Origin of the sequence: Undibacterium sp. Ji49W (assembly GCF_049340205.1) — a bacterium.
GTDB lineage: Bacteria > Pseudomonadota > Gammaproteobacteria > Burkholderiales > Burkholderiaceae_D > Undibacterium.
This window is the reverse complement of the sequence record NZ_JBMPOW010000020.1, coordinates 1-57,671: the sequence shown is the minus strand read 5'-3', so window position 1 is coordinate 57,671 and position 57,671 is coordinate 1. Positions and strand designations below refer to the sequence as shown.

Here is a 57,671-nt window from a genome sequence, read left to right as displayed (position 1 = left end):
TGAACAAACCCGCCTGCGCGTGGACGCTGCCATTGCTGAATTGAACTATATTCCAAATCAGGCTGCCCGCCGTCTGGCAGGCTTGCGCACCATACGTTTCGGGTTCCTGTACAGCAACCCAAGCGCGGGCTATCTGAGTGAATTCTTGGTAGGCCTGCTGAACCAGGCCAGTCCCAATAATATACAGCTCGTGGTCGAAAAATGTGAGGCTGATGAACATGACGTTGAACAGGCCCAGCGCCTGATTGCCAACGGTGTCGATGGCATCATCCTGCCGCCTCCCTTATGTGACTCGGCGCGTCTGATAGACCTGATTGCCGCCTCTGGCACGCCAGCAGTGACCGTTGCCTGCGGTCAGCCCGACCCGCGCATGGGCAGTATCAGTATCGATGACTTCCAGGCTGCCTATGCAATGGCCAGCCATCTGATTTCACTGGGGCATCATCGTATCGGTTTTATCATCGGTCACCCGAATCAAAGTGCCAGCGCCCGCCGTCTGGAAGGCTTCAAGGCAGCGATTGCCGAAAAACACGCAGACAGTGCACCTGAATTGATTGCGCAAGGCATGTTCACCTACCGTTCCGGCCTGGATGCAGCAGAAGCCTTGCTGGGCCTGGATGAACGCCCTACCGCAATCTTTGCCAGCAACGACGATATGGCTGCCGGCGTGGTTGCCATCGCCCACAGGCTGGGCCTTGATGTACCGGGCGACCTGACCGTTGCTGGCTTCGATGATACGGCGCTGGCCACCACCATCTGGCCAGAACTGACCACTGTGCGCCAGCCCATTGCTGACATGGCCGAGGCTGCGGTGCAACTGTTGCTGCGCCAAATCCGCGCCCAGCGCAATGATGTACCCGAAGCACCCGGGCACACCCACATAGAACACATGCTGGTACGTCGACAATCTGATGCTGCCCCACGCCTGCGCCCACGCTCCCAATTGCTGTCCAAGGTCAAACTGTAGAATGTACGGGCACACCTGTTTTGTAACAGGTGTGCCACATCAGCAGCTCTCGATTGTGCCCCCCGCCACCCGACATTACTCCCCCAATTCTGCAAACCGCCAGAACATGCGGTAAATTCTCGCTCTTACAATACTCCGGCAAAATTGAGGTTCCAAGCTGACAACAAATAATTGTCGGAAAAACTGCCCATTTCCATTTACTCTTTGTCTGCTACAGCTTTCAGATTTCAGGTCGAATGGCAAGACCCGTAGATGAGCAAGAAAATCGCTGTTTCGTTTCAATAAGCATTAAAACAATACATTAAGTAACATTGGCGACACCATCTACCCGCCATAATTCTGTCATGGACTAGCCGCACGGCAATACTGCTATCGGCTTGACAGTTTACGGGTGTAAACTGAAAATATTAATAATTTATTACTGTCGATAATAAAATGAATAACAAACTCACTGATTTGCTTACACAACCCGTCCAGCCACAGCCAGCACGGGCTTTACATTTTCAGGCAGGACGTAGCCGGCCTCGTTTGCTGGTGTTGTTGTTGGCAGTTGCAGTGATAGGTGCAGGCGGCATCTGGTGGTGGAAATCGCGTCCGGATACGAATGGTGATGCTGCCAGCGCAAGCGCCAAACCACCCGCCGGCAATGCAGGTGGGCGGCGATTTGGTGGTGCCAATGCGATACAGCCGGTATCCATACAGACTATCCGCAAACAGGATATCAAGGTGATGGTGAATGCGATCGGTAGCGTGACGGCATCGAATACTGCCACCGTTCGTGCGCAAGTGAATGGCGTACTCCAGCGCCTGAATTTCGTTGAAGGCCAGCAAGTCAGTGCCGGTCAGTTGCTGGCCCAGATTGATCCGCGCGCGTATGAAGCGACGCTGGGGCAGGCGGAAGGTGCTCTGGCGCGTGACAAGGCGCAGCTGGACAATGCCAATATTGACCTGGCACGTTATCGCGATCTGCTGGCCAAAGATGCCATCCCCAAACAGCAGCTTGACACCCAGCAAGCGCTGGTTCATCAGCTTGAAGGCACGGTCAAGGTCGACCAGGCTGCTGTTGCCAGTGCAAAACTGCAATTATCCTATACCCGCGTGCTGGCCCCGACTGCCGGCAGAGTTGGCCTGAAGCAGGTTGACATCGGCAATATCGTACAGACATCAGATGCCAATGGCATTGTCATCATCAACCAAACCCGCCCGATTACACTGGTATTTGCGGTACCGTCAGCGAATGTCCCGCTGATCACGGCACGCCTGCGTTCAAACACGGCAATGACAGTCAATGCCTGGGACCGTGGCGGCAAGCGTTTGCTGGCTACTGGCCGGGTTGCCACGGTTGATAATGCCATCGATACCACAACCGACACCATCAAAGTCAAGGCTGTGTTTGCCAATGCCGATGATGCCCTGTTCCCCAATCAGGCCGTCAGCGTAACTCTGCAAATGGACACACTGACCGACGTGCTGGCAGTTCCGCCATCGGCCGTATTACGCGGTGCCCAGGGCTTTTATCTGTATGTGGTGAATGCCGATAATACCGTCAGTACACGCGTCATCACGCCGGGCACGGTTGATGGCGACTGGATGGCAATAGAAGGCCCTCTGAAAGTGGGAGAAAAAGTCGTGATTGATGGCGTTGACCGCCTGCGCGAAGGTGCAAAAGTGGAAGTCATTGCATCAGATCCCAAACAGCGGGCCGGTGCCAATGCACCCGCTGGCGGCAAGCGTGGCAGAAATAAAGACAAAGATAAAGGGGCAGACTCATCAGCATCGGGCCAGGCATCGGCTGCGCCCACTTCCGCCCCGGCATCGGCAACATCTGTGACATCTGCGGCTTCTGCTCCTCAGTCTGCCAGCAGCGCGGCTGCTTCCAAGTAGAGCCGGATAGTCATCATGAATCCATCAAGAATCTTTATTGAACGCCCGGTTGCCACATCCCTGCTGATGCTGGCGATCATGCTGGCGGGTATCCTGGCATATCGCCTGCTGCCATTGTCAGCACTGCCTGAAGTCGATTATCCGACCATACAGGTGACGACGCTGTATCCGGGCGCCAGCCCGGATGTGATGTCAACCACCGTCACTGCCCCCTTGGAAAGACAGTTCGGCCAGATGCCTGGCCTGAATCAGATGACATCCACCAGTTCCGGTGGCGCGTCTGTTATTACTCTGCGGTTTTCACTGGGTTTATCACTGGATGTGGCCGAACAGGAAGTACAGGCAGCAATCAATAGCGGCAGCAATTTGCTGCCCAGTGATTTGCCCATGCCCCCGATCTACAGTAAGGTCAACCCTGCCGATGCACCAGTACTTACCATCGCGATTACCTCGCCTTCCTTGCCGGTTATCAAACTGCATGATTTAACGGAAAACCGTCTGGCCCCCAAGCTGTCGCAGGTGGATGGTGTTGGCCTGGTCAGCATTGCCGGTGGACGACGCCCTGCCGTGCGGATTCAGGCCAATCCACAAACACTGGCATCGCTGGGTCTGTCACTGGATGACATACGTTCGGCGATCGTATCAGCCAACGTCAACCAGGCCAAAGGCAGTTTTGACGGCGCCCAGCGCGCCTCTACCATTGACGCCAATGACCAGTTGAAATCAGCCGCTGAATACCAGAACCTGGTGATTGCATGGAGAAATGGCAATCCGCTGCGTCTGAAAGACATCGCGCAAATCGTGGACGATGCAGAAAACCTGCGGCTGGCAGCATGGGCAGACAGCATGCCTGGCGTGATTTTGAATGTACAGCGCCAGCCAGGAGCAAACGTGATCCAGACCGTGGATCGCGTCAAGGCCCTGCTACCGAAATTGAAAGCCTCGCTGCCTGCGTCGGTCGATGTACAGGTCATCGCTGACCGTACCACCACCATACGTGCATCTGTTGATGATACCGAATTCGAACTGCTGCTTTCCATCGCGCTGGTGGTGATGGTGATCTTTCTGTTCCTGCGCAGTGCCAGCGCCACCATCATCCCCAGTGTCGCCGTACCGCTGTCACTGATGGGTACCTTTGGTGTCATTTACCTCGCCGGCTTTTCCATCAACAACCTGACGCTGATGGCGCTGACTATTTCCACGGGCTTTGTCGTCGATGATGCCATTGTCATGATAGAAAACATTGCCCGTTTTGTTGAGGAAGGCGATACGCCGATGGCGGCCGCCTTGAAAGGCAGCAAGCAGATTGGCTTTACCATTATTTCGCTGACGGTATCGCTGATTGCGGTACTGATTCCACTGCTGTTCATGGGTGACGTGGTTGGCCGTCTGTTCCATGAATTTGCCATCACGCTGGCAGTGGCTATCCTGATCTCTGCGTTTGTGTCGCTGACGCTGACACCGATGATGAGTGCCCGTCTGCTGCGTCCGGAACATGAAGTCAAACATTCACGTCTTGGTGAATGGAGTGCACGCAGTTTCGATGCAATGGTCAGCCGTTATGGTAGTGCCCTGAACTGGGTACTGGACCGGCCCGCCACCACCTTGCTGGTATTCGCTTTTACCGTGGTACTGACTGCAATTTTATATGTCTGGGTACCAAAAGGTTTCTTCCCCATACAAGATACAGGCTTGATACAGGTAATTACCGAAGCAACACAAACCACCTCATTTGAAGCCATGTCCACCCGCCAGCAGGCAGTGGCCGAAGCCATCCTGAAAGACCCTGATGTTGATCATCTGGCTTCTTTCATCGGCGTCGACGGTGCCAACCCTACACTCAACACCGGGCGCATGCAAATCACCCTGAAGCCTTTCGCACAAAGGGTGGCTTCAGCAACCGAGATCATACGCAGGCTGGATGAAAGCACGTCCCATATTCCAGGTATCACAGCATTTATGCAGCCGGTGCAGGATCTCACCATCGAAGACCGTATTTCAAAAACGCAATACCAGTTCTTGCTGAGTTCTCCCAGTTCTGCTGACCTGACATCGTCCACCAACCGCTTGCTGGCACGTTTGAAAAAGCTGCCACAACTGGCGGATGTAGCCAGTGATTTGCAGGATGAAGGGCAACAAGCCTATGTGCAGATAGACCGCGAAGCGGCGGGCAGACTGGGTGTCACCGTCGCCAACATTGATACGGCGCTTTACAATGCATTTGGTCAGCGTCTTATCTCTACCATCTATACCCAGTCCAGCCAGTATCGGGTGGTACTGGAAGCTGCAAAAGATGTCAAAACAGGGTTGGTTGCCATTGAAGGTCTGTACGTGCCAGGCACATCGGTATCGGCCACCGGCGGTTCCAGCACAATACAGGTACCGCTGACATCGGTTGCCCAGGTGATCAGCAAATCTGCCGCACTGGCGATCAATCACGTGGCACAATTTCCTTCTGTTACCATCTCGTTCAACCTGGCAGGCGGTGCCTCTTTGGGCAGTGCCGTAGATGCCATCAAGGCTGAAGAAGAAAAGCTGGATTTGCCACCCAGCGTGGAAACCAGTTTCCAGGGTGCTGCTGAAGCCTTCCGCGCTTCACTCAGCAGCAGCCTGCTGTTGATTCTGGCGGCAGTGGTCACCATGTATATCGTACTGGGCGTGCTGTATGAAAGTTATATTCACCCTATCACGATACTCTCTACCCTGCCCTCTGCCGGTCTGGGTGCCTTGCTGGCTCTGCTGATAGCCGGGCAAGACCTGGGTGTGGTTGGCATCATCGGGATCGTGCTGCTGATCGGCATTGTCAAAAAGAACGCCATCATGATGATCGATTTCGCGCTGGATGCAGAACGTGAACAAGGTATGGAGCCACGTGCGGCCATCCATCAGGCCTGCCTGCTGCGCTTCCGCCCGATTTTGATGACCACCATGGCGGCTCTGCTAGGCGCATTGCCGCTGATGCTGGGTACCGGTGCCGGCCATGAATTGCGCCATCCTCTGGGCATTACCATGGTTGGCGGCCTGATCGTCAGCCAGTTACTGACCTTGTTCACCACGCCGGTGATCTATCTGGGCTTTACCCGTCAGGCGCAAAAACTTGCCGAATGGCGCAACAGGCGTGAAGCCGCCAGATTGGCAAAAGAAAGCCGTCTATGAATATATCTGCACCATTCATAGCAAGACCGGTAGCCACCACCCTGATCACACTGGGTGTGGCACTGGCTGGCGTCATTGGCTTTCAGTTGCTGCCTATCGCTCCTTTGCCGCAGGTTGATTTTCCGACGATTTCGGTGAATGCTTCGCTACCAGGTGCCAGCCCCGACACCATGGCGGCAACTGTTGCCACACCGCTGGAACGGGCACTCGGCAGTATTGCCGGCGTGAGTGAAATCACGTCGCGTTCTTCACTGGGCTCGACCAACATCACCCTGCAATTCGACCTGAATCGCAATATTAATGGTGCGGCCCGCGATGTACAGGCTGCCATCAATGCGGCGCGCAGTCTGTTGCCCAGCGGCCTGCCCAGTAACCCCACGTACCGTAAGGTGAACCCGGCCGATGCGCCAGTGATGATCTTGTCACTGACCTCAGACACCCTGACGCGCGGCCAGATGTACGACGCTGCCTCTACCGTTCTGGCCCAACGCCTGGCTCAGGTAGAAGGAATAGGCCAGGTGTCGGTAGGTGGTGGCGCCTTGCCTGCCGTTCGTGTAGAACTGGATCCGGACAAGCTGTCACAGAAAGGTATATCGCTGGAAAACGTGCGGCTGGCACTGACAGCCACCAATGCCAACCGCCCCAAGGGGACAGTGGAAGAAGATGGCCGTAGCTGGCAAATCAGTGCCAATGACCAGGCCCGTACGGCGGCTGAATACGCACCTGTCGTTCTGAGTTATCGTAATGGCGCAGCAGTGCGCCTGCGCGATGTGGCCGATGTAGTGGATTCTGTACAGGATGTACGAAATTACGGTGTCGCCAACGGCAAACCAGCAATCGTCCTGTTTTTGCTGAAGGAACCTGGTGCCAATATCATAGAAACCGTGGAGCGTGTGCGCGCCTTGTTGCCACGTTTGCAGGCATCGATTCCGCAAGCTATCGACCTCAATGTCGTCAGTGACCGTACACCGACCATCCGGGCATCGTTGCGTGAAGTTGAACGCTCACTATCCATCGCCGTAGGTCTGGTGATCTTGGTCGTACTGCTGTTTTTGCGTAACTGGCGCGCCACGCTGTTGCCCGCAGTTGCCGTACCGGTATCACTGGCTGGTACCCTGGGCGTCATGTATTTGTGTGGCTATAGCCTGGACAATCTGTCCGCCATGGCCCTGACCGTGGCAACCGGCTTTGTCGTCGATGATGCCATCGTCGTTTCGGAAAATATCAGTCGCTATATAGAACAAGGCTTGAGCCCACGCGAAGCAGCGCTGAAAGGTGCACGCGAAATCGGTTTTACCGTCGTATCCATCAGTCTTAGCCTGGTAGCAGTATTCATCCCCTTGCTCCTGATGGGTGGTGTAGTTGGACGACTGTTTCGCGAATTTTCGGTGGTGCTGTCTATCGCCATCCTGATCTCCATGCTGGTGTCGCTGACCACGACCCCGATGATGGCGGCAGTCCTGCTGAAACAACATGTCGTCAAACGACCTGGAAAATTTGGCCGCGTAATGGCAAGACTCAATCGCCTGATGATGCGTGGTTATCGCCATTCGCTGATGTGGACCTTGCGTCACCAGCCGGTTGCCCTGCTCGCATTGCTGGGTGTGATTGCCCTTAACGTCTACCTTTACGCGGCAATTCCCAAGTCTTTCTTTCCGCAACAGGATACCGGCGTGATTGTTGGTGGCGTACAGGCAGATCAGGGCAGTTCGTTTCAAATGATGCAGCAGCGACTCAACACCTTTGTCGCTATCGTACGTGCCGACCCGGCAGTAGAAAATGTCAGCGGCAATACTGGTGGCGGGCAAAGCAATTCAGCCAATTTTTATATCACGCTCAAGCCGATTCTTGAACGCCAGGTCTCGGCAGATGTGGTCATTACGCGCCTGCGTGCCAGGCTGTCACACGAACCGGGGGCCAACCTGTTCCTGGTGCCTGCCCAAGACATACGTATAGGTGGCCGTCAATCCAATGCACAGTATCAGTACACCTTGCAGGCTGACGACCTGGCCGACTTGCGCACCTGGGAACCGCGCATACGCAATGCACTCTCGCAATTGCCTGAACTGGCTGACGTCAACAGTGACCAGCAGGACAAGGGCATGCAGACTTCACTTGTGATTGACCGTGATGCGGCAGCACGCCTGGGGGTAACAATGAGCGCCATTGACACCACTCTGAATGATGCATTTGGACAGCGCCAGGTTGGCGTCATCTACAATCCGCTCAATCAATACCGGGTGGTGATGGAACTGGCCAGCCCCTATCTTCAGGGACCTGCCACGTTTCAACGGCTGTACGTGACCAGCAGTGGCGGCAAACAGATACCGCTTTCTGCCATCGCCAGATTCGAAACTACCAATACCCCGCTGTCGATCAACCACCAAAGTGGCACGCCTGCATCCACAGTCAGTTTCAACCTGCCTTTGAATGTGTCCTTGTCCGAAGCCACGCAAGCCATCAATAATGCGATGGCGGAACTGGGTGTGCCAGTATCGGTACGGGGCAGTTTTCAGGGGACGGCAAACGCCTTTCAGCAATCCCTTTCATCACAACCCATACTGATTGCTGCCGCCATCATTACGGTGTATCTGGTGCTGGGCATACTTTACGAAAGCCTGATCCATCCGGTGACCATATTGTCTACCCTGCCCTCTGCCGGTGTCGGGGCATTACTGGCCTTGATTCTGTTCAATACTGATTTCTCTATCATTGCCCTGATAGGGGTGATTCTGTTGATCGGTATCGTGAAGAAGAACGCCATCATGATGATCGATTTTGCCATTACCCGCCAGCGTGCCTACAGCACAACTGCCGGGGCAGCAATATTTCGGGCCGCCTGCTTGCGTCTGCGCCCTATCCTGATGACGACATTCGCGGCCATTTTTGGTGCCGTCCCGCTAGCCCTCGGCAGTGGCGATGGTGCCGAGTTAAGGCAACCCCTGGGCATTGCCATCGTTGGCGGCCTGATACTCAGCCAATTGCTGACTTTATATACCACGCCTGTCGTCTTTGTCATGATGGACAGACTGCGCAGGAAACGTTTGCCCCGTCCGGAAAAATTCCCAGGCGTCTCTGGTGAACCTGCAATGACTATTACTCAATAGGTAGCATTTCATGAAATTTGATCTTCACCATACCCGTCATAACCGTGACACTCGCCACAGCTTGAATGTCCCGCTACTGACGTCCCTGCTTGTTCCAATGCTGCTGGCAAGCTGTGCCGTCACCAAAGTGGATCCGCCTGCACCAGTGGTCGCCACCGCCCAATTCAAGGAAAGTGGCGCATGGACACAAGGAAGCGCAGCAGCGACTCAGGTGCCCGACAACTGGTGGACCCTGTTCAAAGACCCGGTACTGGATGACCTGGAACGTCGTTTGGTCATCGACAATCAAAATCTCAAAGTATCTGCCGCCCAAGTCGCCAATGCGCGTGCCGCACTGGAAGCCAGCCGCAGTGCCATGTACCCCAGCCTGTCTGCCGGTTTGAGCGCCAGCCGCGATGCCAGCCCTACAGCCACTACCTCTGCCAACGCCAGCAATCCCAGCAATAGCATGTCCCTGACAGCCAATGCCAGCTGGGAGGTCGATCTGTGGGGACGCCTGTCACAAGCCAGTGCCGGTGCACAATCCACCCTGCAAGCCAGCATGGCCGATTTGGCATCCGCCCGGCTTTCAGCCCAGGCCACCCTGGCACAGAGCTATTTTTCCATGCGCACGCTGGATGCACAGTTGTCACTCAGTGATCGCAGCATTCAGGCCTATGAACGTTCCCTGGCGCTGACACAGGCACGCTATGAAAGTGGCGTAGTTGGCCGCACCGATATCCTGCAAGCGCAGACTCAGCTCAAAAGTGCCCAGGCCCAACGCGCCGACCTGACTGCCCAACGTGCCGTGTTGGCGCATGCCATCGCCGTACTGGTGGGTACGCAGCCTGCTGAATTATCGATAACGCATGACGCCAGCTTGCCGCTTGCACCCGTGGTGCCCGCCATGCTTCCGTCAAATCTGCTGGAACGCAGGCCAGACATAGCGGCGGCACAGCGACGCGTGGCCACCGCCTATGCGCAGATCGGTGTGGCGGATGCAGCTTACTTCCCTTCGCTGTCCCTGTCCGCCAGTGCCGGATACCGTGGTACATCCCTGGGGCAATTAATCAGTGCGCCACATTTCTTGTGGTCACTGGGCAGTAGCCTGACCCAATCCATTTTCGATAACGGTCAGAGAAAACTGGCCAGCGCCCAGGCGCGTGCCAGCGCCGAACAACTGACCGCCAGCTACCGGCAAGTAGTGTTAACAGCTTTGCAGGAAGTCGAAGACAATCTGATCCTGAATGCCCAATTGCAGCAGGAAGCGCAATTGCAATCTGAAGCATTACAGGCAGCCCAGCGCAACCTGGAAATCACACTCGACCAGTATCGCGCCGGCACTGTCAGTTATCTCAATGTCGTGGTTGCTCAGGCATCTGCATTCAGTAGCGAAAGTAGCTTGCTCAGCGTACGCAACCGCCAACTGGCCGCCATCAGTCAGCTATTAAAAAATGTCGCGGGCCGATGGGATGCCTGAAATGCATGTTTAAAGAACGTATCTGGAAAACGCCTATGGGAAATACCGTATTTTCGGAGATCAAATTCTGGTTGATGATGCTGATCTCTTTCGTTCTGCCGTTTGGTTTGTACAGTGTACTGATGATGAAGCGGGCCATTTCGCGACAAACCACGCTGCTATTGGGTTTCGCCTTGGTGGCTATCGCTGGTCTGGATGTCTACATCCTGAAAATTCTTGCGGCAGCCGCCAAATTGACACCCTCATTGGCTGACGATGCGGTATTCGTTTCCGAGGTATCGCTCGCCTTGTATATTCTGCCCGTCATGTTTGGCGGCTTGGGTGTCAATATCATTTCACATGTGCTTGTGAAACATCTGGACGAAGCGAATGAACGCTTCAGGAAAGAACATCCGGATGAGTAATATCCAGGTGAGTAATATCAGGCTTATTTATCCTTGAGCAATGAATCTACTATCTACCAGATTTCATTGCATCCCGCAAAGAGCGCGGGTGCGCATCGATCCATACTTCCGAAATATAATGCAGACTGTCTTCCCTGGAACCGCTGAACCCGGATTGGTGCCAGCCTAAAGGCAATTCCTTTCCTGAAGGCCATATAGAATAGTGACCATGGACATTCGTTACGACATCGTACTGATCATCGGTCTGGTCGGTCATCATGCGTCCTGTTTAAATTGAGTTTTCGGAAAAGTGATCATACTGACAGCACAATTTTATATCAGTCGTAATTAGTCGTATTTGAAAATTGGTCCATATTGTTCCATATGCATCAATTTGTTTTTCAACACCACTTTACTTGGCTGTACCAGCGACAGGCAATACATACCCCTTGCATCTGTCGGCCCACCAGGCCAGAAACTCTTTATCTTCAAGCTTGCCATTTTCAGTGCTTTCATACCTCGTCATCCCGCGCCTGTCCGGGTTCACGGTGATGATGAAGCGCTGTACCAGATTCTGCGCCAGACCCGGCTGATTGACGGTGGCACGGCCGCAGACGTAATACCAGCCATCGCCTTTTTCAAACATTTTTTCCGAACCATTTTCAATAACTATCACAGCATCTGATGCGTGGCGGCTAAAAATTTCATGTGCGACATCCATTTTTTCATTTGAAGAACTGGAGCAGGCTGCGAGCAGGCAAACCGCAAATGCCAGATAAATACCTTTGTAGCTGAATATTCTTGTTTTCATGATGTATCCGGATAAGACCCAATCAGGTCACGGCATTTTCTTGTGGAAAGCAGATGATATACAAATCACAAAAATACGGACAATTAAATGCTTGACCGGCATATAAGCTGCCTATAAAGCACGTGTCATAAGCATGTCACATGTAATTTAGCCCGATTCCCCTTTGCGTGGTATCAAATCAGCTCTGTAACAAGCGCCATGACGATTGAAAGAAAAGCCGTATTGATATATATTCTCATTATCATTTAGGTTTGGCATTTAATCTTAACGGGAAGCTCATCATGCATGATTTGCCATTTGAACAAGCTGGCGCAATGACCTTGAATCAGATGAAAGTCGGCGATTCAGGAATAGTGCTTGATGTGCAAGATCAGGACCATGCAAAAAGCGATAGCGCTTTCAATATTACCCGCCGTTTGAAGGAACTGGGTTTTGTGAAAGGCGAACCTGTCAAGGTTTTGCATAAAGGTTATTTTGGCGGTGAACCTCTGGCTGTCAGAATTGGCCAATCCACTTTTGCACTAAGAAATTTCGAAGCGGCATTGATTGGCGTTACTCACTCAGGAAAAGTAGGAAAATAGTGAAAGAATTGTTTTCTCCGCGTATCGCTCTTGTCGGCAACCCCAACTGCGGAAAAACTGCACTGTTCAACAGATTGACTGGTGCACGGCAAAAAGTAGCCAACTATGCTGGCGTCACCATCGAACGCAAAGAAGGTAAATTTCGTTCATCTGCCGGACGTGACTGGCAGGTACTGGACCTGCCGGGTACCTACAGCCTGCATGCAGCAACCCCTGACGAAGAAATCACCCAGCAGGTAGTCACTGGCAACCACAGCGACGAAGCCATGCCAGACGCCGTGGTGTGCGTGGTAGATGCCACCAACCTGCGACGTGGCCTGCGCGTCGTGCTGGAACTGATCGCCCTTGGCCAGCCTATGGTTCTGGCAGTCAATATGATGGACATTGCGAAAAAACGCCATATCCATATCGATATCGATGCCCTGAGCAAAGCGCTGAATATACCAGTCGTTGAAACTGTTGCGGTTGATGCGCAGGGTGTTGATGCCCTGCTAAGCCAGCTTGAAGCACTGGCACAGCAACTCGTGCCTGGGGCTAACGTTGCGCCGCATGCATTGACAAATCAAAGTCCCGAAGCCCTGCAAGAAAAAGTCAATGCAGTACTGCAACTGAGCGTATCGCAGGCGACTGATGCTGCCAACGACATCAGTCTCAGCTACCGACTGGATAGCTGGGTATTGCATCCTGCAGTCGGACCGGTGATTTTTGCAACTCTGATGTTCCTGGTGTTCCAGGCAGTATTTGCCTGGGCGCAAATGCCCATGGACATGATCAAGGAAGCTATCGATGCCACCGGCGCTGCCGTGGAAGCGGCCTTGCAACCTGGCATATTACAGGGCTTGCTGGTCAAGGGTGTGATAGGCGGTGCCGGCAGTGTACTGGTATTTTTGCCGCAGATTGTGATCCTGTTCTTTTTCATCCTGGTGATGGAAGATTCAGGGTATCTGCCACGTGCTGCATTCTTGCTCGACAAGATTATGGGCAAAGTTGGTTTGTCCGGACGTGCCTTTATTCCTCTGTTGTCCAGCTTTGCCTGTGCCATTCCCGGCATCATGGCGACCAGGACCATACAAAATCCGCGTGACCGTCTTGTGACGATCATGATTGCCCCGTTGATGACCTGCTCTGCCCGCCTGCCGGTGTATGCGCTGATCATCGCTGCCTTCATACCCGACAAGACCGTGTGGGGCATACTTAATCTGCAAGGTCTGGTACTGTTTTTCCTGTATTTGGCAGGCATAGTCTCAGCCATGCTGGTGGCTTTTTTCTTTAAGAAAAAATGGGGTAGCCAAATCCATCAACAGGCACTGATGCTGGAATTGCCGGATTACAGATGGCCAAATCTGCGTAATCTGATGTTGGGTCTGTGGGAAAGAATCAAGATTTTTACGACACGCGTCGGCACCATCATTTTGTCGCTAATGATATTGCTCTGGTTCCTCAGCAGCTTTCCCGGCGCACCAGCGAATGCAGATCAGCCAGCGATTTATTACAGCATTGCCGGCCAGCTGGGGCGTTTGCTGGAAGTCGTGTTTGCCCCCATAGGCTTTAACTGGCAAATCTGTATCGCCCTGGTACCCGGTCTGGCAGCACGTGAAGTTGCCGTTGCAGCGCTGGGTACCGTGTATGCCCTGTCGCAGACCGGTGAAGAATTAAGCCGCTCGCTGGAACCGCTGATTGTTCAGTCATGGAGCCTGCCAACTGCTTTGTCTTTGCTTGCATGGTATGTATTTGCACCGCAATGCGTGGCGACACTGAGCGTGGTAAAGCGTGAAACCAATACCTGGCGCTACCCCGTCATGATGGCAGCGTACCTGTTTGGCCTGGCCTATCTGGCGTCCTTCCTGACCTTTCATATTTCCACTTACCTGTTGGGGAGATGAGAAATGCAAAACCTGATTGCAAGCCTGTTATTGCTACTTGCCAGTGCATATCTGGTGTTGAAATATATGCCCAGGGCGACAAAAAACAGGATGAAGGCGTATTTCCAACGCGCTCACCCTGCCCTTGTTCCGGTACTGGATGGCCTGTCAAAACAGACTGATGGCTGCGGCTCTGGTTGCAGCAACTGTTCGTCAAACAAAACTGCATCAGGCAGTATGTCAAACAGTGGCTGTTCCACAACCAAATCTCCAGAACAGACGATCAAACTGATCAAAAATTTGCCTCTCCAGAAATAGCTCCTGTTTCACCCCCTGCTTGCCGTTGGCAGTCAGCCGGAATTGATGTATCCTAAAAAACATAAAATACATACAATTTTTGGGACTTTTGAAACAAACAAGGGTTTTAGCTGGATATGACAGTAATCATCTACGACAAGACCGAAAAAGGGCGTGAAGAAATTGCGACCCGTAAACACCAACTGGCATCGCGCCTGCGGACCTTGCTGGTGATGGTAGACGGCAAGCATACGAAGGACGACATTATGAAAAAAGTGTCAGGTCTTGGCCTGACCGAACAAAACATGCAAGAACTGCTGGAGCAGGATTTCATCATTGAAATCGCAGTACAAGCAGCACCTGCAACCGTCGAAATAATGCCAACACCCGTCGCGCCGACAACATCTGCAACCGCATCGGTGCCGGCATCTGCATCTGCTCCCAGCCTACCGGCAATGACAGATGCAGAACGTTTTCAGGCGCTTTACAACTTCTTCAATGAAACCATTAAAAGCGCCATAGGCTTGCGCGGCTACGGTCTGCAATTGAAAGTGGAACGGGCATCAAACATCGATGATTTCCGTGAGCTCAGACAAGCCTATGTAGAAGCCGTACAAAAAGCCAAAGGCCCGGAAATGGCACGCAGCCTGCGTGATCGCCTGGATCAGTTGCTGAACGACGGCAAGACCTGATACCAGATCAGTCTTGAAAACCGCTCTTGAGCCACAACTGGCGTAATCAGGCATCATTCACGCAGACAAACAAAAAGCCAGGTCACCCTGGCTTTTTGTTTTGCTAACTGCGGCAATTGGCAGTATTTATTCAATACCCTGACTGCTCAGGTATTCTTCGTACGTACCCTGGAAGTCAATGATTTTATTTTCCTTGATTTCCAATACACGCGTCGCCAAAGATGAAACAAATTCGCGATCGTGCGAAACGAAAATTAGCGTACCGGCATATTTTTCCAGAGCGATGTTCAGCGACTCGATGGATTCCATATCCATATGATTGGTCGGTTCATCCATCAACAGAACGTTATGGCGACCCAACATCAGCTTGCCATACATCATGCGACCTTTTTCACCGCCTGACAGTACCTTGACTGATTTTTTGACATCGTCACCACCAAACAGCAAGCGACCCAGGATGGAGCGTACAGCCTGGTCATCATCGCCTTCCTGTGTCCACTGACCTATCCAGTCAGTCAGGTTTTTATCCGATGCAAATTCTTCAGTAGGATCTTGCGGCATATAACCGACATTGGCGTTTTCTGCCCATTTAACAGTGCCATAGTCAGCATGCAGGCCACAGATATCTTCACCGCCTATGCAACGCAACAGCGTGGTTTTACCTATACCATTGGCACCGATAATCGCGATTCTTTCCCCCGCTTCCACCATCAGGTCCACATTCTTGAACAAAGGCTTATCGTAGGCTTTGCTCAGGGATTGCACTTCTACAGCCAGGCGATGCAATTTCTTCTCGCCATCGAAACGTACGAAAGGATTTTGACGGCTGGATGGTTTGAAATCTTCAATCTTGATTTTGTCGATCTGCTTGGCGCGTGAAGTTGCCTGACGTGCCTTGGATTTATTGGCAGAGAAACGACGGACAAAGTCTTGCAGTTCAGCGACTTTTTCCTTGGCCTTGGCATTGTTCGCCATTTGCTGTGCGCGTGCCTGCGACGATGCCAGCATGTAGTCATCATAATTACCCGGATACACTTTCAGGGTACCGTAATCCATATCTGCCATGTGCGTACATACCTGATTCAGGAAGTGGCGATCATGGGAAATGATGATCATGGTGGAATTACGTTCGTTCAGAATATCTTCCAGCCAGCGAATGGTATTGATGTCCAGATTATTGGTTGGTTCATCAAGCAACAGGATGTCAGGGTTGGAAAACAGTGCCTGGGCCAGCAAGACACGTAACTTCCAGCCTGGCGCAACTGCACTCATAACGCCTTGATGCTGATCAATCGGTATACCCACGCCCAGCAACAGTTCACCGGCGCGTGCTTCAGCCGTATAGCCATCATATTCGGCAAACTTGGCTTCCAGGTCCGCTGCCTTCATGTAATCGTCGTCAGTCGCTTCAGGGTTAGCGTAAATCGCATCCCGTTCCGCCATAGCAGCCCACATTTCTGTATGGCCCATCATGACCACTTCCAGCACGCGCCTGTCTTCAAAAGCAAACTGATCCTGGCGCAATTTACCCAGACGCTCATTCTGGTCCAGCATGACGGTACCAGAAGACTGCTCCAGATCGCCCCCCAGAATTTTCATGAAGGTGGATTTGCCACAGCCGTTGGCACCGATCAGGCCATAACGGTTACCTTCGCCAAATTTGACTGAGATATTTTCAAACAGTGGCTTGGGGCCAAACTGCATGGTGATATTTGCGGTAGAAAGCACAGAAAACCTTTTGCAATAAATATGAGGATTAACCTCACATTATAGCATTGCGGTTTTACCTCCCCACGGGCAAGCCCATGATTTATAGAGAAATTCTTTATGAAATGCAGGTTTTACCCTTTTTTATGACTGCAAACTGAGGCACTGACAAAATAAGTTTAAAAATATCAGTCAGCAATTTTTGCTACAGAAGAGTTTCAGGGAGTAATTACAGCCCTGCTAACATCAAAGACTGTTGTTTTTTATCTCGTCCGTCTTTTTTGCGCGACAAGGACCAGCATTATTTGTTTATAGCAATATGCCCTTAAACACCCTTTCTTCACTCTAAAACACCACTAAACCACCGCTCAACCCATACCATTTTTGCATACTACAATCCGAAATTATCATAATATTGCATGAAACATTGAGGCCCACCTACTATCGTCTCAGGTAATAGCAAACGCAAAATTGCCGCGGAACCAATAACCCCAGGGATGATTATGAAAATGAAGAACAGGAAGGCGATAGCGGCGCGCAGTGCGGTCGCACTCAGTTTGGCTGTAACACATTTTGCACATGCACAGGAGGCTCCAGCAGCCCCTGCCAGTGCAGCACCGGCAAAAGACGATGCCTCGGCCCCGGTGCAACAGGTGGTGATGACAGGATCGCGCATTGCGCGCAGGGATACTGAAACCAGCGGTCCCATGCTGACACTGACCAAGGATGACCTCAAATTCGCGGCACCGACCTCACTCGGCGACATCATGCAGTCGCTGCCGAATACCGGCGTCAGTCTGAACTCCAACGGTACCCAGGGTACATCCTATGGAGTCAGCTCTATCAACCTGCGCTATCTGGGCAGCGCCGAAGGCAGTGGCAACCGCACCCTGGTACTGGTTGACGGACACCGCTGGGTCAATGCAGCCGGTGGTCGTGGTTTCCGCGACTTCACGGATCTGAATACCATCCCGCTTGGCATCATCGACAGTGTTGAAGTACTGAAAGACGGTGCGTCGGCCATTTACGGTGCCGATGCCATCGCTGGCGTGGTGAATATCCATACCAAACGCAAACTTGATGGTTTCGAAGCCAACATGCGCCTCGGTACGTCCTCACGCAATGACGATGAAAATTACAATGGCTTCCTGAACTGGGGCAAACGCTTTGAGAAGGGTTCCGTGTTCCTGTCAGGAAGCATGAATGATTCACGCCCTATTCTCTCAGCAGACCGGGAACTGACCAGGGTGGCTTTGTCCCCACTCACGGCCGCCGGCACCAGTCCACAAGGCCTTTATGTATTGCCTGGCCTGTCCAATAACGCCTACTTTGGCACGCCAGTTGGCTTCGCATCGAATGCGGCCAACGCTGTCACGCGCAATACCGGCGTCACCAGCATAGGAGCAAGTTCTGCGGCAGACAACAGTTTTCACACTGCCACCCTGCCCGGCGACTATTACAATCAGCAGACCCAGGGTCTGTATGCCACTGGCCCCAGCAAGACTGCCGGTCTGTTTGGCCGCCTGACCTACGAGATATCGCCAGATCTGACAGCACATGTGGAAGCTACCTACACCACTCGTAAATCGTCACAACTGTTCTCTCCTTATCTGCTGGATATTCGCGGCAGCAACGGTTATTCGATTTCCAAAGATCAGGCGTATAACCCTTTCGGCACCGCCAACGGCGTCCCGGCAGCGAATGCACTCGGCTTTTCTGGTTCTAGCTTCCGTATCCAGCGGGTACCGGTCGAAGTCGGTAACCGCGAGGTAATGCAGGATGTCAAGATGAGTCGTCTGCTGCTTGGTCTGGAAGGCACGGTCTCTCTGTGGGGTGACTGGAATTGGGATGCAACGCTGTCCTATTCGAAAAACAAAGCCAGCTTCGATCAAAGAAATGGCGTCAATTTCGACAACCTTTACCGCGCCATGACCTCGCCAGCGACCTGCGCTGCCGCGCCTGGTTGCGTGCCTATCGATCTGTTCGGCACCATCACGCCAGCCATGGCAGACTATATACGTTCGTATTCACACGATACCAACGGCACCAGCCAGACTGATTTCAGTGTGAATGCCACACGTAATCTGATGGAACTGCAAGGTGGCCCGCTGGGTATTGCCACAGGTTATGAATATCGCCGTGAAATGGCGTTTGACAGCCCGGATCCTTTTGTATCGCAACCGTCAACCGTGCTGCCCCTGGTATCAGGTGTCGCACAGTCCACCACCTCGGCAGCTGCACGTAACCCAACAGCCGGTTCTTACTACCTGAACGAAGCCTATGCAGAACTGAGCGCACCGTTGCTGGCCAATCTGCCATGGGTACAGAAGCTGGAACTCGATGCTGCCGTGCGCTATTCGCGATATTCCACCGTTGGTGGCAAGGCAACGACCAAGCTCGGGGTGTTGTATCGCCCCTTCAATTCGCTGCTGTTGCGTGGAACGTATTCTCAGGGCTTCCGTGCGCCATCCATCCTTGAGTTGTATCAGGGCGTAAAACAAACCAGCTTCCCAGTAGTTGATCCATGCAACGGCGGCGGTGCCGGCCTGCCAGGTTGCGCCGGCATTCCCACCAGCTATAACCAATCCCTGTATAGCAGCGGTACTCCGCGTGGCGTCACTTCCGGCAATCCCGACTTAAAACCCGAAAGCGCAGATACTTACTCTGTCGGTTTTACCTATGCGCCAGAACAGTTGAAAGGTTTTAGCGTCACTGTCGATCAATTCAAGATCAAGATCAAGGACGCCATCGCTTCGCAGACTGCCACCCAGATTCTGAATGCCTGTGCCCAGACGGGAACCTTCTGCAATCTGGTACAACGTGCCAATACCGGCGAAATCGTGCAACTGACACAAGCACTGGTCAACCTGTCGCGCATTGAAGTACAAGGTGTCGACATGACATTGCGCTATCTGTTCCCGGTTGCCGGTGCCAAGATTGATGCAGCACTTGATCTGGCGTATTTGCAGCATTACAAATCCTATGTACCGCAGCCGGATGGCAGCATCGTGGTTGACGAACGTGCCGGCAAGGCCGATCAGCCGCGTTCAACCTTCCCGCATCTGAAGGCACAGGCCTCGCTGCGCTATATCGGCACTGGCATTACGGCTGGCTGGAAAGCACGTTACATCGGTCCAACTGCTGACGTGCCAAACAACGCAGTCAATGGCGGCAACATCCCAGGAACGTTGTATCACGATCTGCAACTGTCGTATAACTTCAGCGACGGCAAAACCAGCATAGGCATGGGTATCGATAATGTCTTTGACAAGCAACCACCGGCGTCGGCTGCCAACAATCCTATCAATTTCGATATGTACACCTATGACGTACGCGGCCGCTACTTTTATACACGTGTGAACACCAGGTTCTGAAAATGACTATGTCCAACATGATAGACAAGCCAGACAAGGCAGAATCCGACCAGCCCGCGACAGATAACATTGTCAAACGGCGCTGGGCGCTGGAACCAGTCATGATGATGTTCATCGCGCTGGCCATAGGTGTGCTTCTGACCTGGGTCTTGCCATCCGGCGAGTACCAGCGCAGCGGCGCTACCGAGGTGTCGCCTGTGGTGCCGGGAAGTTATCACTCCATACCCAAGACCATCAACGCTACGGCACTGATACAGCAACCGCAAAGCAAGACCGAGGCCGCACCGTTGTCACCGATGGCAATCTTCACTTCCGTGCCAGCGGGGCTGGTGAAGTCAGCCAACCTGATCTTCATGATCCTGCTGCTGGGTGGTTTGCTGGGGGTGTTTCGTGCTACGGGTGCCTTTGATGCCGGGATTGAGCGGCTATTAGGCCTGACCGGCGGGCGTGTCGTGGTATTGACACCAGTGGTGATGGTGATTTTATCGGCTGGCAGCACCTTCCTGGGTATGATCACGGAGTATCTGATCTTCATTCCGGTAGTGATTGCGATTGCAGAACGCCTGGGCATGAGCCGCTTGTATGGATTTACACTGCTGACCCTGGCAGCCAAGGTCGGCTACCTGGCATCGGTGTCGAATCCACTGGCCCTGCTGATTGCCCAGCCCATCGTCGGGGTACCGGTATTCAGCGGTGCACTGGTGCGTTTGACGCTGTGGGCGATCTTCCTGACGCTGGCTATCCTGTTTGTATTGCGCATGGAACCACGTCCAGTCAAAGCTGCCGTCTTTGAAAGCAAGCCTTTGTCAAAGCCACACTTCCTGGTGATCGCGATCGTCTGCATTGCACTGGCAGTACTGGTGTATGGGTCAACAGCACTGGGCTGGCGCGACTCGCAATTTGCCACGCTGTATATGGTGACCGCGTTATGCGTCGGGCTTGCTTATGGCATGGGAGCGCGTGTTGGTGCCCATGCGTTTGTCGAAGGCATGAATTCGATGACGCTGGCGGCGCTGCTGTTGGGCATGGCACGGGGTGTGGAAATCGTGCTGCGTGAAGGCCGTATCCTGGACACCATCATTGCCTATGCTTCGACTCAGGTTGAACACCTGTCACCGATACTGGTTGCACCTATCATCATGGGGCTGGAAATGGTCTTGACGCTGTTGATACCGTCTACATCGGCCAAGGCTGCGCTCAGTATTCCCATTCTTGGGCCTATCGGTGAAAGCGTCGGCGTCAGTGGGCAAACCACGGTACTGGCCTTCATACTCGGCAATGGTCTGGTGAATATGTTTTCGCCGACTTCGGGCATGTTGCTGGCGTTCCTGGCGGCTGGTGGCATTCCTTATGGTCGCTGGTTCCGCCTGATCCTGCCGCTGTTCGGCATCTTCACCGTAATCGCCGCCATCGCTACCATGCTGGCCGTGGTACTGCACTACTGATCGCCATGAACGAAGACCTGCTCAATCTGAAAGCCTTGCGGGCGTTTTACGAGATCGTCCGCACTGGCTCTGTGACTGCTGCCGCCACTCGCATAGGCATGTCGCAGCCTGCTGTCAGCCGTCAACTGGCACAGTTGGAAGCGCTGATTGGTTTCGAGCTATTCCATCGTGATCATGGCAGACTGGTACCGACGCAGGATGGCTTGCTGCTGTATGAGGAAGTGTCTTTGTCACTGAATGGCTTCCAGCGCATACAGAGTCTGGTCAGCGACATTTCAGGTTTCCGTATCGGTCACCTGAAACTGGTAGCGCCACCCAGCTTTTGTGAAGGTATCTTGCCTGACATCGTTGCAGCCTTCAGTGCCCGCTTCCCGCGCGTGCGCATTTCGGTTGATTCGCATAGCCGTGAAGTGGCGAAATCCATGATCGCCACCCGCACTGTCGATGGTGGCTTCCTGGTCGTCCCAGTCAATCGTGATGACTTGCGTGAAGACCCGGTCTGCATCAATGAAACGGTGTGTGTCTTGCAGGCAGATAATACGCTGGCCAGTCACCGCACCCTGACACCAAAACTGCTGCGCGGCGAACCGCTGATCTTGTTGGGGTATGGACAAAATTCACGCGCCACCATTGATACCACCTTCTCCCGTGCAGGTGTGCAGCCCGATGCCCGCATTGAAACACATACCGTCAGCTCAGCCTGTGCCTTTGCTGCCCGCGGGCTGGGAGTGGCTCTGGTCAATCGCCTGCTGGCCGAGTTTTATATGCGCCCAGGTCTGGTCATGCGCCGCTTCGAACCGATACTGAGCAATGAATATGCATTCGTCACCTCATCACTATCGACGCCCAGCCGTCTGGCCACAGAATTTCTGAAAGAGACCAAGCACTATTTTGCCAACAAGAATTTGCCGGAACTGTGATGTTACGCCATTTTCCTTAATTTTCGTGGCTTTGCTTTAGTCGAACTGAACCAATATTTGAAAGTAAGCTATGTTATTCATATCCACCCATGCCGCAGCCGGGCAACCCGTCGCCGCTGCGGTGCCGGTTGTCGGCCATGTACCATCAACTGGCACAGTCAAAATGATGCACAGTGTCATGGTAAGCATGCGCGACGGCATCAAACTGGCAACCGACATCTACCTCCCCGTCACCAGCGATCCGACCCAGCGCTTTCCTGTGATATTGGAACGCACGCCATATGGCAAGACGCAACCCAGTCGCAGCGAACGTACGCTGAACGATCCCATACCTATAAGCCGTGCAAGCATTGCTGAATTCTTTGTGCGTCATGGCTATGCCGTGGTGTACCAGGATTGTCGCGGGCGTTACGAGTCTGAGGGGGTATTCGTCAAGTACACCAGCGATGGTGAAGATGGCTATGACACCTGTGCCTGGATCATTGAACAGCCATGGTCAAACGGGCGCATAGGCACCAAAGGTCTGTCGTATGCAGCGCATACCCAGGCAGCATTGGGTAGTACCAGTGCGCCCGGGGTGGTTGCCATGTTTTTTGATTCTGGTGGCTTCTCGAACGCTTACCAGGGTGGCATACGCCAGGGTGGCGCGTTCGAGATGAAACAAGTCACCTGGGCCATCAAGCGCGCGATGGAAAGCCCCGGCATCCTTAGTGATAAAGAAAAATACGATGCACTGGCCTCGCTGGATATCGAAGCATGGTTTCGCCGCGTCGAGCAATGGCAGCCGGGCGCGTCGCCGCTCAGTCTGGCACCCGAATATGAAGATTATTTGTTCGACCAGTGGCGGCGCGGTACTTTTGATGACTACTGGCGCCAGCCTGGCCTGTATGCTGAAGGCTACTATAGCCAGTTCCCGGCAGCAGCCACAGTACACATGTCGTCCTGGTATGACCCCTATTCGCGCACGGCCTGCACCAATTACGCTGGCCTGATAGCCGCCGGTAAAGGCCCTGCCTGCCTGATCCTTGGACCCTGGACGCATGGCAACCGTTCGCAGACTTTTGCCGGTGATGTCGACTTTGGTCCTGCCGCGACACTGGACAATAACCTGGCACCAGATTTCCTGACATTGCGCCTGCAATGGTTTGACCGCTATCTAAAAAACGATGCTCAAGACAATAATGATGCTTTACCAAATGTGTGCATTTTTGTGATGGGTGGCGGCAGTGGCCGTAAAAATGTCGAAGGACGCATGGAGCATGGTGGAAGCTGGCGCGTCGAATCCGGATGGCCGCTACAGCGCGCCCGCGAAACCGCATATTACCTGCATCAGGATGCTAGCCTGTCAACTGACATGCCGCAGCAAGAACAGGCGCAACTGGCCTATGATTACGATCCGCATTGGCCAGTGCCGACCATAGGTGGGGCCGTCACCTCGGGTGAGCCCCTGATGGTAGGCGGCGCCTATGACCAGCGTTGTGGCCCGGGCATCTTTTTTTGCGATGCTTCCAGCGCGCCACTTCGAGAACGTGACGATATACTCGTATTCCAGTCCGCAACGCTGAACGCAGATGTTGAAATCACGGGTGCCATCAGTGCTGTCTTATGGATAAGCTCAGACTGTATCGATACCGACTTTACAGTCAAACTGATTGATGTCTACCCGCCCAACGCCGACTATCCGGAAGGCTATGAAATGATACTCACCGATGGCATACGGCGCGCCCGCTATCGCGATTCATGGGAACAACCAGAGATGATGGTGCCCGGCACCACCTATCGTGTCACCGTGGATGCTTTCCCAGTCAGCAATGTCTTCAAGGCTGGGCACAAGATACGTATCGATATTTCCAGCAGCAATTTCCCCAAGTTTGACTGCAATCCGAATACGGGTGCTGCCGAAGGTGTCAGTGGGCCGGTGAAAGTCGCTCGTAATATCGTCTTTTGTGACAGCGTACGGCCTTCGCATGTTGTGCTTCCCATCATTCCAGCATAAGTTTACACAAACAAATTTCAACAAATATGTACACATAAATAAGTACACGCAAATAAGTACACACACATATAAAGGCACACCATGAAACAGCATGGACGATTCGCCCGCTCTATCCTTTCTGCCCTGCTACTGGGCTTGTTCTGCCAGACCAGCACGGCGCAAACAGGCAGGCATCATATCTTGCTGACCGGCCAGGTAATGTTGCAGCATAATTTGGCTACCTATGACACGGCCAGGTACGCCAACAATGTCGAATTACAAAAAATCAGGCAACAGTTGGACAGCGTTTTTGCGCTCATGCGCAACAGCGAAACGGTAATACTGGAACTGGAATCAGCGCTGAAAATTGACGCAGCCCAGGCCCGTGCAGCAGAACCGGGGCGTGACAAAGAAAGCGATTTTTTTCACGAAGTGAGTAGTGAAAGCATCGTCAATCTGATCACGAAACAAATCCGCTTTGCCCCTAATCAGGTGATGTTTGCTGCCGCCAATAACCATGCCAGCGATAATGGCCTGGCGGGCATCACCTCATTGATCGCCCTGTTTCAGAATTTGAACATCCCTCTGGCAGGCATAGGTGATGAAGCTGCGGCAAGCGCACCTCGTTATCTGCCGCTGAAGTCCGCCAAGTCGCCGGGCCAGCAAGTCACTTCAGTTGCCTTGATTGCCTTCGCCACCGACAAGGTAAAATTGCAGGCAAAGAAAACGGCGATTGGCGTCAATACCCTGTCCATTGCAGATACTGCCAATACCGTCAACACCGAAGACCAGCAGCGCATAGAGCTCAGCATCGCCGAAGCGCGCAAGCAACAGGCCATTGTAGTCGCCTACCACCACAATCATCACTGGAACCAGAAACAAGTCAACCAGGCCGGCGGTATCGAACAATGGCGGGTAGATTTTGCACACCGCTGCATAGAGCGCGGGGCCGATGTATATTTTGCACATGGCGAGCCACGCTTGCAGGGTATAGAAATTTATCAGGGAAAACCGATTTTCTATGGCCTGGGCAATTTCTTTTTCCAGACCAGGAAAGTCAATTTCTACCAGTCAGAAGTGTGGGAGTCGGTGATGGCTGAACTGGAATACGATGATGCAAATTCACACACCATCAAATCCATCAAACTGACACCCGTTGCCCTCAATGAAAATGGTGCTGAGCCTGTATTCATGCAAACACGTGGTTTACCGGCACTGGCGGATGGCGTACAGGCAAAAAAAATCCTCACCACATTGCAAGCGCTGAGCGAAAAATTTGGCACCCGCATCGATATTGATGACAGCGATCCAGCTGCCATCGTGGGATATATCCGCGTAGCCAAGCCCATCTAAGCAATTAAACCGGCCGTCAACAGGACATGTAATAAAAAAAGCGGTTGATCATTCAGATCAACCGCTTACAGAATTGCTACCTGTTTATTATTATATTTATTTCAAACCTGGATAAAACTTAGTTGAAAGTTTTACCTTCTGCCGCCAGTTTGGCCAACAACGGCGCTGGTTTCCATGCATCGCCATGACGACCTTTGGCATATTTTTCCATGGACATGACAACATTTGTCAGACCCACCGTGTCTGCATAGAACATGGGGCCACCGGTGTGCAGCGGGAAGCCGTAGCCTGTCAGGTAAACCATGTCGATATCCGATGCCCTGGTTGCAATGCCTTCTTCCAGAATATACGCCGCTTCATTCACCAGCGCGAATATCAGGCGTTCGACGATTTCCTGATCGGAAATTTTGCGACGTTCTACACCCAGATCAGCGGAATGCTTGATGATCATGTCATTCACAACGGCAGAAGGATAGGCTTTGCGATCGCCGGGTTTATAGTCATACCAGCCCGCACCAGTCTTTTGACCATAGCGTCCCATTTCGCATAACAGATCGGCTGTTTTGGAGTAAGTGATCTGTGGTTTTTCTACGTAACGACGCTTGCGGATATACCAGCCAATATCGTTACCTGCCAAGTCACCCATACGGAACGGCCCCATGGCAAAGCCCATTTTTTCTACTGCCTTGTCAACCTGTTCCGGTGTGCAGCCCTCTTCCAGCAGGAAGCCGGCCTGACGGCTGTATTGTTCTATCATGCGGTTACCGATGAAGCCATCGCAAACGCCGGATACCACGCCGGTTTTCTTGATTTTCTTGGACAGGCCCAGTACGGTTGCCAGCACATCCTTGGCCGTTTTCTTGCCGCGTACGATTTCCAGCAACTTCATGACATTGGCCGGACTGAAGAAGTGGGTACCGATAACATCTTCAGGGCGTTTGGTAAAGTCGGCAATCTTGTCGACATCCAGCGTAGAGGTGTTCGATGCCAGGATGGCACCTGGTTTCATGACTTCATCCAGTTTCTTGAATACCTGTTCTTTAACGCCCATGTCTTCAAATACGGCTTCAATCACGATATCGGCCTGGGCGATGTCTTCATACGCCAAAGTGCCAGTGATCAGAGCTACGCGCTGTTCAAATTTCTCTTGCGTCAGCTTGCCTTTTTTCAGGGTGTTTTCATAATTTTTACGGATGGTGGCCAGGCCTTTTTCCAGCGCTTCCTGCTTCATTTCCAGGATTTGTACCGGTATGCCGGCATTCGCAAAATTCATGGCAATGCCGCCGCCCATGGTACCCGCACCGATAACGGCAACCGATTTAATCGGGCGTGTCGGCGTATCTTCTGGCACATCGGGCAGTTTGCTGGCCGCACGCTCGCCAAAGAAGGCATGACGCAAGGCTTTGGATTCGGTAGTCTGTACCAGGTCAACGAACAGTTCACGCTCAAACTTAATGCCATCATCAAATTTTTTGGTGACTGCTGCGGCTACGGCTTCCACGCATTTCAACGGCGCTGGGAAAGGCCCTGCCATGGCGCGCACGGTATTGCGTGAGAATTGCAGGTAAGCTTCGTAGTTGGGGTAATCGATCTTGATATCACGCACACGTGGCAAAGGGCGCACATCAGCTACTTTTGCTGCAAAAGCCAGAGCGGCCGTCAACACATCAGCCTCCACCACTTCATTGAAAATGGCTGTCTTGGCCAGTTTTTCAGATGGTACAGGTGTACCAGAAACGATCATGTTTAACGCCATTTCCAGCCCCAGTACGCGTGGCAGGCGCTGTGTACCGCCAGCACCAGGCAAGATACCCAGTTTAACTTCCGGCAAGGCTATCTGCGCACCTTTGGCGGCAACACGGTAGTTACAACCCAGCGCCAGTTCCAGGCCACCACCCATGCAGACGGTATGGATTGCGGCAACCACAGGTTTGGTAGAACCTTCCACCACATTGATAACAGTATGCAGGCTGGGTTCGGCAGATGCTTTCGGGGAATTGAATTCCTTGATATCTGCACCGCCAGAAAACGCCTTGCCCGCACCGGTAATCACAATGGCCTTGACGGCATCATCATTCAGGGCCTGCTTCATCCCGTTAACAATTGCCGTACGCGTGGAATGACCGAGACCATTCACAGGGGGATTGTTCAGGGTAATAACGGCAATATTGCCATTCACTTGGTATTCTGCGCTCATGTCTCTTCCTATATTAGAAATGCGGTTTGGATTCCCAATTGCCTGGCGTCATGGCCGGACAACTGTCTGGTATCTGTAAAGCAGGATATAAAAGCGATGCTGTCCTTACTATACCTTAAAATAGAACGATCGTATTATTTTAATCTAAAAATTTTTTGATAGCTATCCAATAATACGTTTGGCAGTTTTGAAGTGATCAGAATGCAGGTATCCGTATCACCCAGACAGGACAAAATTAACTTGTCTGGGCGATACGGACAAAAGCCTTGTCCTGTGTTCGACGGCTACGGCGGCTAAACCTCCAGCCACTCCTTGCGTATATTTTCATTCGCCCGCAAATCTGCCGGGCTACCTTCAAAAACTATACTGCCATGTCCCATTACATACACCCGCTGTGAAATTTCAAGGGCAATCGCCAGTTTTTGCTCCACCAGCAAGACCGAGATGCCGCGATTTTTCAATTCCTTCAGGTATTCGGCCACCAGTTCCACAATCTTTGGTGCCAGGCCTTCGGTCGGCTCATCGATCATGATCAGGTCAGGGTCCCCCATCAGGGTACGGCACAGTGTCAGCATTTGCTGTTCGCCGCCCGACATGACACCAGCCTGAGTATTCCTGCGTTCACGCAGGCGTGGGAACATCTGGTACATGTCTTCCATGCTCCAGCGTGGCTTGCTGTTTTTGTCGCGGCCAGATTTTTCACCCAGCATCAGGTTTTGTTCCACCGTCAAGCTCGGAAAAATATCCCGGTTTTCAGGCACATAACCCAGGCCGCGATGGGCAATCTGAAAGGCTTTCAAACCGATGATCTCTTCTCCCTTGAACAGGATAGACCCCGTTGCATCCACCTGCCCCATGGTTGCCTTCACCGTAGTCGAACGCCCTACCCCGTTGCGCCCTAGCAAGCTGACAATTTCGCCAGGATTAACGTGCATGTCCACGCCATGCAGGACATGGCTCTTGCCATAGTAAGCATTCAGATTTTTTATCGTGAGCAAACTCATTCAACCTCCGCCGGTGCGTGCCCACCTAAGTAAGCATCTTTGACTTTCTGATTATTGCGGATATTGGCCGGTGTATCACAGGCAATCACTTCGCCATATACCACCACGGCAATTTTATCGGCAAGGCCAAACACGACGCTCATGTCATGTTCGACCATCAACAGTGTCTTGCCGACGGTGACCTTGCGTATCAGCTCCACTGCGGCATCTGATTCAGAGCGACTCATACCCGCCGTTGGTTCATCCAGCAAAATGACATCTGCGCCACCGGCAATCGTGATGCCGATTTCCAGCGCACGCTGTTCAGCATAAGTCAGCAGGCCAGCGGTGATATTGCGCCGGCGCTTCAGCCCAATTTGCTCCAGCACGGCTTCGGCCCTTTCATGCGCATCCTTCAAGCCACCCAGTCTGTGCCAGAAAGAGTACTTGTACCCCAAGGACCACAGTACGGCACAACGCAGGTTTTCGTACACCGACAGGCGATGGAAGATATTGGTGATCTGAAAACTGCGTGACAAACCGCGACGGTTGATTTCGTACGGTTTCAAGCCGCTGATGCTTTCACCGTTCAGCAAAATATCGCCTGATGTAATCGAGAAACGGCCTGATATCAGGTTAAAAAGGGTCGATTTGCCCGCACCATTAGGTCCAATGATGGCAAAACGTTCCCCTTTAGGCACTTGCAAAGTCGCACCACGAATGATTTCTGCACTACCAAAGGACTTGCGTACTTCTTTTAATTCCAGCGAAAAGCCACTCATGTTTGCGCCCTCCGCATCTGTTCTTCAATTTCTGAATTGACATCACCCCAGTGACGGCTAAAGCCCCCCTTAAGTCTGGTGCAGGCAAAGATACCCACCGCGATAATGGCTAAAGTTACCAGCCATGCCGTGTGACTGGCCGTATCAACGGTCACACCAAACAGGTTGATAACCGAACTTTGAGTGGCTTCCAGCGTACGCTGATACAGCATTTCCACGCCAATGATGATGCCAAATGTAGTGAATGCCCCTGCCAATACCAGTTTCCACATGGCAGGCCAGACCCGCTTGAACAAACCAAACTTGGCCACCCGCAGATTCATCATAATGATACTGGCGATACCACCCGGGGCATACATCACTATCAGGATGAAGAACACGCCCAGGTATAGCTGCCAGGCTTTGGTCAGGTCAGACAGCATGACTGTCAGGAACACGCCAATCACCGCACCGATCAAAGGGCCGAAGAAAAAGCCTACACCACCGATGAAGGTGAACAGCAGCACCGCGCCAGAACGTACGGCACTGACGTTTTCAGCCGTAACAATCTCGAAATTGATGGCTGACAATCCGCCTGCGATACCGGCAAAAAATGCAGACAAGATCAAGGTCAGATATCGCACCCACTGGGTGTCATAGCCGACAAATTCCACCCTTTCAGGATTATCGCGTACGGCATTCACCATGCGTCCCAAGGGAGTTTGGGTGAAAGCATACATACCGATGGTGCTGATGAACAGCCAGAAGGCAATCAGGTAATACACCTGGATTTGCGGTCCATAAGTGATGCCCAGGAATGGCTGACCAATCACCCTGTTGGTGGCAATGCCGCCTTCACCACCAAAAAAACTGGGGAACATCAGCGAACCGGCGAACACCAGTTCCACCATGCCAAGGGTAATCATGGAAAACGTGGTTCCTGATTTTTTGGTCGTGACATAACCGAACAGAACACCAAAACACATGCCAGCGACACCCCCGATCAAAGGTATCAGTGTGACGGGGAATATCAGACTGCCAGCAGCTAACATATTCATGGCGTGGATGGCGAAAAATGCCCCCAATCCTGAATACACGGCATGTCCAAAGGACAGCATGCCACCCTGCCCCAATAACATATTGAATGACAGGCCAAAGATCATCACCGTACCAATCTGTGACAGCAGTGACAGTGAACCACCCGCACTAAAAATCAGAGGAGCGACAATCAGCAGGATTGAAAAGCCGCTCCAGATCAGCCAGCGGGCAATATTGATGGGTTTGAATACTAAAGGTTTGCTCATCTTTTATCCTTCACGCGTACCGAGTAAACCTCTGGGCCTGAAAATCAGGATGAGTACCAATAACAGATAGGGCAATATCGGCGCGACCTGGGCGATGGTAAGGCTCAACAACGAATAGCCTGGTGCGCTGGCTGTTATTGACATGCCGAACAGGGAAAAAAGTGACACAAACGAAAAATCCAGTGCCACGGCAAAAGTCTGCAAGACCCCGATCAGCAACGACGCCACGAAAGCACCTGCCAGCGAGCCCATGCCACCAACGACCACCACCACAAAAATGATGCTGCCCAGTGTGGCTGCCATGCCTGGTTCCGTGACAAAGGCATTGCCACCCACCACGCCGGCAAGCCCGGCCAGAGCACAGCCACCACCAAATACCAGCATGAAAACCCGTGGCACATTGTGCCCCAATGCTTCTACCGTATCCGGATGGGTCAGTGCTGCCTGTATCACCAGACCAATGCGGGTACGGGTCAGCAAGAGGTAAATCGATGCAAGCATCAATAAGGCCACCAGCATCATGAAACCGCGATACATGGGGAATGTGGTGGTGTACAGAGTAAACAAGGGCCCATCCAGTGCTGCGGGGATAGGATAAGGCACGGTTGAGCGGCCCCAGATCAGTTGCACCAGTTCCACAATCACGTACGACAACCCAAAGGTAAACAACAGTTCCGGGATGTGGCCGTATTTATGCACCGAGCGCAGTCCGTAACGTTCTACCATGGCCCCTATGAAACCAACCACCAGTGGGGCGAGAACCAGGGCAGGCCAAAAACCAATTTTGACACTGATGGCATAGGCAAAATAGGCTCCCAGCATATAAAAGCTGGCATGGGCGAAATTAAGTACGCCCATCATGCTGAATATCAGAGTCAGTCCGGACGACAGCATAAACAACAGCAGGCCGTAACTGACGCCATTCAACAAAGTGATCAGTGTGAATTCCACAGCAAAGATCCTTTTCAGAAAATTCTTGAACGATCGTACTATTTATAGGTAAAAAAAGAGAGGGCACTATACAAGTGCCTCTCTTCTCTGCGTTATTTAGCCAGGTCGTTTCATTTGGCAAGAAGATGGCTGGGAAGCGACAAAAGAATCGATCTTCTGATTGGTCTTCCACCCCATGCCAGTATTTTCCTGATCAAACTTGACATCCTTGCCGTTGGTTTTGACCCAGGTGGCAATATACAGCGGCTGCTGGATCTGGTGATCCACCTTGCGCATTACATCATCACCGTTGAGGCTTTTGAAGTTCAAACCTTCCAGAGCAACGGCTACTTTTGCAGGTTCGATGGATTTGGCTTGCTTGACAGCCTGGGACATCGCCATCAGCACCGAATAGGTTGCGATGGAATAGTAGTCATCCTTGTACTTGCTCTTGAAACCTTCAACAATATCCTTGCCAGAGAAGGTTTCGTTATTCGGATTCCAGTAACCCACGTATTTAACGCGGTCCATACCTGCTGTACCCATGGCAGTTGGCACACCGGTCGTGGCTGCATAGTAAGTGTAGAAATTGGCTTTCAAGTCTGCGTCTTTGGCGGATTTGATCAGCAATGCCAGATCAGCCCCCCAGTTACCTGTAATTACGGTGTCAGCACCAGACGCCTTGATTTTTGCCACGTAAGGCGAGAAGTCCTTGACCTGACCAATAGGATGCAAGTCATCGCCAACGATTTGTATGTCAGGACGTTTGCGTGCCAGGTATTCTTTGGCAGCACGTGTTACCTGCTGACCGAAAGAATAGTTTTGACCGATGATATACACCTTCTTGATATTCTTGTCAGCGGCCATGAAAGTCGTCAGTGCTTCCATTTTCATATCTGAATTGGAATCAAAACGGAAATGCCAGTAGCTGCATTTGCTGTTGGTCATGTCAGGATCTACCGCAGCATGGTTCAGGTAGATGATTTCCTTGCCTGGATTACGTTCATTGTGCTTGTTAACCGCATCAAGCAATGCCAGCCCCACACCCGAGCCATTTCCCTGGGTGATATAGCGGAAGCCCTTATCGATGACGGTCTTCAAAACATTCAGGGATTCCTGCGGGCTGCCTTTGTTATCAAAGCCGACCACTTCAAATTTATGTTCACCTGCCCATTTTTCTGCATTCGCCTTGTCGGCAATGAACTGATAAGAATTCAGGATGTTTTGTCCAACTGGTGCAAAGGCACCTGACAGTGGATCGATATAAGCGATCTTGATGGTATCTGCCATGACCGCTGGTACGGCGAAGGTTAAAGCGACTGCGGCAAGGCTTGCACGTAAAGGAAATTTCATTTGTCTCTCTCCGGTATTCTCGTAGTTTGGAATCTAGATTTTTTTTCGTTTTATCGCCACTTCACAGGCCACTGCGGGGTACAGAAAACCACGCGCAGCCTGTCACTTCCTATGCAGTTGGTAGTTTATGTTCCTTGAATTGCTCCCTGAGTTTATTTTTCAAAATTTTGCCGGTCGCGCCCAAAGGCAGGCTGTCGATAAACACCACATCATCCGGCAACCACCATTTTGCGACCTTGCCATCAAAATATTGCAATAGCTCTTCTTTGCTGACTTCGGCTCCCGACTTCTTCACTACCAGCAACAAAGGACGTTCATCCCATTTAGGATGGAATACGCCTATGCATGCTGCCTGCAAAACTGCCGGATGTGATACCGCCACATTTTCCAGGTCTATCGTGCCTATCCATTCACCGCCTGACTTGATCACGTCCTTGCTGCGGTCAGTGATCTGCATGTAGCCATCACCGTCTATAGTCGCCACGTCACCGGTTGGGAACCAGCCATCTTCAAGTACATCACCACCTTCGTTTTTATAATAATGGTCAATAATCCATTGTCCCTTGACCAGTAAATTGCCATAGGTTTTACCGTCCCATGGCAATTCCTTGCCAGCGTCGTCCACGATTTTCATGTCAACGCCGTACAATACGTGTCCCTGTTTTTCCAGTATGGACTGCTTTTCATCTTCATTCAGATCAGTGTGTTTGGCCATCAGCGTGCCCGCCGTGCCCAGTGGCGACATCTCTGTCATGCCCCAGGCATGAACCACTTCCACGCCGTAGGTGTGGCGCAAGGTCTTCATCATCGCCGGCGGACATGCCGAGCCACCGATGACAGTGCGCTTGAAGCTCGAAAACTTAAGGTTGTTTTGTGCCACATAAGTCAACAGCCCCAGCCATACCGTAGGTACACCTGCCGAGAATGTCACTTTTTCCTGCTCAAACAATTCATACAGAGATTTGCCATCCAGATGCGGGCCAGGGAATACCAGCTTGGACCCATTCAGTGGCGCAGAGTACGGTAAGCCCCAAGCATTCACGTGGAACATGGGTACGACCGGCAAAACCGAGTCACGCGCAGAGACATTCAAGCCGTCAGGCAAAGAAGAAGCGTAAGAATGCAGAATGGTGGAACGATGCGAATACAGCGCACCCTTGGGGTTACCCGTAGTACCCGAGGTATAGCACAGGCTGGAAGCAGAATTTTCGTCAAATATTGGCCATACAAAATCTTCGCTGTTGGCATCGATCACATCTTCATACGCCATCAGGTTAGGGATTTTGCTGTCGGCAGGCAACCTGTCACGATCGCACATCATGATGTAACCCTTGATCAGCGGGCAATGACTGGCAATTGCCTCCACGATAGGCAGGAAAGTGATGTCGAACAGCAGGTACTGGTCTTCGGCATGATTGGCGATGTAGGCAATCTGCTCCGGATGCAACCTGGGGTTGATGGTGTGCAGGACAGCGCCAGAGCCGGATACGGCGTAATAGGCTTCCAGATGACGGTAGCCATTCCAGGCCAGGGTGGCGATACGGTCGCCCATTTTGACACCCATACCGGCGAAAGCATTTGCCAGTTTTTTGGCGCGCTTGTGGCACTCGGTGTAATTGTAGCGATGAATATCACCTTCAACGCGACGGGAAACGATTTCGTTTTTTCCGAAATAACGATCGGCATGCTCGATAAGGCTGGAAATAAGCATGGGCTTGCTCATCATTTGCCCCATCAAAGGGCTCATCGGGTAAGACGACATTTGTTCTCCTGAAAGATGCGACGTTATGGATTACTTTGCTGATCACCTGTTAGGCTGAATTTTATTCTTTACCGATTTTTGTACGACCGTACTAATTCGTCAATCAGTATTTCTTCCGCAACGCACAACCAGGACTACCCACATCTTTCCGGTTTCTCATTCTCCATAAACAAAAATGCGGAAGAATCCATCTTCCGCATCGCAACAATCATGAATCGGGACTTGTATCGCAAAAGCGAGTTTTATTATTTCGCCTCTCGTTTTTGCCCGCTTCCACCGTACTTAATTTAGCATTTATTTTTGCAAACGCTTGCCTGGCATCGGCCCATCACCGGATTCCAGCACAAAATTGGCGCTGGAATCCCGACCCAATACGCTGACCAGGTAAGGCATGACTTCCCGCAGTGTGGCAACCAGGGTCCAGGGTGGATTGAGGATGAACATACCGCTGCTGTGCAAGCCAAAACCATCTGGTGTAGGACCACTGATGGACAGCGTCACGTTGAGCCAGCTATTGGATTGCAGGCGCTTGAGTTTTTCAGGTAGGCTGCGTGACTCCTGTCTTTGCAACACCGGATACCAGACTGCAAATGTACCTGTAGGGAAGCGCTTCAGCGCATCTTCCAGGCACACCTTGACGCGACGGTAATCATCCTTGACTTCATAGGGTGGGTCGATCAACACCAGACCACGACGTGACGGTGGCGGTAACAGTGCTTTCATGCTTTCAAAACCGTCGCCAGCAGATATGATCACGCGCTTGCCACGCACGGTTGTACGCCGGCCCTGTTCGGCCGCATGGGCATCCAGCTTGCGAAAGTTTTCGGCAAGTATCTTGATTTCACTGGGATGCAACTCGAACAGGCGCAAGCGATCCTGCTCGCGCATGACAGCGTTCGCACAATACGGCGAACCGGGGTAATAGCGCATCTTACCACTCGGGTTCAGGTCCCTGATCAGCTTCATATAGGAAACCATGGCCTCGGGCAGGTCTTTCCTGTCCCACAAAGGGGCGATACCGGTCTCGTACTCTGCATTCTTGCTGGCATAACCACTGTCCAAAGAATACAGGCCAGCTCCGGCATGTGTGTCTATGTAGGAATAGGCCGTGTCTTTTTGCCCCATGTATTCCAGCAACTGGACCAGGACAAAATGTTTAAGTACATCGGCATGATTGCCAGCATGAAAGCCGTGACGATAGCTGAGCATAATGAAAAACCTTCAAAAAATAAGAAACAACGACTTGCATGGCAAGCCGTTTGAAAATGACAACAAGGTGAAGCTTCAGGAACCGTGCTGATGCTGCTGACAGGCTCAGGCTACACGCTTGCCAAGAATGATTAAATCGCGCTCTATGCCATCCAGTGTGGCGACGCGTGGCATATTGGCCCAGGTTTCAAAGTCAAATGCAGCGAATAATTTCAGGCTGGGCAGATTGTGACCAAAAATAAAACCAAGCAGGGTATGCACATTAATGGAAGGCGCAAAGGCAATGGCCTGACTCAAAAAATACCGTCCCAGTCCTTTTCCCCGGGCTGCTTCATGCAGGTATATCGACAATTCGGCGGTACCTGAATAAGCTGGCCGGCCGTAAAAATTGGAAAACGAAAGCCAGCCTATGACCTGACCATCCTGCTCGCAGACCCAGAGCGGGCGCGTTTCAGGACGATGTTCATGAAACCAGGCGTGCCGGGATTCAACACTGACAGGTTCGGTATCGGCAGTCACCTCACGCGAAGCTACTGTGGAATTATAAATGGCGACGATTTGCGGCAAGTCATCAAAACTTGCCAAACGGTGTGTAAATGCTTGCGACATCTGTTCAAACTCAAAGTGTATGGGTCGCTCTGGACGAACGCACCGCAGCGCCAAGTAACTCTTCCACGCGCAGACGTATGCGGGTGCCACTCTCGTCATCCGGGAAGTGCACACCTATGCCCTGAGACTTGTTGTTACCGGCCCCGGCTGGCGTAATCCATGCCACCTTGCCGGCAATAGGATATTTGTTCGGATCATCGAGCAGGGTCAAAATCAGGTAAATCTCTTCGCCCAGACGATAGGTTTTATTGGTGGGAACAAAAATCCCGCCATTTTTCAAAAACGGCATGTAAGCAGCAAACAAGGCTGCTTTTTCCTTGATGGCCAAAGACAGCACCGAAGGACGATTGGGTGAAGGTATATTGAGCGGAACACTGGGATCTGCTGGTAAATCTGACATTTTTCTGGCTTTCGCAATGCTTTAATCAAATAGTGCAGAGTATTCCAGCAACATATCTTCCAAAAACAATTTGGCGGATAAAGGATGGCTGGCAATGGCCTGTCTTTCATTGCAATTCTTGATGAATTTCTGCAAAACAGCTTCATTCACATGCAACGACAAGGCTCTCAACTCCTTTTCATAGCGAGGATGATACCGGATTCTGCCACTTTGTTTATAGGAAAATATATCGTAAAGCCAGCGCTGTAGCCATCCAACGACGACTGGCATGTCCATTTTCTGCATTTTATCGGCAGTCCTGAGGCTAAGTTCTGTGCCTGGTTTGCTCAGATACCCCAAAAACTCATCCAGATCCGCACGCAAATCCGACTGTGCCATCTCGAAAGCCGCCAACGGTGCCCCGCCCTGCTGCGCCAGCCATACATCGGCATCGCGCGCACCTTGCTGCTGCAGCCATTTCAGCGCAACGGCCGGGTCAGGCAAACCAAGCGGAAACTTGTGGCAACGTGACAAGATGGTCGGCAACAAACGGTCTATGCTGTTTGACACCAGGATAAACACGGTATTCGGATTTGGCTCTTCCAGCGACTTCAGCAAGGCATTCGCAGCCGGCACATTCAGCGCTTCCGCCGGATACAGGACGATGACCCGCCTGCCGCTGCGGTGCGTAGATATGTTCATGAAATCCGACAGGGCACGAATCTGATTGATAACAATCTCTTTCGATGGTGCCTTGCTGGCTTTGGTGGTTTTGCTGACCGGTTCTGCATCTGCCTCAACGGACTGTGCTTCATCTTCGTCCAGCAATTCTGGACGTACGCGACGGTAATCAGGATGGCTGTATTGGGCAAACCAGCCGCAGGAACCGCATTGCTGGCAGGCATGGCCACCGTCGCCCGGGCTTTCACATAACAGGGATTGTGCCAGGTGTTCGGCAAACACCGTCTTGCCTATACCTTGCGGGCCATGCAACAGAAAGGCATGTGGCAAACGTTGCCCCAATGCCTGCAATTGCTGCCAGGCGTCTTGCTGCCAGCTGTAGAGTGGATGGGTCATGCTGCCGATTGAGCGCTATCCAGCAGCTCATCCATCAATTTATCCAGTTGCAGGCGTATGTCGGCGATGCTTTGAGTCGAATCGATGATCCTGAAACGTTGTGGAAATTCTGCCGCACGACGCACGTATTCCTGCCGGGTGGCGGCAAAGAAATCGGCCTTTTCCTGTTCAAATTTATCCAGGTCGCGGGTCGCATCAAGGCGTGCCCTGGCCACTTCCAGTGGTACATCAAACAACAGGGTCAGGTCTGGTTGCAGATCGGGGTGTACCCATCGTTCCAGCGTATTCAGTTTATCCAGCGGCAATTTCCTGCCGCCACCCTGGTACGCAAAAGTGGCGTCGGTAAAGCGATCAGAAATCACCCAGTCACCCCGTTCCAGCGCAGGCTGTATTAGTTGCGCCAGATGTTCACGCCTTACGGCGAACATCAACAGGGCTTCTGTTTCCAGATGCATCTTGTGTTGCAGCAGTAGCGCCCGCAAGGTTTCGCCCAGGAGTGTACCCCCAGGTTCACGACTACAAATGACTTTTATGCCACGTTTCTGGAGTTTTTCCTGTAGATACTCTGCGACGTAAGCGATATGCGTCGATTTGCCGGCACCGTCTATGCCTTCAAAGGTAAGGAATTTTCCTGTTTGGTTCTTGCTCTGCATATTTTTGAAGATGGGGTCGTTATTACTATTTCTGGTGCCGGTATTTCAACGCTGATACTTATTAACGGCACGATTATGGTCATCCAGATTATGTGAAAACTGGCTGGTACCATTGCCACGCGCCACAAAGTATAAGGCATCGCTCTTGGCTGGACTAAATGCGGCTGCCAGCGAGTCCATACCAGGCAGGGCAATGGGTGTCGGTGGCAAACCGGCACGGGTATAAGTGTTATAGGGCGTATCCGTCAACAAGTCACGTTTGTATATTTTGCCCTGATACCGCTCGCCCATGCCATAAATGACGGTAGGATCAGTCTGCAACAGCATGCCAATCCGCAAGCGGTTGATAAACACTGCAGCGATCATATTACGTTCCGACTTTTGGCCTGTCTCTTTTTCGATGATGGAGGCCATGGTCAACGCCTCGTAGCGGTTTTTATACGGCAGATCAGACTCACGCTTTTTCCATGCTTCATCGAGTTTCTTCAATAATTGCGTATGAGCCTGCTGGTACAGCTGTACATCCGAGCTGCCTTTGGCAAACCGGTAGGTGTCCGGAAAAAACAATCCCTCTGCCTGACTGAATTCAGGACTGATCTTGCGCATCAGGTCGGCTTCGCTCAAGCCCTGGGTTTCATGCTTGATAGCAGGATGGGCATCGACCAGCTTGCGCATTTGCTGGAAGGTCCAGCCTTCGATGATGGCCAGGCTGGCCATGGAAAAGTCGCCATTAACGATTTTATTCAGCAAATCCTGTGGTGTCTTGCCTGCTTCAATTTCGTAAGATCCGGCCTTTACCTGGTTGGCCTTGCCCAAAACCCGGGCTAGCGCCTCAAGCAACATGGGGTTGACCGGCACACCGGCATCCTGGATCTGGCGAGCCGAGGCACGCACGCTGCTACCTGGCTTGATCGCAAATTCTATGGTCGGCCTGCCCTCAAACAGCGGCTGCTGCATCCACGAATAGAATCCGTAGCCAGCAGCGCATGCCAGCAATATCAGCAAGAAAAAAAGTTTTTTTATGAATCCCATGCAGGCAGCTTATTTAAAAATTGAGTGTGTTCTGACGCAATTTTGCGGACGCTACTATAATTCGCCTGAACAGGTGCAGGCGGTATTGTAAGGCCAGTACGAACAATAAGCGAATCAGCAAAGAAGAGTGAGTATATTAATATGATCTGGGAAGAATTTTTGTCCGGCCAAGGCGCTGTCATTGAAAACGGCGATACCCGGGGATTTGCGCCTCACTGGCAATCCACTGCCTTGCAAGCGGGCTTTGTCGCCCCTTTGACAGACCTGGGCCTGATCCTGGTCACTGGCGAGGATGCTGGCAGCTTTCTGCACAATCAATTAAGCAATGATGTAGAACATCTGAATGCTACGGATGTGCGTCGCGCAGCCTATTGCACCCCCAAAGGGCGCATGCTGGCCAGTTTTCTGTACTGGAAAAACGAGCAAGGCATAGTCTTGCAGCTATCCCGCCCTCTGCAAGCCGCAGTGCAAAAACGTCTGCAAATGTTTGTATTAAGAGCAAAAGCCAAACTGATGGATAGTAATTCCGAACAAGTAGTACTGGGCCTGGGTGGTTCAGCCGCTGCTGGCGTGCTGCAAAACTGGTTCCCGCAATTGCCCACCACGGCAAATACGCAAGTCACCAATGCATCAGGCAGTTTATTGCGCTTGCCGGATGCAGAACAACAGGCGCGTTTTCAATGGATTACCTCACCTGAACTGGCACAGCAAGCCTGGCCTACACTCAGCAGCCAGTTACAGGTTGTGAACACGGCGGCCTGGCGTCTGACGGATATACAGGCGGGTATCGCGATCATCCTTCCGGCTACGCAAGAACAATTTGTTCCGCAAATGGTCAACTTTGAACTGATAGGCGGCGTTAACTTCAAGAAGGGATGTTATCCCGGACAGGAAATTGTTGCGCGTAGCCAGTATCTGGGTAAGTTGAAGCGCCGCATGGGCCTGGCCAGAATAGCCGCCGGACAGGTATTGCCGGGCACGGAAATTTTCCATAGCGATGATGCAAGCCAGCCTTGTGGCATGGTAGTCAACGCCGAAGAAGAACAGACTGGCAGCAGCCTGGCATTGATAGAAATGAAATTAAGTGATCAGCAAGAAGGCAAACTGCATCTGGGTTCAGCTACTGGCACAGAGCTTGCGTTACTGCCCTTGCCTTACGAAATTTTGGACATTACGCAATAACTGACAACACTGACTGCATCCATGAAGCATGCAAGACCAGAAACGATAAAGACCGCCGATATGGATTGTTATATCTATTTTAAAACCATGAGCAGCCAGGAGACTGAAGTGATCCTTCAGGAACAACTGCTCCAGGACCATATGCGACAACAGTCTGGCAATGCCCATGGTTTGCAAAGAAGGCCATCTGCGCAAGATGGCCTGCACACCTGGATGGAAGTGCATCGTCAGGTCAGCCCGGATTTTGAACAGCAACTGGCACAAGCGTATGCCCAAACCCGTTTATCCGAATTGCTGCAGGGTGAACGACATATGGAATATTTTATGGATGTGAGCTTATGTGCCTGATTGTTTTTGCCTGGAAACTGATACCCTGCACACCGCTGATTTTTGCGGGTAATCGTGATGAATTCTACGAGCGCCCCGCTGCTGCTGCAAGCTGGTGGGAAGATAATCCTCATATCTTTGCCGGCCGTGACTTGCAGTCTGGCGGCACCTGGATGGGCATCACCAGTCAAAATGGTGCTGACAGCCTGACCACCAAATTTGCCGCCATCACCAATATCCGTGCCCCTGCAGAACGCCGTGAAGACGCACCATCGCGTGGTGAACTGGTCGCCAATTACCTCAACAGTGCGCTCAGCGCACAGGACTATATTGCCAGCATCCGTGATCAGGTGGCTGACTATAACGGCTTCAATCTGCTGCTGGGTGATCAGGAAGACCTGATCTGGTTTTCAAACCGACATCAGGATGACGTGCGCAACGGCCAGCCACTGCCGCCTGGCATTTACGGTATTTCCAATGCGTCGCTGGATACCCCGTGGCCAAAAGTTGTCAGAACCAAGGCAGAATTTGCCAGCATGATTTGTCAGCGTGCGCCAGTGGACGCCTATTTTGAAGTATTGGCCAGTACCACACCAGCACCCGACTGCCGCCTGCCGGATACCGGCATCTCGTTCGAGATGGAAAGATTATTGTCATCACCCTGCATCGTGTCGCCAGACTATGGCACCAGGGTCACAACGGTGCTGAAGGTCCACAAAGACTATCCGGCAGAATTTCACGAAAAACTATTGCGCTGATCGCAGACCGACGGCTGAAGCTACCGGCACATGCTTCAGACTTTTCGCAATGGAGCCCGCCATAGGAGAACGGCGGCGATCAATTTCAATATGCAGGGTAATACCGCATAAGCGATGGTCAATGCCTGTAAACCTCTTGGTGTACTGACACCTGGCACATACCCCAAAAATTCCAGCAAGGGCAAGGACAGGCCGGCAGCAAGAGCAAGATTCATTTTTGTTGCCCAGTTCCAGACGCCAAAATAACTCGCCTCGTTTTTTTCACTATGCCCCGCAGCGTGAATCACACCCGCCAGAATGGCAGGCGGCAAAGCCAGGTCAGCACCCAGGCTCATTCCCGAAAAAATGCAGATAATTGAAAATGCCAGGCTGTCACCCGCCCCCAAACCAACCACGCACATGAAACTGGCGATGGACAAGAGCATGGCCATCAGCCACGCCCTCACCTCTCCCTGTTTTTTTGCCAGATAGGCCCACAACGGCATGGATAGCGCCGCCGCCACAAAATACAGCAAAAGCAGGATGCCGGACAAATGGGCGATCTGCAATCTGTCTCTGGCAAAAAATAAAAACAGGGTTGCTGGTATAGCTGCGGCAATACCATTCATCACAAACACCGAAAACAAGGCGCGAAAACAGCGGTCAGAAAATAATTCTTTCAGCTTCAAAGAGTGATGCTTTGCTGCCTGGTTTCTGATAATGGCCGGTGTCTTTTTCGTCAGCAACCACCCCGTTGCCAGCAAGGCCAGCGTCAACACCGCTGCCAATACACTGGCATTGCCAAATTGGGTGATCAGCGCAGTGACAATGACACCACACAAGCCGAAAGCTTCACGAAAAGCAGTCAGCCGGACCCTTTGCCCTGGCTCCTGGGTTAATGCAGCGCCCCAACTCTGATGCGCAATACTGGCGATGCTGAAGCCGGAATAAACGATGATCAGCGTGACGAAAAACCAGCCAAAGGACAGATTCCGAATAGCCAAAGGCGGATGAAACAAGCCAATAAACCCTACTATCAACAAGGGGAGCGCCACCACAATATAGGGGGCAAAACCACGCCCGTGCGGACGACGGTCTATCAACTTGCCTATGTAAGGGTCAATGAAAGCATCCATTACCCGGGTCAGCAACAAGGCTGTCCCTATCATGGTCAGCGACATGCCAAAACGGTCGGCATAAAATTGCGGGACGTATACATAAATAGGCAGAGCCACCATCGCCAGTGGAAAACCAAACAGGGCGTAGGCAAGCAAATGGGACAGCGAAAGATTTTTCATGTCATCCAATCAGGAAAAGAAAACGGCGTAACCATTATTTCATGGTCACGCCGTTTTGACAGAATACGCTAACAGCCATGCACGACTGTTGGCAAATACTATCAGCTCAACTCTTCAAGTCGTAATTTGGTGACTGCACCAAACACAGCATCAAGTTTTTCGATTTTTTCTATCGCCGCGACGATATTTTTCTCTTTGGTCTGATGCGTCAGGATGATGATGTCGGTCTGTGTTTCGCCCTCTGCCGGTTCTTTTTGCAGCATGGCATCGATAGAAATCGTCAAATCAGCCAGAATGCGGGTGACATCGGCCAGTACACCAGGCTTGTCAGCAACATGCATGCGCAGGTAATAGCTGGTGACGATTTCTGACATCGGTAACACCGGCAAATCACTCAGGGAATGTGGCTGGAATGCCAGGTAAGGAACCCGGTGTTCCGGGTCGGCTGTTGCCAGACGCGTGATATCCACCAGATCGGCAATCACGGCCGATGCCGTTGGTTCGGAACCTGCACCTTTGCCATAATACAGGGTGGCACCTACGGCATCACCCTGCACCAGTACGGCGTTCATCGCGCCTTCTACATTGGCGATCAGTCGTTTTTCCGGGATCAGCGTAGGGTGTACGCGCAGCTCGATACCTGCATCAGTGCGCTTGCTGATACCCAGCAATTTGATGCGATAACCAAGTTCTTCTGCATAACGGATGTCGCTGGCCTGCAACTTGGTGATGCCTTCGACATGGGCTTTGTCAAACTGCATGGGGATACCATACGCAATCGAGGCCATGATGGTAGCCTTGTGTGCAGCATCCACGCCTTCGATATCAAAGGTAGGATCGGCTTCGGCATAACCCAGTTCTTGCGCCTGTTTCAGCACGGTTGCAAAATCCAGGCCCTTGTCACGCATTTCCGACAGGATAAAGTTGGTGGTGCCGTTGATGATGCCGGCGATCCACTGTATGCGGTTGGCAGTCAAACCTTCACGCAAAGCCTTGATGATGGGGATGCCGCCAGCAACCGCCGCTTCAAACGCCAGCATGACTGACTTTTCTTGCGCTGCTTTAAAAATTTCATTGCCGTGAGTAGCCAGTAAAGCCTTGTTGGCGGTAACCACGTGCTTGCCGTTGGCGATGGCTTTCAATACCAGGTCTTTGGCGATGCCATAGCCACCGATGAGTTCGATGACGATATCGATATCCGGATTGGTGACAACCAGATTGGCATCGCTTACCACTTCGCATTCACCATTGGTCAATTCGCGCGCCCGCTCAACATTCAGGTCTGCCACCATGGCAATCTCAATCGAGCGACCTGCGCGACGCGTAATCTCTAACTGATTACGCTTCAAGACGTTAAAAGTGCCGGAGCCGACGGTGCCTATGCCTAACAGGCCTACTTTGATGGGTTTCATATGATTTCTAAACAATAAATGGATGTTAATCAGGACTTGGGCAAAACCTTGACCACTGTTTTGCGCCTATCCCATTAATTGGTGCCGTGACGTCGTCGATATCCTTCAAGGAAATGCGCAATACGTCCGAAGGCTTCAGTCAGATCATCCGTGTTGGGTAAGAACACGACACGGAAATGGTCGGGATTGATCCAGTTGAATCCCGTTCCCTGTACCAGTAACACGCGCTGCTCGGTCAGCAGTTCATGGATAAATTCCTGGTCATCCTTGATCGGGTACATCAAGGGGTCCAGTTTTGGAAACATATACAGTGCAGCCTTGGGTTTGACGCAGCTTACACCAGGAATACTTGTTAACAGCTTGTGGGCCAGGTCACGCTGTTTCAACAGCCGTCCGCCAGGACCTACCAGATCATTGATACTCTGGTAGCCGCCGAGGGCCGTCTGAATGGCAAACTGACCAGGGGCATTGGCACACAAACGCATCGATGCCAGCATGTTCAGGCCTTCGATATAATCTTTTGCATGGCGTTTTTCACCGGATACCACCATCCAGCCGGCGCGGTAACCGCAAGAACGGTAATTTTTCGACAGCCCGTTCAGGGTCAGAAACAGCACATCATCCGCCAGCGAAGCGATTGAGGTATGTTCTTCGCCGTCATACAGGGTCTTGTCGTAAATTTCATCGGCAAAGACGATCAGTTGATGCTGGCGTGCCACTTCTACTATCTGCTGCAAAATCTCTACCGGGTACAGTGCACCGGTAGGATTGTTCGGGTTGATGACCACGATAGCGCGGGTGTTTGGCGTAATCTTGCTTTTGATGTCGTCAATGTCGGGCATCCAGTCGGCCGATTCATCGCAGACATAATGCACGGGCTTACCGCCAGACAGACTGACTGCGGCTGTCCACAAAGGGTAATCAGGTGCAGGCACCAGCACTTCATCGCCGCTGTTGAGCAAGGCATTCATGCCCATGACGATGAGTTCAGAAGCACCATTGCCGATGTAAATATCTTCGATGGTCACGCCACGGATATGTTTTTCCTGCGTGTAGTGCATGATGGCTTTACGCGGTGCAAACATGCCTTTGGAGTCGGTATACCCGGCGGCATTTTGCATGTTGCGTATCATATCCTGCACGATTTCGTCAGGCGGATCAAAGTTGAAAACGGCCAGATTGCCGATGTTCAGCTTGATGATCTTGTGTCCCTCGTCCTCCATCTGTTTGGCTTTTTCCATGACGGGGCCACGGATGTCATAACAAACGTCTGCTAATTTTTGTGATTTTTGTATAGGTCGCACCGCTGCAATCCTTGATAATATTCACAGGACATCCAGCAAGTTGCTCTGGCGTCACGCTCAAATCGCGTTTTTGGCCGAAAACCACTTGAATTGTCCTGATTAAGCCGCAATACAGAAAATGCTGCACTGCCGAACGTTCCATTCTGCACAAAGCGCCGGTTTTTATCAATGATAACTTCATCATCGTTATGAAATTAATATTGCATTAATACAGAATCTGTTACGTTGTTACGTTACTACAGCACAGTGTCTCCAAAATAAAACCAGAAACAAAAGTGTAACGTGTTTGCCTGCCTTTACAGTATTGCCTGAATAAAAAGATCATACCCATGAAAAAAATGCTTGCTTCCCTGATGATGTCCGTCAGCCTTTTACTGGTGTACCCTGGCATGGCGACGGCACAAAATGTGCTCGAAGCCATCGCGATGGACAGTGGCGGCAAACTCTGCGCCAGCCTGCTGGTGCTGGAAACCGGGCAAAGCCTGTGGCTCTTCCCAGATGCGCCTGCCCCTATGCAAAGTGTGTATAAATTTCCCATCGTTATGGCTACCCTGGCGGCAGTTGATCAGCACAAGCTCAAACTTGACCAGAAAGTGACCATCACGTCTGAAGATCTGGTTGGCGAACGCCAGCACAGCCCCATACGTGATGAACATCCACAGGGAAACATTGACATGCCGCTGCGGAAGCTCCTGCGCCACGCCATTGTTGACAGCGATGGCACAGCCAGCGATGTCTTGCTGCGCGTCTTGGGCGGGCCGGCGATAGTCATGCAATATCTGGAGCAACTGGGCATACACGACATCAAGGTAGTCGATACAGAAAAAGAAATGGGCAAAAACTGGACTATCCAGTACCGCAATTCAGCCACACCCAAGGCCATGATCAAACTCTTGCAAGTTTTCCAGCAAGGCAAGGGCCTGAGCCCTAAAAGCCGCGATTTGCTGATGAAATGGATGCAGGAAACCGATAGCAGCCCGGCCCGCATCAAGGGTTTATTGCCGGCAGAAACCATCGTCGCCCACAAGACCGGCACTTCCGGTACCCGGAATGGATTTACCGCAGCCCACAACGATGTTGGCATCGTTACCTTACCCAATGGCAATCATATGGCGGTGGCAGTTTTTTTAACAGACAGTACGGCCCCCCATACCTCCAGAGATTTGACCATAGCCAAAATCACCCGTGTCGGCTGGGACGCATGGAGTGGCAAGTGAGTCTGTCAAGTTAGCCTGTCTGGTAAGCATGAAAAGCAAGTATGGAAAGTAAGTGTAGAACCTTAGCCAACACAGCCCATCACATGAAGCCGCGTAAAAAACGTTACAATGCGCCACTTATTCCAGCCCTAAACTATAGAGCCATATAGATGAAGTTGCATTCCACCGCCACTCAGCAATACCAGACCATCACTGCTTATGACAAACACAGTGTGGAAATCAATGCGATCAGCTACAACTACAGCCTGATTGTGCTGCCCGAAAGCAAACCGCAGGCATGGTCGGCACAGAGCTTTGACCAGCTCAATGCAGCCGATTTCGCCCAAATCGAAGCGACCGAACCAGATGTAGTCATACTCGGCACCGGCAACCGCCAGCGTTTTATTCACCCTAAACTGACAGCCGCACTGGCCGCCAGACGCATAGGCGTGGAATGCATGGACAACCAGGCAGCCTGCCGGACCTACAACATCCTCATGGCCGAAGGCCGTAAAGTCGCCCTGGCCCTGATTATGGAATCCGCATGAAACAATCCCCTTATGATTCACCGCGTACTCTGTGGGCAATTGCCCTGGCCTTTCTGGCTATCTGGCTGTATATGCTGGGGTCACGCACCCTGGTACCCACCGATGAAGGCCGCTATGCCGAAATGGCACGTGAAATGCTGGCCACGGGTGACTGGATTACCCTGCGCCTGAATGGCATCAAGTATTTTGAAAAGCCACCACTGCAAAACTGGATGAATGCCCTCACCTTCGCGCTGTTTGGCCTGGGTGACTGGCAGGCACGCCTGTGGACAGGTGTGTGCGGCCTGCTGGGTGTGGCCGCAGTGGCCTATACCGGCAGCAAGGTATTCAGCTTTCGCATAGGCATCAGCGCCGCGCTGGTACTGGGTTCCAGTTTTTACTGGGCAGGCATGGGTCATGTCAATTCCCTCGACATGGGCCTGTCCGGCATGATGACTTTAAGCCTATGCGGCTTGCTGGTCGCGCAGCATGCCAGCAAAGGCAGCACGACGGAAAGAAATGCCATGCTGGTATGCTGGCTGGGCATGGCGCTGGCCACCATGTCCAAGGGCCTGATCGGTTTTGTCTTGCCTGGCGCCGTACTGGTCTTGTACACGATATGGACACGCGATCTGGGCTTATGGACGCGCCTGCATATGGGCAAGGGCCTGATCCTGTTCTTTGCTGTGACGGCCCCATGGTTTATCTTGATTGCCTTAAGAAATCCGGAACATCCACATTTTTTCTTCATCCACGAACATTTTGACCGTTTTACCAGTGATGTCCACAAGCGTGGCGGGGCATGGCATTATTTCATCCCCTTGCTAATTCTGGGCATCATTCCCTGGATAGGCATGCTGCTACAAGGTTTGAAAACTGGTCTGGGTGAAGCTGCCGGGCAATTCCAGCCACGCAAGATGCTGTTGATCTGGTCCGCATTCCTGTTTTTCTTTTTCAGCATATCCGGCTCCAAATTACCTGGTTATATCCTGCCTATTTTCCCTGCCCTGGCATTGTTGATCGCAGTTCATATCGAGGCTGTAGGCAATAAATCAGTAAAAATCAGCGCCGCGCTTTTGATACTGATCGGCATCGCAGGCCTTGGCGCTCTTGCTTACTTCCTGGGTAATCTCGATCCTGTAAAGCAAGCCTATGACATCCCGCTGTATCACGATTTCGCACCATGGCTGGTAGCGACTTGCCTGATCGCCATTGCTGGTGGCATAGGGGCCTGGTTGCTGTTGCGCAGGGGTGAGACAGGAAAAGACTGGGCCATCATCACCATTGCAAGCGCGGGTTACCTGCTTGGCCAGATTGCCTTCCAGGGACATGATCCATGGGGCAAATACATTGCCGGCACGGCGCATTTGTCAGCCATGCGTGCAGAACTGAAAGATCCTGCCACCCCCTTGTATGCGGTGGGCCGGTATGAACAAGCTTTGCCGTTTTATCTTGAGCGCACCACGATACTGGTTGAGTTTCCAGATGAAATGGAATTCGGGCTAATTCAAGAAAAGCAATTATGGATACCCAAGCGCGAGGATTTCATCAAAAAATGGCAATCACATCAGGATAAAGGCCAGCCGGCAGTAGCCATATTGCGCACCGACATTTATGAAGACTTGAAGAACACCGGTTTCCCCATGCGGGTGATAGGCCAGGACCCAAGGCGCGTTATCGTCGCCAACCTGGTCACACCCAAATAGATACTATGCCAATATACAAAGCATAGACGCACAACATTCCAAAAGAATAATATATTTACGCACAGTATAGAAAGGATCACCATGAGTGACGCGCCCACATTTCTGCCTTTTACCAAACCCAGCATTGATGAAGAAACCATCGCTGCGGTCGCAGAGGTATTGCGTTCTGGCTGGCTGACCAGCGGCCCCAAGGTAAAGGCGCTGGAAGAGCAATTGTCTGAGTATTTTGGTGGCCGTCCTGTACGTACCTTTAATTCTGGCACCTGTACCATGGAAATCGCCCTGCGTATCGCTGGCATAGGCGCTGGTGATGAAGTCATCACCACCCCCAATTCCTGGGTGGCGACTGCCAATGTCATCATAGAAACCGGGGCAACCCCTGTGTTTGCCGACATTGATGCAAAAACGCATAATATCGATCTGGACAAACTTGAAGCGGCCATTACACCACGCACCAGGGCCATCATCCCGGTTCACATGTGCGGTCTGCCCTGCGACATGGACAAGTTGTATGCCATTGCCGACAAATACAAATTGCGTGTAATCGAAGATGCCGCACAAGCCATAGGTTCAAGTTGGAAAGGCAAGCGCATCGGCTCGTTTGGTGACTTTGCCTCGTTCAGCTTTCAGGTCAACAAAAACATCATGACCGGCGAAGGTGGTTGCCTGGTACTAAATAATGCGGAAGAAGCGCGCCAGGCTGAAAAATATCGCCTGCAAGGTGTGACGCGCAGTGGTCTGGACGGTATCGATGTGGACGTGCTGGGTGGTAAATACAATATGACCGATATCGCCGCCGCCATAGGCCTGGGGCAAATGAAGCATCTGGCAGAATTCAATGCCAGGCGTGCAGCGCTGGCAAAACATTACTTTACCAGCTTCGGTAATGACTTCGAACAAGCAACAGGCGCAGAACTGCCCATCGCCGATTTTGAAAACAGCAACTGGCATATGTTCCACGTAGTATTGCCGGAAAGCGTGAATCGCGCCCATTTCATGCAGCAAATGCTGGACAAGCAAATCGGCCTGGGTTATCACTATCGTGCCATCCACCTGTTCAGCATGTACCGTCAGCGCGGCTTTACCGATGGCATGTTCCCGATTGCTGAACGTGTAGGAAAACAGATTGTTACTTTGCCATTATTCCCGGCAATGAATACGGAAGATGTCGAAAGGGTCGTGTCTGCGGTAAAATCCTGCCTTCTTTGAAATCGGTCAAAACAATACCAATGAAACCCGAACTCTCTGTTGTCATTCCCGTCTACAACGAAGAAGCTGGCCTGGCCAAGCTGTTTGCTAGGTTGTATCCAGCGCTAGACAATCTTGCCGCACGCGGTATCACCTATGAGGTGGTATTCATCAATGATGGCAGCCGTGATAACACGCCTGCCTTGCTGGCAGACCAGTATCGCCTGCGCCCGGATGTGACGCGCGTGGTGCTTTTCAACGGCAATTATGGCCAGCACATGGCGATTTTGGCCGGTTTTGAAGCAACCCGAGGTGAGATCGTAGTGACGCTGGATGCCGATCTGCAAAACCCGCCGGAAGAAATTGGCGCACTGGTCGATAAAATGCGCGAAGGTTATGACTATGTCGGTTCCATACGACGCAAGCGCCAGGATTCGGCGTGGCGCACCTATGCGTCGAAAGCCATGAACCGCTTCCGCGAAAAGATAACCCGCATCAAAATTACCGATCAGGGCAATATGCTACGTGCCTATGGTCGCAATGTCATCAACCTGATCAACCAGTGCAGCGAAGTGAATACCTTCGTGCCTGCGCTGGCCTACACCTTCGCCCGCAAGCCTACCGAAATCACGGTCGAGCATGAAGAGCGTTCTGCCGGCGAATCAAAGTATTCGATTTACAGCCTGATACGCCTGAACTTTGATCTGATGACCGGTTTTTCCATCATGCCGCTGCAATGGTTTTCCATGCTGGGCATGGTCTTGTCTGTCCTCTCGGGCGGCCTGGTGTTGCTCTTGCTGATACGCCGTTTTGTACTTGGAGCAGAAGCGGAAGGTTTGTTCACCCTGTTTGCGATCGCCTTTTTCATGATGGGTGTGATTTTGTTTGGCATAGGCTTGCTGGGTGAATACGTTGGTCGCATCTATCAGCAGGTGCGTGGCCGTCCGCGTTATGTGGTGCAGACCATACTGGAACAATCCAGTGCCGATTTGCCTGACGCGAACTGAGGAAGATCACATGAATACACCTCATTCCCCTGCCAGCGCAGTGGTGTTCGCCTATCACAGTGTTGGCGTGCGCTGTATCAAGACCTTGCTGGCACGCGGCATACAGATCAAACTGGTGGTCAGCCACCAGGATAACCCGGCAGAGACCATCTGGTTTGAGTCGGTCGCTGATTTATGCCACGAGCAAGGCATACCCTGCATTACCCCGGATGATCCCAAAGCACCTGAATTGAAGGCGCAAGTGGCTGAAATAGCCCCGGATTTCATCTTCAGCTTTTACTACCGCCACATGCTGCCGCTGGATGTATTGGCGCTGGCCAAGCGTGGCGCCTACAATCTCCATGGTTCGTTGCTACCCAAATACCGTGGCCGTGTGCCAGTCAACTGGGCAGTATTGCATGGCGAAACCGAAACCGGTGCCACACTGCATGAAATGGCGCTGAAACCGGATGCCGGTGCCATTCTTGCCCAGACTGCTGTCCCGATTTTGCCAGACGACACGGCGTATGAAGTATTTGGCAAGCTGACCGTGGCCGCTGAGCAATGTTTGTGGAGTGCCCTGCCCAGTCTGGTAGCGGGCGATTTCAAGACCTTGCCGAATGATTTGTCTGCAGGCAGCTATTTTGGTGGCCGCAAGCCAGAAGATGGCCGCATCAACTGGCAGCAAACTGCCCAGCAAGTCTACAACCTGCATCGTGCAGTGGCACCGCCCTACCCTGGCGCATTTACCGAGCAGGCAGGCCAGCGGTTTGTGATAGGAAAGGCACGATTATTCCATGGCGATGCGGCAAATTTGCCGACAGGCTTACATGTGGTGGATAATGTCGTCCTTGGCGTGTGCGGCGATGGTCGTGCATTGCACATTATTGAATTGTTAATGAACGACAAAGTCATTGCCGCGCAAGAACTGGCAGCCCATTTGTCATCGGCTGCATAAGTGCAGTAATTGCCAATTCTGAACTGACAAGCAACATTTACTTAAGAAGAACTCACTATGAAAAAAGTCCTGATACTCGGCGTGAACGGTTTTATCGGTCACCATCTGTCCAAGCGCATCCTGGAAACCACAGATTGGGAAGTGTATGGCATGGACATGCAAACCGAGCGTTTGGGCGACATGATCAATCATCCACGCATGCATTTCTTTGAAGGTGACATCACCATCAATAAAGAATGGGTGGAATACCATGTCAAGAAATGTGACGTCATCCTGCCACTGGTAGCGATTGCCACACCATCCACTTATGTAAAACAGCCGCTGCGGGTGTTTGAGCTCGACTTTGAAGCCAACCTGCCTATCGTGCGTTCCGCTGCCAAGTATGGCAAACATCTGGTGTTCCCATCCACGTCTGAAGTGTATGGCATGTGCCATGACGAAGAATTTGATCCGGAAGAATCCGAACTGATCTGCGGCCCTATCAACAAACCACGCTGGATTTATTCCTGTGCCAAACAGTTGATGGACCGCGTGATCTGGGGTTATGGCATGGAAGGCCTGAACTTCACCCTGTTCCGCCCTTTCAACTGGATCGGTGCCGGCCTGGACAATATCCATACACCAAAAGAAGGCAGCTCACGCGTAGTGACGCAATTCTTTGGTCATATCGTCCGCGGTGAAAACATTTCCCTGGTAGATGGCGGCGCGCAAAAACGTGCTTTCACTTATATCGACGACGGCATCGATGCACTGATGCGCATTATCGACAATAAGGATGGCGTAGCCACCGGCAAGATCTACAACATTGGCAACCCGACCAATAATTTCTCCATCCGTGAACTGGCACACATGATGCTGGATCTGGCGGCTGAATATCCTGAATACGCAGAAACGGCGAAAAAAGTCTCCCTGACTGAAACCACTTCGGCTGCCTACTATGGCAAAGGTTATCAGGATGTACAAAACCGTGTACCTAAAATCACCAATACCTGCGAAGAACTGGGCTGGAAACCGGTGACTACCATGCCAGACACCATGCGCAATATTTTCGATGCCTATCGCAGCCAGGTAGCCGAAGCACGCGCCCTGATGGACTAAGCCAGTACTACATGCCTACCATCGTTCTCAAGATCGACGTCGATACCTTTCGCGGCACCCGGGAAGGCGTACCCAATCTGGTACGCCTGCTGAAAAAACACCAGGCTGGTGCAACTTTCCTGTTTTCTCTCGGGAAGGATCACACTGGCTGGGCCTTGCGCCGTGCTTTTCGCCCCGGTTTTTTTCAAAAGGTCTCCCGCACCTCGGTACTTGAGCACTATGGCCTGAAAACCCTGATGTACGGCGTATTACTGCCCGCACCAGATATAGGTAGTTGCACGAAAGAAATGCAGGCTGTGCGCGATGCTGGCTTCGAATGTGGCATACACACCTGGGATCACGTGGTCTGGCAAGACAATGTACGCCAGCGCGGGCTGGAATGGACGCGCGATCAGATGCAGCAGGCACATCAGCGCTTCCAGCAGATTTTTGGCGATACGCCCAAAACACATGGTGCCGCCGGCTGGCAAATGAATTCGCATGCTTTTGCCCAACTCGACCAGTTTGGCATGCAGTATGCGTCGGACGGACGCGCCATGCTGAAAGATGATGGCAGTCTGCAAGACCCGGCTGCTGGCCCCTATCGATTGCAAACTGAAGCTTCCGTCCGGTCCTGCATACAGATGCCGACCACCCTGCCTACTCTTGATGAGTTGCTGGGACGCGACATTAACGGACTTGTCATTTCCGAGTCAAATATCGCTGCTAACATACTTCAATTGACGGCAATTCCAAAAGATCATGTATTTACTCTGCATGCAGAGCTTGAAGGACAGAAACTTGCCCCCATATTCGAGGAATTGCTGACAGGCTGGCACAAGCAGGGATACCGATGCATCTCCATGGCGGACTATTACCAGTCCATCAAGGATAGTGAGTTACCAGTACGCCCATTGTCATGGGCAAGCTTGCCAGGTCGTTCCGGAGAATTGGTCGCCCTGATCTAGTCTGTCAGCAACATTTCTCCACCCCTAACCAAGGAGATGACAGTGGCTGACACCCCCTCTGCACTAAATTGCCAGGTACCAGAATTTTCCGCTGCCATGACAGGCGGCAAAACGTTTCAATTAACTGACTATCTGGGTAAAAAGATCGTCATTTATTTTTACCCAAAAGACAACACTCCTGGCTGCACAACGGAAAGCATCGCTTTCCGTGATCTGCATGCGCAATTACAACAGGCGAATACCGAAGTATTTGGTATCAGCCGTGACAGCCTGCGCTCGCACGAGGGTTTCAAGAGCAAGCTGGCTCTGCCCTTTGATCTGATTTCCGATCCGGATGAGACTTTATGTGCCCTGTTCAACGTCATGAAAATGAAAAACATGTACGGCAAGCAGGTACGTGGCATAGAACGCAGCACATTTGTGATTGACGGCAACGGTAAATTAGTGAAAGAATGGCGTGGAGTCAAAGTAGCAGGACACGTTGATGAAGTACTCGAATTTGTGAGCGCCCAAACTTAATTGAACTCTCCAGAATTACTCTTGATAAAAGCCGCGAAAGACAGTGCCAGCAGCAATGCTGGTATGTCCTTAGCGGCTTTTAACTTTTCAGCTCTCACTTTTTGATTGAGGTTTTCATGCCATTGCCAAAAATGCCGACCAAACCAGCAGCACTGCTTTCGCCTAAAGATTATCCCAAAGCAGAAAAAGGCAAACCAGCCAAAACAATAAAATCCACCGTGCCTGAGAAAATCAAAACGGTAGAAGCTGTTCAGGCTCCTCAAAGAAAGAAAACAACAGTTACGCCCATCGCAGTTGCCAGACCTGTCGTTGCCGAAAGACCGGCGCCAGTTGTCAGTGCAAAAGCTGCCCCGGCAGCCGCTGCCAAGAGCAAGTTGCCGGACAACCGCGTTAAATCCGGCACCAGCCGTGCTGCGGACAAATCCGGTGTCAAAAAATTGTTTGTGCTGGATACCAATGTACTGATGCATGACCCTTCATCACTGTTCCGCTTTGAAGAACATGATATCTACCTGCCCATGATCACACTCGAAGAGCTGGATGATCATAAAAAAGGCATGTCGGAAGTGGCGCGTAATGCACGCCAGGTATCCCGTTCGCTGGATGCACTGGTGGGTGATATCGACCATCACGACATCGAAAAAGGGATCTTGCTGTCCAAACTGGGCAACAAGGATGCCAAAGGGCATCTGTACTTCCAGACCAAGTTGCAATCCGGTGAATTGCCGGTAGGCCTGCCCAAAGGCAAGGCAGACAATCAGATCCTGGGCGTCGTCACTGCACTTGAAAAAGAAATGCCAGGTCGCCCTGTGGTATTGGTATCAAAAGATATCAATATGCGCATCAAGGCGCGTGCCATGGGCTTGCCGGCAGAAGACTATTTCAATGATCATGTGCTGGAAGATTCCGACCTGCTGTATTCCGGCATCGTGCAATTGCCCGATGATTTCTGGAACAAGCATGGCAAGGGTATAGAAACCTGGCAAGAAAACCGCAACGGCCTAAGCACAACGTTCTACCGCATCACCGGACCGGTCATTCCTTCGCTGCTGGTGAATCAGTTTGTCTACCTCGAACCCAAGAATGGTGAAGCGTCTTTCTATGGTCAGGTCAGGCAGATCAATGGCAAGACAGCCGTGCTGCAAACCTTGCGTGATTACGGTCATATCAAGCACAGCGTCTGGGGCATTACCTCACGCAATCGCGAACAAAATTTTGCACTGAATCTGTTGATGGATCCAGAATGCGATTTCGTCACGCTGCTGGGTCAGGCCGGTACCGGCAAGACCTTGCTGGCATTGGCAGCAGGCCTGGCACAGGTATTGGAAACCAAAACCTACAATGAAATCATCGTCACTCGTGTCACGGTGCCGGTAGGTGAAGATATCGGTTTCCTGCCGGGTACTGAAGAAGAAAAAATGTCGCCGTGGATGGGTGCCTTTGATGACAACCTCGAAGTGCTCAACAAGTCAGACAATGATGCTGGTGACTGGGGTCGTGCCGCAACGCAGGACCTGATACGTTCGAAGATCAAGATCAAGTCTCTGAACTTCATGCGCGGTCGTACCTTCGTCAACAAGTTCCTGATCATCGATGAAGCACAGAATCTGACGCCGAAACAGGTCAAGACCCTGGTGACACGTGCCGGCCCTGGCACCAAGATCATCTGCCTGGGTAATATTGCGCAGATCGATACACCATATCTGACCGAAGGCTCCAGTGGTCTGACCTATGTGGTTGATCGTTTCAAAGGCTGGGCGCATAGCGGCCACGTCACACTGGCGCGTGGCGAACGTTCCCGCCTCGCCGATCACGCGAGCGAAATCTTGTAATTCGTTCTTGCTGCAGCAATGAAAAATGGCGCATATATCATATGCGCCATTTTTTTATTGAAGATTCACTTTATATAGAACTCATCCCTATTTATGAAATAAGTTCTAGGGGCTGTTAACATTCAATAAATCCAAAGGTAAGCAAATACAAGATTGATGAAGGAAAGGAAGTTTCTATCCAATTTTTCATACCGTGTTGCAAGCCTGCGGAATTGCTTTATGCGATTGAAAA

46 protein-coding genes (1 of these 46 running past the window's edge) are annotated in these 57,671 nt (G+C 51.9%); 27 read left to right on the top strand and 19 right to left on the bottom strand.

What is annotated here, in order from left to right; all coding sequences use genetic code 11:
- From ACO0LK_RS22125 to ACO0LK_RS22100, 6 genes are all read left to right on the top strand, one after another.
- A protein-coding gene (locus ACO0LK_RS22125) for a LacI family DNA-binding transcriptional regulator (RefSeq protein ID WP_422978913.1) crosses the window boundary here: on the top strand, window positions 1–967 show its 3' portion. 158 nt of this gene lie to the left of the window's left edge; 967 of the gene's 1,125 nt are visible here — the last part of the coding sequence; its start codon lies beyond the left edge, outside the window; the stop codon is at window positions 965–967.
- A gap of 435 nt (window positions 968–1,402) precedes the next feature.
- On the top strand, window positions 1,403–2,851 hold the full coding sequence (locus tag ACO0LK_RS22120) for an MdtA/MuxA family multidrug efflux RND transporter periplasmic adaptor subunit (protein WP_422978911.1): 1,449 nt from the start codon (window positions 1,403–1,405) through the stop codon (window positions 2,849–2,851).
- 15 nt (window positions 2,852–2,866) lie between these two features.
- Complete coding sequence (locus ACO0LK_RS22115; RefSeq protein ID WP_422978909.1) at window positions 2,867–6,007, top strand: MdtB/MuxB family multidrug efflux RND transporter permease subunit; 3,141 nt, start codon at window positions 2,867–2,869, stop codon at window positions 6,005–6,007.
- The gene (locus tag ACO0LK_RS22110; RefSeq protein WP_422978907.1) at window positions 6,004–9,114 is read left to right on the top strand and encodes a multidrug efflux RND transporter permease subunit; all 3,111 of its coding nucleotides are present in this window, start codon (window positions 6,004–6,006) and stop codon (window positions 9,112–9,114) included. Before ACO0LK_RS22115 ends, ACO0LK_RS22110 begins: the two co-directional genes overlap by 4 nt.
- Before the next feature lie 10 nt (window positions 9,115–9,124).
- Window positions 9,125–10,573: an efflux transporter outer membrane subunit gene (locus ACO0LK_RS22105; protein WP_422978905.1), complete on the top strand. Its 1,449-nt coding sequence runs from the start codon at window positions 9,125–9,127 to the stop codon at window positions 10,571–10,573.
- A gap of 35 nt (window positions 10,574–10,608) precedes the next feature.
- On the top strand, window positions 10,609–10,977 hold the full coding sequence (locus tag ACO0LK_RS22100) for a hypothetical protein (protein WP_186945143.1): 369 nt from the start codon (window positions 10,609–10,611) through the stop codon (window positions 10,975–10,977).
- Window positions 10,978–11,026: 49 nt separating this feature from the next.
- On the opposite strand, the gene ACO0LK_RS22095 is transcribed toward ACO0LK_RS22100, so the two are convergent.
- Window positions 11,027–11,233: an MbtH family protein gene (locus tag ACO0LK_RS22095; protein ID WP_422978903.1), complete on the bottom strand. Its 207-nt coding sequence runs from the start codon at window positions 11,231–11,233 to the stop codon at window positions 11,027–11,029.
- A gap of 135 nt (window positions 11,234–11,368) precedes the next feature.
- Window positions 11,369–11,767 carry a hypothetical protein gene (locus tag ACO0LK_RS22090; protein ID WP_422978901.1) on the bottom strand — a complete coding sequence of 133 codons (399 nt, stop codon included), beginning with the start codon at window positions 11,765–11,767 and terminating at the stop codon, window positions 11,369–11,371.
- Between the two features lie 281 nt (window positions 11,768–12,048).
- Here ACO0LK_RS22090 and ACO0LK_RS22085 point away from each other — a divergent pair, with 281 nt between their 5' ends.
- The 3 genes from ACO0LK_RS22085 to ACO0LK_RS22075 all read left to right on the top strand — a co-directional run bounded on the left by ACO0LK_RS22085 (window position 12,049) and on the right by ACO0LK_RS22075 (window position 15,199).
- Window positions 12,049–12,348, top strand: coding sequence for a FeoA family protein (locus ACO0LK_RS22085; RefSeq protein ID WP_422978899.1), 300 nt, complete (start codon window positions 12,049–12,051; stop codon window positions 12,346–12,348).
- Complete coding sequence (gene feoB, locus ACO0LK_RS22080; RefSeq protein ID WP_422978897.1) at window positions 12,348–14,231, top strand: ferrous iron transporter B; 1,884 nt, start codon at window positions 12,348–12,350, stop codon at window positions 14,229–14,231. The genes ACO0LK_RS22085 and feoB overlap by 1 nt, the downstream gene beginning before the upstream one ends.
- Window positions 14,232–14,644: 413 nt before the next feature.
- Window positions 14,645–15,199: a hypothetical protein gene (locus tag ACO0LK_RS22075; protein WP_422978895.1), complete on the top strand. Its 555-nt coding sequence runs from the start codon at window positions 14,645–14,647 to the stop codon at window positions 15,197–15,199.
- Between the two features lie 126 nt (window positions 15,200–15,325).
- Here ACO0LK_RS22075 and ACO0LK_RS22070 read toward each other — a convergent pair whose 3' ends face one another.
- The gene (locus tag ACO0LK_RS22070) at window positions 15,326–16,927 is read right to left on the bottom strand and encodes an ABC-F family ATPase (RefSeq protein WP_422978893.1); all 1,602 of its coding nucleotides are present in this window, start codon (window positions 16,925–16,927) and stop codon (window positions 15,326–15,328) included.
- 482 nt (window positions 16,928–17,409) lie between these two features.
- On the opposite strand from ACO0LK_RS22070, the gene ACO0LK_RS22065 reads away from it, so the two are divergent.
- From ACO0LK_RS22065 to ACO0LK_RS22045, 5 genes are all read left to right on the top strand, one after another.
- The gene (locus ACO0LK_RS22065) at window positions 17,410–20,280 is read left to right on the top strand and encodes a TonB-dependent receptor (RefSeq protein ID WP_422978891.1); all 2,871 of its coding nucleotides are present in this window, start codon (window positions 17,410–17,412) and stop codon (window positions 20,278–20,280) included.
- A 2-nt stretch (window positions 20,281–20,282) separates the two neighbouring features.
- Entirely contained in the window at window positions 20,283–21,725 is a 1,443-nt protein-coding gene (locus ACO0LK_RS22060; protein ID WP_422978889.1) for a YfcC family protein, read from the top strand.
- Between the two features lie 5 nt (window positions 21,726–21,730).
- Window positions 21,731–22,645 (top strand): LysR substrate-binding domain-containing protein, encoded by a 915-nt coding sequence (locus ACO0LK_RS22055; RefSeq protein WP_422978887.1) that lies wholly within the window; start codon window positions 21,731–21,733, stop codon window positions 22,643–22,645.
- A gap of 70 nt (window positions 22,646–22,715) precedes the next feature.
- On the top strand, window positions 22,716–24,641 hold the full coding sequence (locus tag ACO0LK_RS22050) for a CocE/NonD family hydrolase (protein ID WP_422978885.1): 1,926 nt from the start codon (window positions 22,716–22,718) through the stop codon (window positions 24,639–24,641).
- Between the two features lie 81 nt (window positions 24,642–24,722).
- Entirely contained in the window at window positions 24,723–25,973 is a 1,251-nt protein-coding gene (locus tag ACO0LK_RS22045; RefSeq protein ID WP_422978883.1) for a CapA family protein, read from the top strand.
- 118 nt (window positions 25,974–26,091) lie between these two features.
- Here the strand turns inward: ACO0LK_RS22045 and ACO0LK_RS22040 are convergent, their stop codons facing one another.
- From ACO0LK_RS22040 to mltG, 13 genes are all read right to left on the bottom strand, one after another.
- Complete coding sequence (locus tag ACO0LK_RS22040) at window positions 26,092–28,170, bottom strand: 3-hydroxyacyl-CoA dehydrogenase NAD-binding domain-containing protein (RefSeq protein ID WP_422978881.1); 2,079 nt, start codon at window positions 28,168–28,170, stop codon at window positions 26,092–26,094.
- Between the two features lie 293 nt (window positions 28,171–28,463).
- Entirely contained in the window at window positions 28,464–29,174 is a 711-nt protein-coding gene (locus ACO0LK_RS22035) for an ABC transporter ATP-binding protein (RefSeq protein ID WP_422978879.1), read from the bottom strand.
- Window positions 29,171–29,935: an ABC transporter ATP-binding protein gene (locus tag ACO0LK_RS22030; RefSeq protein ID WP_422978877.1), complete on the bottom strand. Its 765-nt coding sequence runs from the start codon at window positions 29,933–29,935 to the stop codon at window positions 29,171–29,173. The genes ACO0LK_RS22035 and ACO0LK_RS22030 overlap by 4 nt, the downstream gene beginning before the upstream one ends.
- The gene (locus tag ACO0LK_RS22025) at window positions 29,932–31,218 is read right to left on the bottom strand and encodes a branched-chain amino acid ABC transporter permease (RefSeq protein WP_422978875.1); all 1,287 of its coding nucleotides are present in this window, start codon (window positions 31,216–31,218) and stop codon (window positions 29,932–29,934) included. Before ACO0LK_RS22025 ends, ACO0LK_RS22030 begins: the two co-directional genes overlap by 4 nt.
- A 3-nt stretch (window positions 31,219–31,221) precedes the next feature.
- Window positions 31,222–32,169, bottom strand: coding sequence for a branched-chain amino acid ABC transporter permease (locus ACO0LK_RS22020; protein WP_422978873.1), 948 nt, complete (start codon window positions 32,167–32,169; stop codon window positions 31,222–31,224).
- Between the two features lie 96 nt (window positions 32,170–32,265).
- Window positions 32,266–33,501 carry a branched-chain amino acid ABC transporter substrate-binding protein gene (locus ACO0LK_RS22015; RefSeq protein ID WP_422978871.1) on the bottom strand — a complete coding sequence of 412 codons (1,236 nt, stop codon included), beginning with the start codon at window positions 33,499–33,501 and terminating at the stop codon, window positions 32,266–32,268.
- 109 nt (window positions 33,502–33,610) lie between these two features.
- Window positions 33,611–35,263, bottom strand: a complete 1,653-nt coding sequence (locus ACO0LK_RS22010) for a 3-(methylthio)propionyl-CoA ligase (RefSeq protein ID WP_422978869.1) — start codon at window positions 35,261–35,263, stop codon at window positions 33,611–33,613.
- 294 nt (window positions 35,264–35,557) lie between these two features.
- Window positions 35,558–36,472 (bottom strand): 23S rRNA (adenine(2030)-N(6))-methyltransferase RlmJ, encoded by a 915-nt coding sequence (locus ACO0LK_RS22005; protein WP_422978867.1) that lies wholly within the window; start codon window positions 36,470–36,472, stop codon window positions 35,558–35,560.
- A 105-nt stretch (window positions 36,473–36,577) separates the two neighbouring features.
- Complete coding sequence (locus ACO0LK_RS22000; RefSeq protein ID WP_422978865.1) at window positions 36,578–37,081, bottom strand: GNAT family N-acetyltransferase; 504 nt, start codon at window positions 37,079–37,081, stop codon at window positions 36,578–36,580.
- A 10-nt stretch (window positions 37,082–37,091) separates the two neighbouring features.
- Entirely contained in the window at window positions 37,092–37,481 is a 390-nt protein-coding gene (locus tag ACO0LK_RS21995; protein WP_186945163.1) for a PilZ domain-containing protein, read from the bottom strand.
- A gap of 21 nt (window positions 37,482–37,502) precedes the next feature.
- Window positions 37,503–38,537: a DNA polymerase III subunit delta' gene (gene holB, locus ACO0LK_RS21990; RefSeq protein ID WP_422978863.1), complete on the bottom strand. Its 1,035-nt coding sequence runs from the start codon at window positions 38,535–38,537 to the stop codon at window positions 37,503–37,505.
- A complete protein-coding gene (gene tmk / locus ACO0LK_RS21985; protein ID WP_422978862.1) occupies window positions 38,534–39,190 on the bottom strand; it encodes a dTMP kinase in 657 nt (218 codons plus the stop codon). Before tmk ends, holB begins: the two co-directional genes overlap by 4 nt.
- 45 nt (window positions 39,191–39,235) lie before the next feature.
- Window positions 39,236–40,222 carry an endolytic transglycosylase MltG gene (gene mltG, locus ACO0LK_RS21980; protein WP_422978860.1) on the bottom strand — a complete coding sequence of 329 codons (987 nt, stop codon included), beginning with the start codon at window positions 40,220–40,222 and terminating at the stop codon, window positions 39,236–39,238.
- Between the two features lie 141 nt (window positions 40,223–40,363).
- Between mltG and ACO0LK_RS21975 the strand changes: the two genes are divergently transcribed.
- The 3 genes from ACO0LK_RS21975 to ACO0LK_RS21965 are packed head-to-tail and all read left to right on the top strand — an operon-like array spanning window position 40,364 to window position 42,489.
- Window positions 40,364–41,404: a YgfZ/GcvT domain-containing protein gene (locus tag ACO0LK_RS21975; protein ID WP_422978858.1), complete on the top strand. Its 1,041-nt coding sequence runs from the start codon at window positions 40,364–40,366 to the stop codon at window positions 41,402–41,404.
- 21 nt (window positions 41,405–41,425) lie between these two features.
- Window positions 41,426–41,752: a DUF4936 family protein gene (locus tag ACO0LK_RS21970; protein ID WP_422978856.1), complete on the top strand. Its 327-nt coding sequence runs from the start codon at window positions 41,426–41,428 to the stop codon at window positions 41,750–41,752.
- A complete protein-coding gene (locus ACO0LK_RS21965; protein WP_422978854.1) occupies window positions 41,743–42,489 on the top strand; it encodes an NRDE family protein in 747 nt (248 codons plus the stop codon). The genes ACO0LK_RS21970 and ACO0LK_RS21965 overlap by 10 nt, the downstream gene beginning before the upstream one ends.
- Window positions 42,490–42,524: 35 nt before the next feature.
- On the opposite strand, the gene ACO0LK_RS21960 is transcribed toward ACO0LK_RS21965, so the two are convergent.
- The 3 genes from ACO0LK_RS21960 to ACO0LK_RS21950 all read right to left on the bottom strand — a co-directional run bounded on the left by ACO0LK_RS21960 (window position 42,525) and on the right by ACO0LK_RS21950 (window position 46,482).
- Entirely contained in the window at window positions 42,525–43,766 is a 1,242-nt protein-coding gene (locus ACO0LK_RS21960; RefSeq protein ID WP_422978852.1) for an MFS transporter, read from the bottom strand.
- A gap of 101 nt (window positions 43,767–43,867) precedes the next feature.
- On the bottom strand, window positions 43,868–45,178 hold the full coding sequence (locus tag ACO0LK_RS21955) for a homoserine dehydrogenase (RefSeq protein WP_422978850.1): 1,311 nt from the start codon (window positions 45,176–45,178) through the stop codon (window positions 43,868–43,870).
- Between the two features lie 74 nt (window positions 45,179–45,252).
- Window positions 45,253–46,482: a pyridoxal phosphate-dependent aminotransferase gene (locus ACO0LK_RS21950; protein WP_186945172.1), complete on the bottom strand. Its 1,230-nt coding sequence runs from the start codon at window positions 46,480–46,482 to the stop codon at window positions 45,253–45,255.
- Between the two features lie 329 nt (window positions 46,483–46,811).
- Here ACO0LK_RS21950 and bla point away from each other — a divergent pair, with 329 nt between their 5' ends.
- From bla to ACO0LK_RS21900, 10 genes are all read left to right on the top strand, one after another.
- Window positions 46,812–47,699, top strand: coding sequence for a class A beta-lactamase (bla, locus tag ACO0LK_RS21945; RefSeq protein WP_422978848.1), 888 nt, complete (start codon window positions 46,812–46,814; stop codon window positions 47,697–47,699).
- A gap of 149 nt (window positions 47,700–47,848) precedes the next feature.
- Entirely contained in the window at window positions 47,849–48,226 is a 378-nt protein-coding gene (locus tag ACO0LK_RS21940; protein ID WP_422978846.1) for an Mth938-like domain-containing protein, read from the top strand.
- Complete coding sequence (locus tag ACO0LK_RS21935) at window positions 48,223–49,911, top strand: glycosyltransferase family 39 protein (RefSeq protein WP_422978844.1); 1,689 nt, start codon at window positions 48,223–48,225, stop codon at window positions 49,909–49,911. Before ACO0LK_RS21940 ends, ACO0LK_RS21935 begins: the two co-directional genes overlap by 4 nt.
- 81 nt (window positions 49,912–49,992) lie before the next feature.
- Window positions 49,993–51,120 carry a DegT/DnrJ/EryC1/StrS family aminotransferase gene (locus ACO0LK_RS21930; protein ID WP_422978842.1) on the top strand — a complete coding sequence of 376 codons (1,128 nt, stop codon included), beginning with the start codon at window positions 49,993–49,995 and terminating at the stop codon, window positions 51,118–51,120.
- A gap of 20 nt (window positions 51,121–51,140) precedes the next feature.
- Window positions 51,141–52,106: a glycosyltransferase gene (locus ACO0LK_RS21925; RefSeq protein ID WP_186945176.1), complete on the top strand. Its 966-nt coding sequence runs from the start codon at window positions 51,141–51,143 to the stop codon at window positions 52,104–52,106.
- A 10-nt stretch (window positions 52,107–52,116) separates the two neighbouring features.
- Window positions 52,117–53,043 (top strand): formyltransferase, encoded by a 927-nt coding sequence (locus tag ACO0LK_RS21920; RefSeq protein ID WP_422978839.1) that lies wholly within the window; start codon window positions 52,117–52,119, stop codon window positions 53,041–53,043.
- A gap of 57 nt (window positions 53,044–53,100) precedes the next feature.
- A complete protein-coding gene (locus ACO0LK_RS21915) occupies window positions 53,101–54,141 on the top strand; it encodes a bifunctional UDP-4-keto-pentose/UDP-xylose synthase (RefSeq protein WP_186945178.1) in 1,041 nt (346 codons plus the stop codon).
- 11 nt (window positions 54,142–54,152) lie between these two features.
- Complete coding sequence (locus tag ACO0LK_RS21910; protein WP_422978837.1) at window positions 54,153–55,088, top strand: polysaccharide deacetylase family protein; 936 nt, start codon at window positions 54,153–54,155, stop codon at window positions 55,086–55,088.
- Window positions 55,089–55,130: 42 nt separating this feature from the next.
- On the top strand, window positions 55,131–55,607 hold the full coding sequence (locus ACO0LK_RS21905) for a peroxiredoxin (protein WP_422978835.1): 477 nt from the start codon (window positions 55,131–55,133) through the stop codon (window positions 55,605–55,607).
- 116 nt (window positions 55,608–55,723) lie between these two features.
- Window positions 55,724–57,439: a PhoH family protein gene (locus ACO0LK_RS21900; protein WP_422978833.1), complete on the top strand. Its 1,716-nt coding sequence runs from the start codon at window positions 55,724–55,726 to the stop codon at window positions 57,437–57,439.
- Window positions 57,440–57,671 lie beyond the last annotated feature (232 nt).

Coding starts and splice junctions, on each gene's coding strand:
- ACO0LK_RS22120 (WP_422978911.1), top strand. CDS start 1,403: ATGAATAACAAACTCACTGATTTGCTTACACAACCCGTCCAGCCACAG.
- ACO0LK_RS22115 (WP_422978909.1), top strand. CDS start 2,867: ATGAATCCATCAAGAATCTTTATTGAACGCCCGGTTGCCACATCCCTG.
- ACO0LK_RS22110 (WP_422978907.1), top strand. CDS start 6,004: ATGAATATATCTGCACCATTCATAGCAAGACCGGTAGCCACCACCCTG.
- ACO0LK_RS22105 (WP_422978905.1), top strand. CDS start 9,125: ATGAAATTTGATCTTCACCATACCCGTCATAACCGTGACACTCGCCAC.
- ACO0LK_RS22100 (WP_186945143.1), top strand. CDS start 10,609: ATGGGAAATACCGTATTTTCGGAGATCAAATTCTGGTTGATGATGCTG.
- ACO0LK_RS22095 (WP_422978903.1), bottom strand. CDS start 11,233: ATGACCGACCAGACCGATGATCAGTACGATGTCGTAACGAATGTCCAT.
- ACO0LK_RS22090 (WP_422978901.1), bottom strand. CDS start 11,767: ATGAAAACAAGAATATTCAGCTACAAAGGTATTTATCTGGCATTTGCG.
- ACO0LK_RS22085 (WP_422978899.1), top strand. CDS start 12,049: ATGCATGATTTGCCATTTGAACAAGCTGGCGCAATGACCTTGAATCAG.
- ACO0LK_RS22075 (WP_422978895.1), top strand. CDS start 14,645: ATGACAGTAATCATCTACGACAAGACCGAAAAAGGGCGTGAAGAAATT.
- ACO0LK_RS22065 (WP_422978891.1), top strand. CDS start 17,410: ATGAAAATGAAGAACAGGAAGGCGATAGCGGCGCGCAGTGCGGTCGCA.
- ACO0LK_RS22060 (WP_422978889.1), top strand. CDS start 20,283: ATGACTATGTCCAACATGATAGACAAGCCAGACAAGGCAGAATCCGAC.
- ACO0LK_RS22055 (WP_422978887.1), top strand. CDS start 21,731: ATGAACGAAGACCTGCTCAATCTGAAAGCCTTGCGGGCGTTTTACGAG.
- ACO0LK_RS22050 (WP_422978885.1), top strand. CDS start 22,716: ATGTTATTCATATCCACCCATGCCGCAGCCGGGCAACCCGTCGCCGCT.
- ACO0LK_RS22045 (WP_422978883.1), top strand. CDS start 24,723: ATGAAACAGCATGGACGATTCGCCCGCTCTATCCTTTCTGCCCTGCTA.
- ACO0LK_RS22040 (WP_422978881.1), bottom strand. CDS start 28,170: ATGAGCGCAGAATACCAAGTGAATGGCAATATTGCCGTTATTACCCTG.
- ACO0LK_RS22035 (WP_422978879.1), bottom strand. CDS start 29,174: ATGAGTTTGCTCACGATAAAAAATCTGAATGCTTACTATGGCAAGAGC.
- ACO0LK_RS22030 (WP_422978877.1), bottom strand. CDS start 29,935: ATGAGTGGCTTTTCGCTGGAATTAAAAGAAGTACGCAAGTCCTTTGGT.
- ACO0LK_RS22025 (WP_422978875.1), bottom strand. CDS start 31,218: ATGAGCAAACCTTTAGTATTCAAACCCATCAATATTGCCCGCTGGCTG.
- ACO0LK_RS22015 (WP_422978871.1), bottom strand. CDS start 33,501: ATGAAATTTCCTTTACGTGCAAGCCTTGCCGCAGTCGCTTTAACCTTC.
- ACO0LK_RS22010 (WP_422978869.1), bottom strand. CDS start 35,263: ATGTCGTCTTACCCGATGAGCCCTTTGATGGGGCAAATGATGAGCAAG.
- ACO0LK_RS22005 (WP_422978867.1), bottom strand. CDS start 36,472: ATGCTCAGCTATCGTCACGGCTTTCATGCTGGCAATCATGCCGATGTA.
- ACO0LK_RS22000 (WP_422978865.1), bottom strand. CDS start 37,081: ATGTCGCAAGCATTTACACACCGTTTGGCAAGTTTTGATGACTTGCCG.
- ACO0LK_RS21995 (WP_186945163.1), bottom strand. CDS start 37,481: ATGTCAGATTTACCAGCAGATCCCAGTGTTCCGCTCAATATACCTTCA.
- holB (WP_422978863.1), bottom strand. CDS start 38,537: ATGACCCATCCACTCTACAGCTGGCAGCAAGACGCCTGGCAGCAATTG.
- tmk (WP_422978862.1), bottom strand. CDS start 39,190: ATGCAGAGCAAGAACCAAACAGGAAAATTCCTTACCTTTGAAGGCATA.
- mltG (WP_422978860.1), bottom strand. CDS start 40,222: ATGGGATTCATAAAAAAACTTTTTTTCTTGCTGATATTGCTGGCATGC.
- ACO0LK_RS21975 (WP_422978858.1), top strand. CDS start 40,364: ATGATCTGGGAAGAATTTTTGTCCGGCCAAGGCGCTGTCATTGAAAAC.
- ACO0LK_RS21970 (WP_422978856.1), top strand. CDS start 41,426: ATGAAGCATGCAAGACCAGAAACGATAAAGACCGCCGATATGGATTGT.
- ACO0LK_RS21965 (WP_422978854.1), top strand. CDS start 41,743: ATGTGCCTGATTGTTTTTGCCTGGAAACTGATACCCTGCACACCGCTG.
- ACO0LK_RS21960 (WP_422978852.1), bottom strand. CDS start 43,766: ATGAAAAATCTTTCGCTGTCCCATTTGCTTGCCTACGCCCTGTTTGGT.
- ACO0LK_RS21955 (WP_422978850.1), bottom strand. CDS start 45,178: ATGAAACCCATCAAAGTAGGCCTGTTAGGCATAGGCACCGTCGGCTCC.
- bla (WP_422978848.1), top strand. CDS start 46,812: ATGAAAAAAATGCTTGCTTCCCTGATGATGTCCGTCAGCCTTTTACTG.
- ACO0LK_RS21940 (WP_422978846.1), top strand. CDS start 47,849: ATGAAGTTGCATTCCACCGCCACTCAGCAATACCAGACCATCACTGCT.
- ACO0LK_RS21935 (WP_422978844.1), top strand. CDS start 48,223: ATGAAACAATCCCCTTATGATTCACCGCGTACTCTGTGGGCAATTGCC.
- ACO0LK_RS21930 (WP_422978842.1), top strand. CDS start 49,993: ATGAGTGACGCGCCCACATTTCTGCCTTTTACCAAACCCAGCATTGAT.
- ACO0LK_RS21925 (WP_186945176.1), top strand. CDS start 51,141: ATGAAACCCGAACTCTCTGTTGTCATTCCCGTCTACAACGAAGAAGCT.
- ACO0LK_RS21920 (WP_422978839.1), top strand. CDS start 52,117: ATGAATACACCTCATTCCCCTGCCAGCGCAGTGGTGTTCGCCTATCAC.
- ACO0LK_RS21915 (WP_186945178.1), top strand. CDS start 53,101: ATGAAAAAAGTCCTGATACTCGGCGTGAACGGTTTTATCGGTCACCAT.
- ACO0LK_RS21910 (WP_422978837.1), top strand. CDS start 54,153: ATGCCTACCATCGTTCTCAAGATCGACGTCGATACCTTTCGCGGCACC.
- ACO0LK_RS21900 (WP_422978833.1), top strand. CDS start 55,724: ATGCCATTGCCAAAAATGCCGACCAAACCAGCAGCACTGCTTTCGCCT.